At 64.2% G+C, this 57,671-nt stretch carries 52 protein-coding genes, 1 tRNA gene and 1 pseudogene (1 of these 54 running past the window's edge); 37 read left to right on the top strand and 17 right to left on the bottom strand.

Annotated features, from left to right (window positions below; genetic code table 11):
- Positions 1 to 732: the 5' portion of a LacI family DNA-binding transcriptional regulator gene (locus GFD25_RS01895; protein WP_163229419.1), read on the bottom strand. Its footprint begins 309 nt before the window's first position; 732 of the gene's 1,041 nt are visible here — the first part of the coding sequence; the start codon lies at positions 730 to 732; its stop codon lies beyond the left edge, outside the window.
- 256 nt (positions 733 to 988) lie between these two features.
- Here GFD25_RS01895 and GFD25_RS01890 point away from each other — a divergent pair, with 256 nt between their 5' ends.
- From GFD25_RS01890 to GFD25_RS01875, 4 genes are all read left to right on the top strand, one after another.
- A complete protein-coding gene (locus GFD25_RS01890; RefSeq protein ID WP_163229417.1) occupies positions 989 to 2,236 on the top strand; it encodes an ABC transporter substrate-binding protein in 1,248 nt (415 codons plus the stop codon).
- Between the two features lie 162 nt (positions 2,237 to 2,398).
- Positions 2,399 to 3,358: a carbohydrate ABC transporter permease gene (locus tag GFD25_RS01885; protein WP_163229415.1), complete on the top strand. Its 960-nt coding sequence runs from the start codon at positions 2,399 to 2,401 to the stop codon at positions 3,356 to 3,358.
- Positions 3,359 to 3,361: 3 nt separating this feature from the next.
- On the top strand, positions 3,362 to 4,240 hold the full coding sequence (locus tag GFD25_RS01880) for a carbohydrate ABC transporter permease (protein WP_163229413.1): 879 nt from the start codon (positions 3,362 to 3,364) through the stop codon (positions 4,238 to 4,240).
- A gap of 101 nt (positions 4,241 to 4,341) precedes the next feature.
- The gene (locus GFD25_RS01875) at positions 4,342 to 5,304 is read left to right on the top strand and encodes a family 43 glycosylhydrolase (RefSeq protein WP_163229411.1); all 963 of its coding nucleotides are present in this window, start codon (positions 4,342 to 4,344) and stop codon (positions 5,302 to 5,304) included.
- 121 nt (positions 5,305 to 5,425) lie between these two features.
- On the opposite strand, the gene GFD25_RS01870 is transcribed toward GFD25_RS01875, so the two are convergent.
- The 3 genes from GFD25_RS01870 to GFD25_RS01860 all read right to left on the bottom strand — a co-directional run bounded on the left by GFD25_RS01870 (position 5,426) and on the right by GFD25_RS01860 (position 9,986).
- The gene (locus GFD25_RS01870; protein ID WP_163229409.1) at positions 5,426 to 6,310 is read right to left on the bottom strand and encodes a class II glutamine amidotransferase; all 885 of its coding nucleotides are present in this window, start codon (positions 6,308 to 6,310) and stop codon (positions 5,426 to 5,428) included.
- A gap of 68 nt (positions 6,311 to 6,378) precedes the next feature.
- Positions 6,379 to 8,865: a KUP/HAK/KT family potassium transporter gene (locus tag GFD25_RS01865; RefSeq protein ID WP_239512347.1), complete on the bottom strand. Its 2,487-nt coding sequence runs from the start codon at positions 8,863 to 8,865 to the stop codon at positions 6,379 to 6,381.
- Between the two features lie 161 nt (positions 8,866 to 9,026).
- Positions 9,027 to 9,986, bottom strand: coding sequence for a TatD family hydrolase (locus GFD25_RS01860; RefSeq protein ID WP_163229407.1), 960 nt, complete (start codon positions 9,984 to 9,986; stop codon positions 9,027 to 9,029).
- 175 nt (positions 9,987 to 10,161) lie between these two features.
- Between GFD25_RS01860 and GFD25_RS01855 the strand changes: the two genes are divergently transcribed.
- Entirely contained in the window at positions 10,162 to 10,929 is a 768-nt protein-coding gene (locus GFD25_RS01855) for an HD domain-containing protein (protein WP_163229405.1), read from the top strand.
- Positions 10,930 to 11,140: 211 nt separating this feature from the next.
- Here GFD25_RS01855 and GFD25_RS01850 read toward each other — a convergent pair whose 3' ends face one another.
- Both GFD25_RS01850 and GFD25_RS01845 read right to left on the bottom strand, forming a co-directional pair.
- Positions 11,141 to 12,304 carry an ATP-binding cassette domain-containing protein gene (locus GFD25_RS01850; protein WP_163229403.1) on the bottom strand — a complete coding sequence of 388 codons (1,164 nt, stop codon included), beginning with the start codon at positions 12,302 to 12,304 and terminating at the stop codon, positions 11,141 to 11,143.
- Positions 12,301 to 13,737, bottom strand: coding sequence for an ABC transporter permease (locus tag GFD25_RS01845; protein WP_163229398.1), 1,437 nt, complete (start codon positions 13,735 to 13,737; stop codon positions 12,301 to 12,303). The genes GFD25_RS01850 and GFD25_RS01845 overlap by 4 nt, the downstream gene beginning before the upstream one ends.
- Positions 13,738 to 14,140: 403 nt before the next feature.
- Here GFD25_RS01845 and GFD25_RS01840 point away from each other — a divergent pair, with 403 nt between their 5' ends.
- Complete coding sequence (locus GFD25_RS01840; protein WP_163229396.1) at positions 14,141 to 15,598, top strand: LCP family protein; 1,458 nt, start codon at positions 14,141 to 14,143, stop codon at positions 15,596 to 15,598.
- A gap of 771 nt (positions 15,599 to 16,369) precedes the next feature.
- Here GFD25_RS01840 and GFD25_RS01835 read toward each other — a convergent pair.
- Positions 16,370 to 16,442 (bottom strand) — tRNA-Asn (locus GFD25_RS01835).
- Positions 16,443 to 16,895: 453 nt separating this feature from the next.
- Between GFD25_RS01835 and GFD25_RS12455 the strand changes: the two genes are divergently transcribed.
- Both GFD25_RS12455 and GFD25_RS01825 read left to right on the top strand, forming a co-directional pair.
- The gene (locus GFD25_RS12455; protein WP_163229394.1) at positions 16,896 to 17,459 is read left to right on the top strand and encodes an excalibur calcium-binding domain-containing protein; all 564 of its coding nucleotides are present in this window, start codon (positions 16,896 to 16,898) and stop codon (positions 17,457 to 17,459) included.
- Positions 17,460 to 17,839: 380 nt separating this feature from the next.
- Positions 17,840 to 19,162 (top strand): hypothetical protein, encoded by a 1,323-nt coding sequence (locus GFD25_RS01825; RefSeq protein ID WP_163229392.1) that lies wholly within the window; start codon positions 17,840 to 17,842, stop codon positions 19,160 to 19,162.
- Positions 19,163 to 19,271: 109 nt separating this feature from the next.
- Here the strand turns inward: GFD25_RS01825 and GFD25_RS01820 are convergent, their stop codons facing one another.
- The 7 genes from GFD25_RS01820 to trxA form a co-directional block, all read right to left on the bottom strand.
- On the bottom strand, positions 19,272 to 19,706 hold the full coding sequence (locus GFD25_RS01820; protein ID WP_163229390.1) for a hypothetical protein: 435 nt from the start codon (positions 19,704 to 19,706) through the stop codon (positions 19,272 to 19,274).
- Positions 19,707 to 19,901: 195 nt separating this feature from the next.
- Positions 19,902 to 20,441, bottom strand: a complete 540-nt coding sequence (locus GFD25_RS01815; protein WP_163229388.1) for an arsenate reductase/protein-tyrosine-phosphatase family protein — start codon at positions 20,439 to 20,441, stop codon at positions 19,902 to 19,904.
- 105 nt (positions 20,442 to 20,546) lie between these two features.
- Positions 20,547 to 21,044, bottom strand: coding sequence for a hypothetical protein (locus GFD25_RS01810; protein WP_163229386.1), 498 nt, complete (start codon positions 21,042 to 21,044; stop codon positions 20,547 to 20,549).
- 338 nt (positions 21,045 to 21,382) lie between these two features.
- Positions 21,383 to 21,583, bottom strand: a complete 201-nt coding sequence (locus GFD25_RS01805; RefSeq protein WP_163229384.1) for a helix-turn-helix transcriptional regulator — start codon at positions 21,581 to 21,583, stop codon at positions 21,383 to 21,385.
- Positions 21,573 to 21,998: a hypothetical protein gene (locus GFD25_RS01800; RefSeq protein ID WP_239512346.1), complete on the bottom strand. Its 426-nt coding sequence runs from the start codon at positions 21,996 to 21,998 to the stop codon at positions 21,573 to 21,575. Before GFD25_RS01800 ends, GFD25_RS01805 begins: the two co-directional genes overlap by 11 nt.
- A gap of 162 nt (positions 21,999 to 22,160) precedes the next feature.
- Positions 22,161 to 23,189 carry an aggregation-promoting factor C-terminal-like domain-containing protein gene (locus tag GFD25_RS01795; protein WP_163229383.1) on the bottom strand — a complete coding sequence of 343 codons (1,029 nt, stop codon included), beginning with the start codon at positions 23,187 to 23,189 and terminating at the stop codon, positions 22,161 to 22,163.
- 138 nt (positions 23,190 to 23,327) lie between these two features.
- Complete coding sequence (trxA, locus tag GFD25_RS01790) at positions 23,328 to 23,681, bottom strand: thioredoxin (protein ID WP_163229381.1); 354 nt, start codon at positions 23,679 to 23,681, stop codon at positions 23,328 to 23,330.
- A gap of 187 nt (positions 23,682 to 23,868) precedes the next feature.
- Here trxA and GFD25_RS01785 point away from each other — a divergent pair, with 187 nt between their 5' ends.
- The 10 genes from GFD25_RS01785 (at position 23,869) to GFD25_RS01740 (ending at position 34,743) form a co-directional block, all read left to right on the top strand.
- Positions 23,869 to 24,495, top strand: a complete 627-nt coding sequence (locus tag GFD25_RS01785) for an NUDIX hydrolase family protein (RefSeq protein ID WP_163229379.1) — start codon at positions 23,869 to 23,871, stop codon at positions 24,493 to 24,495.
- A gap of 56 nt (positions 24,496 to 24,551) precedes the next feature.
- Complete coding sequence (locus GFD25_RS01780) at positions 24,552 to 25,442, top strand: alpha/beta fold hydrolase (RefSeq protein ID WP_163229377.1); 891 nt, start codon at positions 24,552 to 24,554, stop codon at positions 25,440 to 25,442.
- A gap of 26 nt (positions 25,443 to 25,468) precedes the next feature.
- On the top strand, positions 25,469 to 26,569 hold the full coding sequence (gene nudC / locus GFD25_RS01775; RefSeq protein ID WP_163229375.1) for an NAD(+) diphosphatase: 1,101 nt from the start codon (positions 25,469 to 25,471) through the stop codon (positions 26,567 to 26,569).
- A 42-nt stretch (positions 26,570 to 26,611) separates the two neighbouring features.
- Positions 26,612 to 27,016, top strand: a complete 405-nt coding sequence (gene gcvH / locus GFD25_RS01770) for a glycine cleavage system protein GcvH (RefSeq protein WP_338024604.1) — start codon at positions 26,612 to 26,614, stop codon at positions 27,014 to 27,016.
- Positions 27,017 to 27,106: 90 nt separating this feature from the next.
- Entirely contained in the window at positions 27,107 to 28,336 is a 1,230-nt protein-coding gene (locus GFD25_RS01765) for an App1 family protein (RefSeq protein ID WP_239512345.1), read from the top strand.
- Positions 28,337 to 28,399: 63 nt separating this feature from the next.
- On the top strand, positions 28,400 to 31,009 hold the full coding sequence (locus GFD25_RS01760) for a S9 family peptidase (RefSeq protein ID WP_163229371.1): 2,610 nt from the start codon (positions 28,400 to 28,402) through the stop codon (positions 31,007 to 31,009).
- A gap of 119 nt (positions 31,010 to 31,128) precedes the next feature.
- Positions 31,129 to 32,931, top strand: a complete 1,803-nt coding sequence (locus GFD25_RS01755; RefSeq protein WP_163229369.1) for a proline--tRNA ligase — start codon at positions 31,129 to 31,131, stop codon at positions 32,929 to 32,931.
- Between the two features lie 367 nt (positions 32,932 to 33,298).
- Entirely contained in the window at positions 33,299 to 34,087 is a 789-nt protein-coding gene (locus GFD25_RS01750) for a single-stranded DNA-binding protein (protein ID WP_163229367.1), read from the top strand.
- A gap of 76 nt (positions 34,088 to 34,163) precedes the next feature.
- Positions 34,164 to 34,457, top strand: coding sequence for a type II toxin-antitoxin system RelE/ParE family toxin (locus GFD25_RS01745; RefSeq protein WP_204314732.1), 294 nt, complete (start codon positions 34,164 to 34,166; stop codon positions 34,455 to 34,457).
- Positions 34,429 to 34,743, top strand: coding sequence for a HigA family addiction module antitoxin (locus GFD25_RS01740; protein WP_163229365.1), 315 nt, complete (start codon positions 34,429 to 34,431; stop codon positions 34,741 to 34,743). The genes GFD25_RS01745 and GFD25_RS01740 overlap by 29 nt, the downstream gene beginning before the upstream one ends.
- A 102-nt stretch (positions 34,744 to 34,845) precedes the next feature.
- On the opposite strand, the gene GFD25_RS01735 is transcribed toward GFD25_RS01740, so the two are convergent.
- Positions 34,846 to 36,927 (bottom strand): M13 family metallopeptidase, encoded by a 2,082-nt coding sequence (locus tag GFD25_RS01735; RefSeq protein WP_163229363.1) that lies wholly within the window; start codon positions 36,925 to 36,927, stop codon positions 34,846 to 34,848.
- A 282-nt stretch (positions 36,928 to 37,209) separates the two neighbouring features.
- On the opposite strand from GFD25_RS01735, the gene GFD25_RS01730 reads away from it, so the two are divergent.
- The 3 genes from GFD25_RS01730 to GFD25_RS01720 all read left to right on the top strand — a co-directional run bounded on the left by GFD25_RS01730 (position 37,210) and on the right by GFD25_RS01720 (position 40,298).
- Positions 37,210 to 38,043, top strand: coding sequence for an HdeD family acid-resistance protein (locus GFD25_RS01730; RefSeq protein ID WP_163229361.1), 834 nt, complete (start codon positions 37,210 to 37,212; stop codon positions 38,041 to 38,043).
- Positions 38,044 to 38,067: 24 nt separating this feature from the next.
- Positions 38,068 to 38,850 carry a type I methionyl aminopeptidase gene (gene map, locus GFD25_RS01725; RefSeq protein ID WP_163229359.1) on the top strand — a complete coding sequence of 261 codons (783 nt, stop codon included), beginning with the start codon at positions 38,068 to 38,070 and terminating at the stop codon, positions 38,848 to 38,850.
- 155 nt (positions 38,851 to 39,005) lie between these two features.
- Positions 39,006 to 40,298 carry a citrate synthase gene (locus tag GFD25_RS01720; RefSeq protein ID WP_163229357.1) on the top strand — a complete coding sequence of 431 codons (1,293 nt, stop codon included), beginning with the start codon at positions 39,006 to 39,008 and terminating at the stop codon, positions 40,296 to 40,298.
- A gap of 173 nt (positions 40,299 to 40,471) precedes the next feature.
- Here the strand turns inward: GFD25_RS01720 and dapD are convergent, their stop codons facing one another.
- A complete protein-coding gene (gene dapD / locus GFD25_RS01715) occupies positions 40,472 to 41,491 on the bottom strand; it encodes a 2,3,4,5-tetrahydropyridine-2,6-dicarboxylate N-succinyltransferase (RefSeq protein WP_163229355.1) in 1,020 nt (339 codons plus the stop codon).
- Positions 41,492 to 41,578: 87 nt separating this feature from the next.
- Here dapD and GFD25_RS12365 point away from each other — a divergent pair, with 87 nt between their 5' ends.
- The 9 genes from GFD25_RS12365 (at position 41,579) to GFD25_RS01675 (ending at position 50,561) form a co-directional block, all read left to right on the top strand.
- Positions 41,579 to 41,710: a hypothetical protein gene (locus GFD25_RS12365; RefSeq protein ID WP_338024602.1), complete on the top strand. Its 132-nt coding sequence runs from the start codon at positions 41,579 to 41,581 to the stop codon at positions 41,708 to 41,710.
- A gap of 111 nt (positions 41,711 to 41,821) precedes the next feature.
- Positions 41,822 to 42,952 carry a peptide chain release factor 2 gene (gene prfB, locus GFD25_RS01710; protein WP_163229353.1) on the top strand — a complete coding sequence of 377 codons (1,131 nt, stop codon included), beginning with the start codon at positions 41,822 to 41,824 and terminating at the stop codon, positions 42,950 to 42,952.
- Positions 42,953 to 43,081: 129 nt separating this feature from the next.
- Entirely contained in the window at positions 43,082 to 44,551 is a 1,470-nt protein-coding gene (ftsE, locus tag GFD25_RS01705; RefSeq protein WP_163229351.1) for a cell division ATP-binding protein FtsE, read from the top strand.
- Positions 44,548 to 45,471 carry a permease-like cell division protein FtsX gene (ftsX, locus tag GFD25_RS01700; protein ID WP_163229349.1) on the top strand — a complete coding sequence of 308 codons (924 nt, stop codon included), beginning with the start codon at positions 44,548 to 44,550 and terminating at the stop codon, positions 45,469 to 45,471. The genes ftsE and ftsX overlap by 4 nt, the downstream gene beginning before the upstream one ends.
- Positions 45,472 to 45,601: 130 nt before the next feature.
- The gene (locus tag GFD25_RS01695; RefSeq protein ID WP_163229347.1) at positions 45,602 to 47,029 is read left to right on the top strand and encodes a CHAP domain-containing protein; all 1,428 of its coding nucleotides are present in this window, start codon (positions 45,602 to 45,604) and stop codon (positions 47,027 to 47,029) included.
- A gap of 158 nt (positions 47,030 to 47,187) precedes the next feature.
- Positions 47,188 to 47,667 (top strand): SsrA-binding protein SmpB, encoded by a 480-nt coding sequence (gene smpB, locus GFD25_RS01690; RefSeq protein ID WP_163229345.1) that lies wholly within the window; start codon positions 47,188 to 47,190, stop codon positions 47,665 to 47,667.
- Positions 47,668 to 47,810: 143 nt separating this feature from the next.
- Entirely contained in the window at positions 47,811 to 48,716 is a 906-nt protein-coding gene (locus GFD25_RS01685; RefSeq protein ID WP_163229343.1) for an ABC transporter substrate-binding protein, read from the top strand.
- A 30-nt stretch (positions 48,717 to 48,746) separates the two neighbouring features.
- Positions 48,747 to 49,730 carry an amino acid ABC transporter permease gene (locus GFD25_RS01680; RefSeq protein WP_163229341.1) on the top strand — a complete coding sequence of 328 codons (984 nt, stop codon included), beginning with the start codon at positions 48,747 to 48,749 and terminating at the stop codon, positions 49,728 to 49,730.
- Between the two features lie 36 nt (positions 49,731 to 49,766).
- Positions 49,767 to 50,561: an amino acid ABC transporter ATP-binding protein gene (locus GFD25_RS01675; RefSeq protein ID WP_163229339.1), complete on the top strand. Its 795-nt coding sequence runs from the start codon at positions 49,767 to 49,769 to the stop codon at positions 50,559 to 50,561.
- A 173-nt stretch (positions 50,562 to 50,734) separates the two neighbouring features.
- Here the strand turns inward: GFD25_RS01675 and GFD25_RS01670 are convergent, their stop codons facing one another.
- Complete coding sequence (locus GFD25_RS01670) at positions 50,735 to 51,679, bottom strand: ATP-binding cassette domain-containing protein (protein ID WP_338024601.1); 945 nt, start codon at positions 51,677 to 51,679, stop codon at positions 50,735 to 50,737.
- Between the two features lie 221 nt (positions 51,680 to 51,900).
- Here GFD25_RS01670 and GFD25_RS01665 point away from each other — a divergent pair, with 221 nt between their 5' ends.
- The 7 genes and pseudogenes from GFD25_RS01665 to GFD25_RS01635 form a co-directional block, all read left to right on the top strand.
- A complete protein-coding gene (locus GFD25_RS01665) occupies positions 51,901 to 52,188 on the top strand; it encodes a nucleotidyltransferase family protein (RefSeq protein ID WP_163229337.1) in 288 nt (95 codons plus the stop codon).
- Positions 52,175 to 52,576 (top strand): HI0074 family nucleotidyltransferase substrate-binding subunit, encoded by a 402-nt coding sequence (locus GFD25_RS01660; RefSeq protein ID WP_163229335.1) that lies wholly within the window; start codon positions 52,175 to 52,177, stop codon positions 52,574 to 52,576. The genes GFD25_RS01665 and GFD25_RS01660 overlap by 14 nt, the downstream gene beginning before the upstream one ends.
- 249 nt (positions 52,577 to 52,825) lie before the next feature.
- Entirely contained in the window at positions 52,826 to 53,341 is a 516-nt protein-coding gene (locus GFD25_RS01655) for a hypothetical protein (protein ID WP_163229333.1), read from the top strand.
- Between the two features lie 89 nt (positions 53,342 to 53,430).
- On the top strand, positions 53,431 to 54,033 hold the full coding sequence (locus GFD25_RS01650; protein ID WP_163229331.1) for a hypothetical protein: 603 nt from the start codon (positions 53,431 to 53,433) through the stop codon (positions 54,031 to 54,033).
- Positions 54,034 to 54,112: 79 nt separating this feature from the next.
- Positions 54,113 to 54,635: pseudogene (locus tag GFD25_RS12090) on the top strand (transposase); the annotation flags it as partial.
- Positions 54,636 to 54,900: 265 nt separating this feature from the next.
- Positions 54,901 to 56,793: a glutamine--fructose-6-phosphate transaminase (isomerizing) gene (glmS, locus tag GFD25_RS01640; protein WP_163229327.1), complete on the top strand. Its 1,893-nt coding sequence runs from the start codon at positions 54,901 to 54,903 to the stop codon at positions 56,791 to 56,793.
- A gap of 322 nt (positions 56,794 to 57,115) precedes the next feature.
- Positions 57,116 to 57,671: pseudouridine synthase (locus GFD25_RS01635; protein WP_239512344.1), on the top strand; the 556-nt coding region annotated here is incomplete at its 3' end.

Here is a 57,671-nt window from a genome sequence, read left to right as displayed (position 1 = left end):
CATGCGGCCGGAGTCGACCAGCCGGTGCATGGTGGCACGCGCATGCTCCATGTCCCACAGGGTGTGCACGAAGTTGCGTTCATCCACGTTGATGTTCAGATCGTCGAACGCCTTGAGCGCGCCGGCGAGACGTCTGCCGGACACCGAAGTGGCCTGCGAGTCGTCGAGCAGGATCCGGTAGTCGACGCCGAGTACGCCGATGTTGCGGCAGCCGACCTCGTACAGATGTCGGATCGCGGCCTCGGCGCCCGCCTCACATGGCGTGAACACACAATCGAAGAGCGGATCGTCGGAGATGTCGTCAAGCAGGATCATCGGCTTGCCGCCGTACAGTGCGGTGATCTCCTCGGGCGAAACGTTGCCGGGGGAGAAGATCGTGCCGTCGCACAGCTGGCTGGTGACCTTGCGCAGGATCGAGATCTCGCGCTCCTTGGAGTTCGAGGTCTGCTGGACGATGGTCTCGAGCCCGTGCCTGGCGGCCTCGCGCGAGATCGCGGCGCTCATCTCGGACGGGTATGGCTTGTCGAGTTCGAAGATCGCCACGCCGATCACGCCGGAACGTCCGGAGCGTAGCGAACGGGCGGACAGGTTGGTGGTGTAGTTGAGGCTGGCGGCCGCCCTGCGTACCTTGTTGGCCGTGGCGGGGGAGATGCGCGGATCGCCGCGCAGCGCGTAGGACGCCGTCGCGCGCGACACGCCGGCTGCCTTCGCGACGTCAGTCATCGTAGCCATACTGCTCGCTCCTTGATGATCGGTAGGAAATCAACGGTTTCCATGGGTTGGTGAGTCATCGCTGATCCCTTGACGAGTTCAGTGTAACGCACGATTTGACACGATTCAAATTGTGGGTGTATAACTGAAGCATCCGATTTGAATCGTGTCAAGTAATCGATTCAACGATGATGGCAGACACGATGAGATCCGGTCAACAGTGGTGAAGTAGCCATAACTGAGTTCCGGGCGCAGCGGCCCGGTGCAAGGAGGAGACATGAAGTTCAACAAGAGCGTCAAGGTCGCGATCGCGGCCGCGGCCGCCGCCGCGATGCTGGTCCCGCTGGCCGCCTGCGGATCGAGCAACGGCGCCGATTCCGGCAAGATCACGCTGAGCTACCTGAGCTGGTCGAACGAGAACGACGCGAAGCCGTACATCGAAGAGTTCGAGAAGGAGAACCCGGACATCAAGATCGACTTCAGCTACGCCCCGCCGACCGCCGAATACATCCAGACCCTGCAGACCCGCCTCGTCGGCAACCAGGCCCCGGACGTGTTCGTCATCACTTCCGAGAACAAGGCCGACCTCATCAAGAACGGCTACGTCATGGATCTGACCGGCAAGTCCTACACCGAAAAGCTCTCCGACGCGAACAAGGAGTTCCTGACCAAGGACGGCAAGCTCTACGGCCAGTCGATCTCCTCGTGGGCGGCCGGCATCGCCTACAACAAGGACATGCTCAAGCAGGTCGGCTACACCGAGTTCCCGAAGACGTGGGACGAGTTCCTCAAGCTGTGCAAGAAGCTCAAGGACGCCGGCATCTCGCCGTACATCGAATCCATCGCCGACGGCAACGACCGCATCCCGGATTCCTTCACCGGTTCGATCCTCGCCAAGAAGGGCACCGATCTGACCACGCTGGCCGACGGCAACACCCCGGGCGCCAACGAACTGGAAGGCATCAAGGCGTGGATGAAGGTCTATGACGAGGGCTATGCGGACCGCAACGCGGTCGGCGTGAGCGGCGACGACGCCAAGACCCAGTTCGTCAACGGCCAGGTCGCCATGTACACCACCGGCGCGTGGGACTTCGACACCTTCAAGCAGGCCGGCTTCGACTGGGGCTTCGCTCCGATCCCGGCGATCGACTCCGAGCATGAGGCGTACGCGCAGGGCTCCCCGTCCCCGGGCCTGGCGATCTACTCCAAGCTGACCGGCGACAAGCTCAAGGCCGCCGAGAAGTTCCTCGAGTTCCAGGTCTCCGAATGGTCGCTCAAGAAGCACAGCGAGTCCGGCGACGCGATCACCGTCGAGGGCTTCAGCTCCGATGTGGACGAGCACTACAAGGACGTCTACGAGAACAACGTCAAGACCGGCAAGTACTTCCTGATCACCAACTTCTACAACAACCCGGACGTGCTGGGCTCCACCAACACCTCCGAGATCCAGCAGCTGGTGCAGGGCGCGATCACCCCGGAGCAGTGGGCGAAGAACATCGACGAGAAGATGGCCTCCGCGCAGTGACCTGGCAGCGGATCGCACATTAATCGCACATAGATAACCAACAATCTCCGGCTCGTATGAGCCGTGCGCATGGGAGGGCGGCCTGTCGGCTGCGGCTGGCCGCCTTTCGCATGCCCGCATATCGATTTTCGGTCATAAGCCAATGTCAAAGGAGGATGGCATATGAGCGCAACAATGCAAGGCTCGGCGGTCGGCGACCTGCCGCCGTTGGACGAAAGCCTGTATCGTCGGCGTCGTCGTGCGCGTGGCCTGCGTGAGGACGTGACGTCGTTCTGGTTCCTGCTGCCGATCCTGGCGGTGTTCGTGGTCCTGTTCCTGGTGCCCCTGGTCCAGACGGCGTACTTCTCGTTCACGGACTTCAACGGCTACAGCATGGACATGAACTGGGTCGGCCTGGACAACTACAGGAAGGTGTTCACGGACCCGTCCACCCTGCAGGGGCTTGGCTTCACGATCCTGTACGCGATCGTGGTGATGGTCGGCGTGACCGTGCTCGCGATCCCGCTCGCGGTCATCCTCAACCGCAAGTTCGTCGGCCGTGATTTCGTGCGTTCGGTGTTCTTCTTCTTCTCGGTGCCGTCGCTGGCGATCATGGGCATGGTGTGGAAGTACATCTTCTCCCCGATGAAGACCGGCGTGGTCAACAGCGTGCTCGCCGCGTTCGGCCTGGGCCCGGTGCCGTGGCTGTCGAACAACTCGCTGGCGAAGTTCTGCGTGATCTTCATCGCGATCTGGGCGCAGATCGGCTGGCACGCGACCCTGTACCTGGCGTTCCTGCAGGCGATCCCCGCGGACTTGTACGAGCAGGCGACCGTGGACGGCGCGAACCGCTGGCAGCAGTTCGCGCACATCACCCTGCCCCAGTTGATGCCGGGCATCGTGACCTCGACGTTCCTGCTCATGTCGGGCGGCCTGAAGGTGTACGACCTGCCGTTCACGATGACCAAGGGAGGTCCGGGCTATTCGACGTACACGGTCACGCAGTCGATCATCCAGCAGGGCATCGGCCAGTCGCAGTACGGCATCGGCTCCGCGCTGGCGGTCCTGTTCTTCATCGCCACGGGGATCGTGGTGTTCCTTCAGATGGGCATCTCCAACCTGATCTCGAGGAGGTTCGAGTAAATCATGGGTACCAAGGCTTCTTCCGTCACGGCCGCCGCGCCGAAGGGCATGAACTTCACGACGCGCAAGAGGATCGGTTCGGCGGTCACGAGCGTGGTGATGATCCTGGTCGCGCTCGTGTGCGCGGTCCCGCTGTGGTACATCCTGATCAACACGTTCAAGACCATCCCAGACATGAGCGCCAACCCGCTCGGCCTGCCCAGGGAATGGACGGTCAAGAACTACGTCGGCGCGTTCGAGACGGTGCCGGTGTTCCGCTCCCTGTTGAACACGCTGATCGTCACGTTCTTCGCGGTCGTGATCCAGGTGCTCGTGGGCGCGCTGGCCGCGTACGGCATGATCCTGCGCAAGTCGACGTTCACGGCCGCGGTGGGCGCGATCCTGATGGTCGCGTTCGTGGTCCCCTCGCAGACCACGCTGATCCCCCTGTACCGCATGGAGGCGAACGCGCACCTGGTCAACACGCTGGCCGGCCTGGTGATCATCTACCTGGGCGGCGCGGTGTTCTGCTACTTCCTGATCGTGGGGTACATGCGTTCCCTGCCGTTCGAGCTGATCGAGGCGGCGCGCATCGACGGCGCGGGCCCGCTGCGGATCTTCTGGTCGATCGTGATGCCGCTGATCCGCCCGATCCTGACGACCGTGGTCGTGTTCCAGACGATGGGCACGTGGAACGACTTCATGAACGCGAACGTGTTCCTGTCCAGTTCGGAACTGCGCACGATCGTGCTGCAGGTGTACAACGCGGTGGGCCAGTTCTCGACCGATTGGCCGAGCTTCATGACCATCACCGTGCTCGCCCTGCTGCCCGTGTTCGTGTTCTTCATCTTCTGCCAGAAGTGGATCGTCTCCGGCCTCGTCGCCGGAAGCGTCAAAGGCTGACGTCCCCATCCCACTCCGGCAACACGCGTTCCGTGCGGCGGACGCGAGGCTCCTCCTGTCCTCCTTCCCGCCGCTCGGACCCCTCATGAAAGGTATCTGCCATGACCACTGTTCTCGAACCGCCCCGCGTCGTATCGCGCGACCTGTTGCCGCACCGCGTCAACAACGCCGTACTCGCCACCAATCCGCTACACCGGTACTGCGCCGACCCGAACCTCGCGATCTTCGACGGCCGCTATTTCCTGTACTGCACCGACGACGGCGTGGACGACTGGGGCACGACCTGCTTCAGCGTGTACGTGTCCGACGACCTCGCTTCGTGGACGCGATACCCGGCGCTCGACCTGCGCGACGTGCCGTGGTGGGACGGTTCGGACGGTGCATGGGCGCCGACCATCGTGCGTCGCGCCGACGGCGACTACATGTTCTACTTCGTCGCCGGTTCGGCCATCGGCGCGGCCGTGGCCCCTTCCCCGTACGGCCCGTTCGTTCCCGAACCGGAGCCGATCGTGCGTCGCGGCACCTTTGACTGCCACACCATCGACCCTGGCGTGTTCACTGACGACGACGGCACCCGTTACCTCCTGTTCGGCAACGGCCGCGCATGGATCGTGCCGCTCAGTGACGACTGCCTGTCGTTCGACGAGTCGAAGGCGTTCTCCTGGGTGCCCGGCGACTTCCGCGAGGCCATCTGGATCCACAAGCGCGACGGCATCTACTATGCGAGCTGGTCGGAGAACGACGCCCGCGACCCGGAGTACTGCGTCCACTACGCGATGTCCGATTCGCTGCACGGCCCGTGGAGCGAGCCGCGCGTGCTCATCGAACAGGATCCGGCGCACAAGCTGTACGCCACCGCGCACCACAACATCGTGAACATCCCCGGCACCGACGAATGGATCGTGGCCTACCACCGGTTCGCCTACAATCCGGCCGGCCGCTGGGCCGGCGGCAACGGATGCCACCGCGAGGTCGTCTTCGCCCCGCTCATCCACAACGCCGACGGCACCCTCCAGCAGGTCCGCCCGCAGGTTGGCTCCTACATCCGGCCGCTTGCGTTCTGACTTTCAGCGCACGGGCCAAACGCGAACCAACGCCTTTTTGGTACCTGGTCGTGTTTGGCCCGTTTTTCATTTGGTTTTCGTTCGTCTCGCGTATGGCGACCGATGTGAATTCGTAAGTCCGTCAGATGGAGCGCACGCGGAACTTGCCGGTGCGGTTCGAGGCGACGATCATCTGATCGTTGTGCAACCGGGTCCAGCCGTCGTCCTCGGACTGGCCGAATCCGGAGCTGGCCACGACCACGCCGCCCTTGCCGGCGCCGCGAGAATCGACTGCGGAACCGTCGAGCGCGCGGTAGCGCAGCACACGGTAATCATGCGCCTGCTCGCCGCGGCCATAGCGGTCGTAGATCTCGACGATGCGCGGGCTGGTGACCTCGCGGCCCGCCGCGCACAGGGCGATGAACTGGTCCTGGCTCTGGATCATGCAGTTGTAGCTCGACTTCGGATAGGTCTGGCGCAGCTGGCGCACGGCCTGAGCCACGGCCTCGTCGAGCGCGAAACCGAAGCCGATGAACTCGAGGATCACGGAGAAGAAGATCGCCGAATCCGACTGGCCGCCGGTGGCGAGGAACGCGCCCTGATTGACCGGATAGCTGCGGTTGTTGACGATGTTCACGCCGTTGTCGTCGGAGATGTCGCCGTTGTGGATGAACGTGAGACCGTTCGCGTAGAACGGCTGCTGGTTCTCGATGATCAGCGGCAGGTTCGAGCTGGCAAGGCGCAGATGCCACAGCGCGCCGCGCGACGGGGCCGATGCGAATTCGTCGAACATCGAATCGTAACGCGCGGCGAGCGTGCTCTTATACAGTTGGACACCGGTTTCCGGCGCGGGCGCGCCGCCGTCCCGGGTGTAGGGCGGTTCGACGGGCTTCGAGAGCAGACCCACGCCCCAACCGTCGTTGTGGATCTCGCTGAGTTCACGGAACTCGTCTACGGCAGATTCACCGAGCACGGCCTTGAGGCTCGTGTTGGCCCCGGCCGCCGCATATCCCAGTAATCTGCACATGGTTATGTACTGTACCGGACGTTCGGCGTCGGCATGACCGTGTCGCTATAGGAGTTGCTTATAGCGGTCTATTCATCGGATCGCGACGGGCCGGAAGCGTCGCCATCCGCGTGCTCGGCAGGAACGTCGTTACCGTTCGCCGACGCTTTGATCGGTGCCACCGGGCCGGTGATCCGCTGCATCACCACCGTCGTCTCGCCGTCGGCGACCGTCCGCAACGGCTTGTGCTCGGCCGCATCCCGCATGGCGGCGTTCGCCGCGCGCGCCCACGACTTGTTGGACGGCGCGGGCTGCCTGACCACGCCGAATCCGGCGTCGGCGGCGTCCGCGGACAGCCCCGCCCCGTTCTCGCTCATGCGTCCCTCGTTCGCCGGCCTGTGCAGGCTGACGCGCTTGAGCCGCGGCGGGCGTCGCGTCGAGATGAACAGCGGCTGCACCTCCACGATCGGGTTGAACGGCGCGAGCCCGAACCATTTGAACGGCGAACCGGCGACATGGCGGATCGCGTACTTGGTGCGCAGCGCGACCGCGCCCAGCGCCGTGACCTTCGACTCGGGCATGAGGTCCTTGTGGATGAGCACGTAGCGGATGGTGCCGATGCCCGGGTCCGCGTCGACCTTCGGATAGATCGACTTCTGCTCGGGCAGCTCGCCGGTGCGGCTCAGATCGTGCATGATCTGGTGCAGGTACGGCGGGATCGACTGCGACACCTTGAATCCCAGTCGGATGCGTACTCGGAACAGGTACTCGGTGCCGAAATCCTCCACCGAATACTCGCGAGTGAACGGCTCGTCGGTGGTCTGCACCGACACGACCCACCATGCGCGCGCCCGCTTGGGATGCTCGGCGAAGATCGAGAAGAACACGTCGGTGTCGAGCCGCTTCATTTCCGGATCCGCGGTCAGGTAGACGATGTTGTCGGCGAAATACGGGATGCGGAAATCGCCGTGCAGCCGGCCGAGCACCGGCAGGAAGTCGGCCGGGCGCATGTGCCGGCGCTGCGAGCGTTCGATTTTCGTGCCGCGGTCCCACGTGTACATGATGAACAGGATCGCCAGCGTGAGCAGCATGGTGAACCAGCCGCCGTGCAGGAACTTCGCCATCGACGCGATGAAGAACATGATCTGGATGGCGAGGAAGACCAGCAGGAACACGATCGCGCCGATGCGGCGTCCCGCGTACCAGATGTAGACGGCGAGCAGGATCGTGGTCGTGATCATCGTGACCGTGAGCGCGAGGCCGTACGCGGCGGAGATGTGCTCGGAGTCGCGGAACAGCGCGAGGACCGACAGCGTCGCGACCAGCAGCACGCCGTTGACGACCGGGATGTACAGCTGGCCGCGCGTGCGCGCCGGGTAACGGACCTGCAGATGCGGCATCCAGTTGAGTCGGGTCGCTTCCGAAACCATCGTGAACGCGCCGGTGATCAGGGCCTGCGAGGCGATCACGCCGGCCGTGACCGACAGGATGACCGCCACGTAGCGCACGCTCGGCGTCATCATCTGGAAGAACGGGTTGAGGCTGCGCACGTGCGCCAGCGCGGGGTTGTGCTGGTTCCTGAGCATCCACGCGCCCTGTCCGAAGTAGCACAGCACGAGCGCGACCTTGATGAACGGCCACGTGAAGTAGATGTTGCCGCGGCCCACATGGCCCATGTCCGAATAAAGCGCCTCCGCGCCGGTGGTGGCGAGGAACACGGTGCCCATGAGCGCGATGCCGGCCGCGTTGTGCGGGCTGAACAGGAACCGGATGCCGTAGACCGGGTTGAGCGCGGCGAAGACGGTCCAGTCGGCGGACAGGTTCGCCGCGCCGACGACCGCGAGGAACGAGAACCAGACGAGCACGATCGAGCCGAACACGCGGCCGATCGACTCGGTGCCGCGCGACTGCACGGCGAACAGGACCACGATGATGACCGTGGTGATCATGAGCGTGAGGTCCGGGTTCGCGTCGAATACGCCTTCGAGCGGCTTGAGCGTGGTCAGACCTTCGACGGCGGAGCTGATCGAGACCGCCGGCGTGAGCACCGAGTCGGCGAGGAACGCCGCGCCGCCGACCATCGCGGGGATGGCGAGCCATGCGCCGTGCCTGCGGATAAGCGAATACAACGCGAAGATGCCGCCTTCGCCGTTGTTGTCGATGCGCATCGCGATGAGCACGTATTTGACGGTGGTGATCAGCGTGATCGACCAGAAGACGAGCGAAAGCATGCCGAGCACGGCCTCACGGTCGGCGTTGGCGAGGCCGCCCTGTCCGGACAGGAACGTCTGCGCGGTGTACAGCGGCGATGTTCCGATGTCGCCGTAGACGACGCCGAGCGCGACGACGGCCATCGACAGGGTGATCTTGTCCGGTCCGGACTGGAGTCTGGCCCACCATCTGCCGATCGGCCCCTTGGACGCGGTCTCGTAGAGTTTTTCCGCTTCCTTCTGCTCGGCCGCGCGTTGCCTGCTGAGCTCCTCTTTTTCCTCTTCGGTCAGTGTTCGCTTGGAAACCTTGGGCGCGTTGGTGAACGTGTCGGCTTTCAGCAGGGTTTCGTCAGGTTGTTGGCCCATAACGTGTTCCTCCACAATGGCAGAGGACCTTCCCCCGCCTTGCACCACCTCGCATAGCAAAAGCCCGTCGGATTCGGACTTCCGACGGGCTTCATCGCTGCTAACGCGTCAGTCTAGGCGCGTTTGGGATTTTTGCCAACTTTTCACAGATCGACGGGAACTCAGATCCCGTACACCGTCCGCGTCGTCTCGCGCGTGCCGCGCGCCACGTCGGCGATCGGCAGATCGAATACGTCCGACAGCGCCGCCAGCGTGTACGGGATCATGTACGGCGCGTTCGTCCGCCCGCGGTACGGCATCGGCGTCAGATACGGCGCGTCGGTCTCGACCATCACATGATCCAGTCCGACGATCCTGGCCGACTCGCGGATCCCGTCGTTGCCCTTGTAGCTGCACGTTCCCGACATGCTCAGATACCAGCCGTGCTCGCGCGCGACCGCGGCCATCGCCGCGTCGCCCGAGTAGCTGTGGAATACGGTGCGTTCGGGCGCGCCGTCGGCGAGCAGCGTCTCGATGACCTCCTTGTGCGAGTCGCGGTCGTGGATCTGCATCGGCAGGTTCAGTTCCTTGGCGAGCGCGATGTGCGCGCGGAACGCCTCGCGTTGCAGGTGCGCGGCGGATTCGCCGGTGCGGAACAGGTCCATGCCGGTTTCGCCGATCGCGACGACCTGTTTGGGGTACGTGCGTGCGAGGCGGGCGACTTCGGCCATCGCGTCGTCGAAGCTGACGTCGTGGTACGGCTGGTATTTCACGGCGAGTCCGTCCGGTCCGGGCGCCGCGCGGTGGCCGTGGCGTACGGCTTCGTTGGGATGGATGGCGATCGCCGCGTGCACTTGGCCCGGATGTTCGCGGGCCATGTCGATCGCGACCTGCAGGTTCGGCAGTTCGCAGCCGCAGTCGATGATGCCGGTCACGCCGACCGCCGCGGCCTGCGCGAGCAGTTCGTCCACTCCGTATACGGGGACTTCCGGCTGGCCTTTTTCGACCGCTTCGTGACTCATGGCCCGGGCGAACGGTACGACGGAGGCGACGTGCGTGTGATTATCGATGACCTGCGCGTCCTCGGGCAGTGCGGGCGGCGCCGGCGCCCAGCTGCGGTCGCGATGATGATGCTTGCTCATAGGCTCCCAGTGTAGGCGGATGCCGGCCCGGTGGAATCGGACGTGCGGGCTTGCAGCCGGGATTCCCGACTACCGTGCGCAAACCAATGCAAATGGGTTGTTTTGCGTTGGTTTGCGCACAGTACGGGCATGCGAGGTTGACCGGTCGTGGGCCGAGCCGCCCTACAATGGCGGTATGACCGGATACATTCCCACGCTCGACCAGATCGACGAGCTGCATCGTCGCATCGCCCCGTCCGAAGCCGCTTACGACCTCATTCACACGCATTGCGTGATCGTCGCGCAGATCGCGTGCCAGCTCGCGCGCCGCCAGAACGCCCTGTTCATGCGCCGCTGCACGCTGCCTTCCGACGCGCCCGAACTGTCTCCCGCCGCCGCGCCAGCCGCGCCGGCATCGGACGCGAACCGGATCGCGTGGACGGTACCGCCTACCGGGGGAGTGGAAGGCGGCAAGGTTCCTCCGCGCCTGCTCGACGAGCACCTCGTCATGATCGGCGGGCTTCTGCATGACATCGGCACCTACAAGGTGCTCAAGCACGACGGCACGGACGGCGAGCCGCTCAAGTTCAGCGGCAAACGCTACATCCTGCACGGCCTGCTCGGCTACGAGTGGCTGCTCGAACAGGGCGTCGACGAGTCGATCGCGCAGTTCGCCCGCAACCACACCGGCGTGGGACTGACCAGGGACGAGGTGATTCGTCAGGAACTGCCGCTGCCGCCGGCCGACTATGTGCCCGTCAACCTCGAACAGGAGACGGTGATGGTCGCCGACAAATTCCACAGCAAGTCCACGCCGCCGAAATTCCTGTCGGTCGACGCGTACACCGCCAAGGCCGCGCGGTTCGGCGAGGAGAACAGCCGCAAGTGGCTGGCATTGGTCGACCAGTACGGGCGTCCGGACATCGCCGCGATGGCCGAGAAGTACCACATGCGCATGGTCTGAGCCGGCGACGGGCGTATTGCATATGACGGGTATTGACACCCTCAGTCAGCTTCGCTGACAGCTCCCCCTATCAGGGGAGCAATATTGGACAAGACCGGATCAAGACGACACGCCTGCTTCCCCTATCGGGGGAGACGGTATTTGGAGATAGCGACCATATGAGAAAAGCTCCCCTTGGGGAGCTTTTCTCATTCATACGTCGGGGACGCGGTCATTCGCTCACGGCGATGACTCGCTCGGCGACCTCGGCCACCTCGTCGTCGCCGGTGATCACGATCACGCAGCGCTTCGGGTCACCGTGCGTCAGGCCGATCAGCGTCTTGAGCACGACGACGCTGTCGTCGGCGTCCAGTCCGCCGGTGGGTTCGTCGGCGATGATCACCTCGGCGTCGCACGAGATCGCACGGGCGATCGCCACCAGCCGCTGCTGCAACGCCGGCAGCTTGCCGACCGCGGCGTTCGGTGTCTCACTGTCGAAGCCCACCTTCTGCAGCAGTTCGCGGGCGGCCACCGGCTTCGGCTTGAGGAACGTGCGGCCGGAGGCGTCCATCGCGTACAGCACGTTCTGCTCGGCGTTCAGGTCGTCGCGCACCGCATACCGTTGCGGGACGATGCCGAGACGATGGCCGCGCAACTCGCCCGGCTCGATCTCCAGGACGTTGAGGCTCTTGTTCATCACCGCGCCGTCGGTCGGACGCAGCATGCCGGTCATCACGCTCAGCAATGCGACGCGCTCGTCGTCGGATTCGACCTTGAACGCGTAGATATGGCCCGCATAGCAGTCGGCGCTTACGCGGTCAAGCGTGTTGTGGCCCGTCTTCGCATCGGTCAGCGTCACCTTGTTCAACGCCAGCGACGGATACGAGCGCATCAGCACCTTGTCGGAGGCGTTGGCGCGCAGCTCCTTGTCGAGACGTTCGGACAGTCGAAGCGCCGCCGGTTCCTTGGCCGGCTGGGCGGCCTTCTCGTCCGCGGCGTTCGGCTGAGCCGTCTTGCCGGCCAACGACAGGGTCTGCGCGACCTTCGCGGCATTGTCCGCCGCCACGGTGTCCTGCACGGCGATCGGCTTGGTCTCCTCCGGTTCGTTCTCGGCGGGCTCCTCGGGAGCCGTCGTTTCTTCCGCGTCTTCCGCGGTCGCATCCCCGGCACCGTCCGAAACGGCATCCGCCGCGGTCACGGCGTCCGTCGCGACGTCCGCGTCGTCGTCATCGAACACGATGCTGAAATTGACCTCCTCGGCCGGAGTCGACTGATCGGTCGTGGCCTCGTTCTCGGCCGGGGTCTGGGCTTCCTTCGCTTCGGTATCGCTCATCGTCGTATCCTCTCCGGTGATTGCCTGATCAGTGGCGGTTTCGTCTGCGGAACGCTCGCTCATGCCGTCGCCTCCTCGCCGTTGCCGGCTGCGTGCTCCTCGGACGCGTCGGACGTTTCGGCAGCGTCGTCGGCCGCAGCATCCGACTCGACAAGCGTCGACGTCGTGCCGACGCTCGCCGTCCAGCCGTCGCGGGCCTTGAACAGCGTCGCGGGACGGAAGCACACCGCGCGAAGTCCGGCCACGATCATCAGCACCAGCAACGTGCCGAGCGACAGCCAGATGCCGCGCCACACGCCGCTCGCCGGCGTCGCATAGCCGCCAGCCAGCGCCGCGCCGAGCGCCTTCGAACCGAAGCCGGCGGCCAGCAGGCCGATGCCGAGACCGACGAACACCGGGAAGAACGTCTCCAGCATGAACTGCCAGGCCATGCGGCCGCGAGTCACGCCGGACACGAGCGCTGTGCCGATCTCGGCGGAACGACGGGACACGCCCAGCAGCGTCAGACCCAGCAGCAGCACGCCGCAGACGGCCGGCACCGCGACGGACGCGACGGACATGCGCGACGCCAGCGTGGTCAGCGGCTCGACCTTGCGCTCATAGGCGGCGATGGTCGGCGAGCTCAGCGCGTACTTCTTGTCGATCTTCGACGCGACCTTCTTGCCGTACTTCTCATAGTCGGACATGCTGGAGAACTCGAACACGTAGCTCAGATCGGGCTTGCTCCAGTCGGAGGCCTCCTCGTTCGACCAGCCGAGGTTGTACATGGTGGCGTACGCCATGTAGATCACGTTGTCGCGGTTGTCCTTGGCGAGCTTCGCGTCGGAGCCGTGGCCGGCCATGGCCGTATCGTCCGTGTACTGGTAGATGCCGCGCACGGTGAACTTCTTCGTTTTGGACGCGTCGGTGGGGGAGGCCACGGTGATCGTGTCGCCGACCTTGAGCCCGTCCGCGTCGGCCAGCGCCTGCGAGATCAGCACGCCGTCGGGGGCCTTGCCCGAATAGCTCAGGTGCTTGCCCTTGACGACGGTGTAGGCGCCGAGCTCGTTGTCGCGCGCGGTCTCGACCGACGTGAACGCCTTGAGCGTGAACTCGCCGCCGGTCTTGTCGGCGTCCTGGTCGGCGGTGCCGGCGATGGCCTGCGCCGAATCCTTGGTCTGGCGCGCCGGGATCGACATCGACGCGTTCACGTTCGCCAGCGTGATCGAATTCTCGGTGACGACGGAATAGTAGTTGTTGTAGTCCGACGTGGTCAGGTAGTTCTTGACCCACGAATCGTCGGAACCGTCGTACTTGGCGGACTGGGCGGAGGTCATGCGCACGATCGCCTTCGGGGCGAGCGCCTCGCGGTCGGTGGTGACGGCCGTCGTGTTCGCCTGCTGCACCGACCATCCGAACAGCGTGCCGAAAGCGGCGACCAATGCGATGAGCAGGGTCAGCAGCGTGCGCAGCTTGTGACGCATCAGCTCGGCCCAGGCGTTCTTGAGAACGAACATACGGCTTCTCCAGTCCTCTATATATGTCACGCGGCCGGCACCGCCGGCAACGGTTCCATGACGAACGGCCCGCGACCCGACCGGTCGCGGTTCGTCATCGAGCTGCATGCAAGCGGCGCGTCCGCAGGTTAACGTTGGCCGGGATGCCGCCAGCGAGGCCCGCCCCAAGAGGCGAGGCATCCCGTGGCAACACTATGGCCGGGTTATGTGGACGTTTTCTTGTCGGATTCTACTGTAGTCCTGCAATAACCCTGAAAGAAACCTGAACGCGTAAGAGTGATATATGGCGGAAAATGGCGGGATGGCGCCTGTCCGGGGCGGCTCGGAGAGGTCGCGGACCGGTTCGGCGGCTTCTGTTACACTGGCGGACGACACAGTTGCAGGAAGGTCAGGAAGGTGACGTATGGCCAGACGACCCGAGCATGTGGCGGATCTGCCCAATCTGGGCTGGCGTCGTTCCAACATGCCGCATCATACCCTCGGATACCGGGCGACCCACAAGGTATTCACCGGCATCAGCCTTGCCATCGTGGCGGTGCTGGCGTTCGTGGGCACGTTCGCCGCGGCGACGTATGCGGACATCAGCAAGACCATCGACGACGGCAAGGTCCCTGTCATCAAGCAGGGAACCAGCGGCAAGAGCGCGGAAGAGGCGAACAAGCTCATCGACCCGTATGCGAACCAGGCGATCGACATCCTGCTCATCGGACAGGACACGCGTGACGGCGGCGGCAATACGGCCATCGGCGGCGACGACGCCTACACCCAGAACCTGCACAACTCCGATACGGTGCTGATCATGCAGATCTCCGCCGACCGCAAGACGATCAACCTCGTCTCGCTGCCGCGCGACCTCATGGTCGACACGCCGAGCTGCCAGACCACGAACGGCGAGATCCCCGCGCAGTATTCCGTGCAGTTCAACTCGATCTTCGCGAACGCGTATTCGATCGGCGGCGACGTCGCGTCGGCGGCCAGCTGCACGCTCAATGCGGTCAACTACATGAGCGGCATGGACATCACGAACTTCATGGTCATCGACTTCGCCGGCCTGGTGAAGATGATCGACGCGATCGGCGGCGTGGACATCTGCCTGCCGACCGACATGGTCGACTCGTACACGAACCTCAACCTCAAGCGCGGCATGAACCACCTGGACGGCGCCACGGCGACGCAGTACGCGCGCACGCGTCACGCCACCGGAACCGACGGTTCCGACACGATGCGCACCACCAGGCAGCAGTATCTCATCAAGAAGATCATCAGCACAGCGCTGTCGAAGAACTACTTCACGCAGACCAGCGAGCTCTACCAGCTCGCCAAGGCCGGCCTTGAATCCGTGCAGATGAGCGCCAGCCTCGCCGACGCGATGACGCTCGCCGGTCTCGGCATGAGCCTCAAGGACTTCGACATGACGCACCTGTACTCGCAGACGATCCCGGTCGTGCCGTGGACCCAGGACGCGAACCGCAGCCAGCTCGCCGATGGTGCGGAGGCCGTGTGGGAGAAGCTGCGCAACCACCAGCCGCTGGTCGACCAGACGGATTCGTCGTCGAAGGATTCCGGTTCGGACAATTCGAATGGTTCGGATAACTCCGGCGATACGAATTCCGGGGATACGACCGACAATTCGGGCGATACGAACTCGTCCACGAACGGGTCCGCCGATGGTTCCACGTCGGACGGCTCCACGTACAACGCGCAGACGGGCGTGACGACCCTTGCGGACGGCACTCTGATCGACAAGGAGACCGGAGGCATCATCGATCCGGAAACCGGCGCGATCCGCGATTCGGCGACCGGCCAGTTCATCGGACTGGCAAACCGGTATATCGAAGTCACTTACTGCGGCGTGAAATGACGTTGCGGGTGTGATGGCTGGATAGCGTGACATGACGGGGCCGTCGGCTGATGCCGGCGGTCCCGTTTGCGTGTCGGCCGGTGTCCTTGACGAGGTGGGTTTTCGTGTACCTGTGTCTCTCGCGTCGTTTGTGTGTGCCACGGTGGTTGGTTTTCTTATGGAATTGCGTAGCGTGGCAAGAAAACGCGCCACGGTAGCGTGAATCGTCCGAAAAAACGTTACCGTGGCACGGTGCCTTGCCACGGTAGGCGGATCAATCGATTTAAGGGCGTACCGGGACAGATCGTGAATACGCAAATCCTTGAAAAACCGCCATTCCTGAAAACCGCACGATGTCGCCTCTCAAAGGGCCGTGCCACGGTTCCTTCAAACCCTCGAAAATCGCGTACCGTGGCACGGAAATTTGTCCCGGTACACCGAATCGGTCGTAATTCAGCCACCGTGGCAACGATTGAAGTGCAATTCGTGCATACAGAACCGCGCAAGCTCCCATGAAGGCTGCTGTCGCGATTGGGATCGGGCGGAGAGCGCAGGGCGGGCGGAGAGAGCCAGCCCGCGTGTGTGCGTCGGCCATGCAGGCACGATACAAGCGGGGTTATGGGTTATAGGAACTAAACGTGGTGTTATGGACCAGAGTTTGGTCTTGTGGGACGTGCTGAGGCGGTTGCAATACGGCGTCGTGTTAACGACCCGTGGCTTGGCCGCACGATATCCGTGCATACGACGGAAAACGAAAAAGCCTCGGAAATATTTCCGAGGCTTCCGATCAAGCTCCTGCGGCTGGGCTTGAACCAGCGACCGTCCGATTAACAGTCGGATGCTCTGCCAACTGAGCTACGCAGGAATAACTCATCACTCTCAAGGACTTACGCCCCTCAGCGCAACGAGAAATAAAGATACGCGAATTTCGCGTTTTATGCAAATCGGCGTGTCGCGGTAAACGACGGGAGAATTCGGGTGCATGCGCGGGAACGGCAAGCCGCGTACCATGAATGGTGCGAGCCTATGCGCATGAGAGACATAAGTGGATAGAAGGACAATGATGTTTGGATTCGGCAAGAAGCAGCAGCCTGAGACCCCTACGGTGCAAATCCCGCAGTGGCCGGTACCCAACCTGACGGCGCCCGTCGCTGGTGCGGGAACCACGCCGGCAACCCCGGCTGTCGGCGCTACAACCCCGACCATACCTCCCGCACCTCCGACCGCTGCCCCGGCCAACGGTGTGCCCGGGGCTGCCGGTCCGGCTCCTCGGGGCGCTTCCGACTCAGCTGTCAAACGTGACTGGAAACGTATCGTCATGCGTGTCTTCGCGTTTGTAATCGTGTTTCTTGTCGGATTCGGGCTTGGCCATTCGCCCGTCGATCCGACGACCACACAGGAATACAAGGACCTGCACGAGCAGCTGGTGTCGCAGCAAGAGCAGACACAGGACGTGCAGGATCAACTTGACGACCTGAACGGTCAAGTCGACGATCTGGACATGTTGCGACAGCAGCTCGACGAGCAGAAACAGCAGCTTGACAAGCAGAAGGAAACGCTCGACAAAGAGAAGCAGACGCTTGACAAGCAGAAGAGCGAACAGGACAAGCGCCAGAAAGAACAGGATCAGCGCCAATCCGATCTTGACACCCGCGAGCAGAACATCGCTCAGCGCGAAAAGGAAAAGCAGCAGCGCGAACAGGAGGCGATGGCCGCCGCGCAGGCCCAGCAGCAGGCGCAACAGCAGCCTCAGCCCTCGCAGAATGCCTATTACGCGAACTGCACCGAGGCTCGCGCGGCGGGAGTGGCCCCGATCTACCGTGGTCAGCCGGGATATTCGTCCAAGCTCGATCGCGACGGTGATGGCGTCGCCTGCGAGTAAGCAGAACGTGCATTGCGGCGGTAGCCGGTGCATACATCGCGACACGGCCTTGCGGTAGTCGGGCAGGATTTCGTCGCAATGTTCGATGGACGCATGTTGCGACGGTGACTGGCGATCCGATGCTGGCATCGTCGCATACGCCTGTCATGGAAAGCGCAGGAACATGCGGTGCTGTTTCCGTCGCCCGTCATCCACCCGTTATGGAGGGTGCGCTACCATCGTCGACGATGACTGATGTACGACATACCGCAGAATCTCCGAATCCCTCGATCGGCAACCTCCGGCCGCAACCGATGACTCCGTCGGCCCGGAGAACATACGCGCCCGCAGCGTCCGCCATACCCCCGTTTGCGGCCGCGATACGCACGCGGTTCGTCACGTTGTCGGATCGCAGCGATGCCCTGTTCTATCTGGCGTTGATTGTGCTGCCGGTGGACGGCACCGTTCTGGGCCTGTACGCTCCGTTCTGGACGCCGATATCGCCATGGCTGTTCCTGTTGTATACGGCGGCGAATTGGCGCGAGCTGCCGCGCGTGTACCGCAGATTCCGCGTCTGGTGCCTGACTCCGCTGGTCATGGTGGTCCTGTCGGCCTTGGGTTGGGCGACGGTCGCGTTCCACCCGGTCCCCGCGCTGACGAGCCTGATGGCGGTGGTATGCGCGGCCGCGTGTCTGACGTCGCTGGACATCGCACTACGTGGCAAGCGGCTGCCGTGGCAGGACATGGTGCGCACGTTGATCGCTGCGTACTGGTTCGCCTTTGCCGTGGGCGTGGTGCAGTGGCTGGCGATCAGACTGGATCTCGGTTCGGTGCGCACGTATTTCACGCATCTGATGGCGCGCCCGTACGGTGGTTTGCCGTCGTCTCCGTGGGGAAGCGGACGTCCGCAGTTCCTGTTCGCCGAGCCGAGCTATATCGGCATGCACCTGTTCGGCGTGCTGTTGCCGCTGATGTGGATGATGCGTGGACGGGATGGCATCTACCGCAGGCGTCTGCGTGATCTGATCGTCGTGTTCTCGGTTGGCGCGGTGGTGATGGGCGCGGGCGTGCGGATCATTCTCGACTCTTTGGTCGCATTGGTGATCGTGATCGTGGAACGTACCAGCTGGCATGCCGCCGATCAGCGCCGGCAGGGCATCGCCGAGCTGTGCGGGGTGATGGTGCTTGGGGCGGCCAGCATGGCGTTGAACGGACGTCTCAACAGCATCGCCGCGAACGGCATGGAGGGCGACGGGTCGTTCTATGCCCGCATATGGCAGTCGTTGGCGCCGCTGTGCGGCCTGCTGCGGCAGCCGATCTACCTGCTGACCGGATACGGTGCCGGCAACATCGCCGATGCCACGCATGACGGTGCGGCATGGTCCGTGCACGTACTGCGGACGCTACGTTTGGACGCGAATACGCCGGCCGCGTGGTATGCGCGGATGACGCCGGACACGGTGTGGACGATGAGCGCGTACACGAGTTTCCTGACCGAGTACGGCCTGATCGGCTTGGCGGTGGTGATCGTGCTGCTGATCCGCCATGTGTCGGGCTTGCGCATGTGGAACAAGACCGTGACGTGCTGGCTGGTGCTGGTCGCTTATCTGTATGTTCAGTTCGAGGGATACGCGTTCTATGCGATCCCGTTGTTCGTGTGGGCGGTGGCCGAGCCGGAGACGCTGGCGCGTGGACCGATGCGGCCGGCGCCTTCCGTTCGGTAGGATCGGCCACCGCGATCTCCGTGCGTTCCCGCATGATGACGGGCAACAAAAAAGGAACGGATGATCATTTCCGTTCCTTTTTTGCTGCGATGGGCTGCCTATCGAGACCTTACTCGCTCTTCTTGCGGCCGCGGCGCTTCATGGTGCCGGCGGTGGCGCCGTCGATGTCGAAGATCACGACCTTTTCGTCCTTGTGGACGGTGCCGTTGACCGCCTGATAGGAGACCTCGCCTTCCGGGGCGTCGGCGAGTTCGAAGTACTTGAGCACCGCGGTGACGGCCGCGGCGTCCTTGACGCTGATCGAAGCGGCCTGCTTGCCTTCCGGCTTGCTGAACTTCACCGCGTTGTCGGCCTTCGCGGTGGTCGGCGTGACGGCGATCTGGCGGGTCTTGTCGTTGATGAGGATCTTCACGTACGCCGGGTAGCCGAGTTCGATGGCGGTGGCCTTGTTGAACTTCACGGCCGTTGCGGTCACGGTCATCACGGTCTTGCCGGCCGGCTTGACCAGGCGGACCTCCTCAAATCCCTGCAGCAGCGATGCCATATTGCGCTCCTTATTGTGCGACATGATTCATGGATAACTGATTCAATAATTATTATGCCATTATCGAGCATGAAAATCGTCAAATATTCATAAAAAACTGTTCGCAATGACATAAAAACATGAAAAAGTCGGTATTGATCCGACGAAAAGCATGGATCAATACCGGCGAATATCGTCGCGAATTATCACGAACCGTCACGCGGTCGCCTTGGCGATGATGGTCAGGGCGCGGCAGATCTGGTCGTAGGCCTTCTGGAACACAGGGAAATCCTTGCGATGAGGATCCTCGATGGACATGGGCTCCGGCAGCATCGGCCGGATCATCGACGCGTTGTCGATCACCGATTCGAGCCGCTCCTGCCGCGTGGCGCCGGTGATGAAACCCTGCCCGGCGCAGTAGGCGCACATGTTCGCGAAATCGGGCAGCAGGAACGTGCGGCGGCTGGCGCGCGGGGCGATCGTCGAGATGTCCTGCCGCTGATGCGGTTCGAAGCACAGGATCAGGTCCGCGCCGTCCGCGAGTTGCGGCGTGATGCGCTTGGAACGAAACGTGCTCGGGTCGATGCCGGCCTGTTCCATCAGCTTGGCGCTGGACGGGTCGATGGCGTGGGCGTCGAGACCGCGCGTACCGGCGCTGTCGGCGACGATACCGGGATCGTTGAGATAGCGGGGGAGCAGCAGCTCGCCCATCGGGGAGCGGCAGATGTTGCCGGTGCAGACGAACAGGATCTTCATGGGAACCACCTTACGTGAACGGGCATGCGACGGGACGGCATGCAAAAAGACCCCGGGCGGACCCGGGGTCTTCGTGATATTCAGATCAGCCTAAGCCGAACGGATTCAGCGGGCGTTGGTCTTGCGCACGGCGAAGACGGCCACGCCGGCGGCGGCCAGCAGGGCCACGGCCACGGCGTACGGAGCGATGGCGGCGCCGGTGTTGCCCAGCTCGTTGTTGGAGGCCTCGCCCTCGCCAGTAGCCGGAACGGTGGCGGTCGCGGAAGCCACGACGGCGCCGTCCTTCTGCAGGTCGGCCTTGATGACGGTACCGGCCTTGACGCCAGCCTTCAGGGTGAACTTGACCTTCAGCACGCCGTTGTCGTCGGACTTGAAGGAACCGAAGCTCTTGTAAGTGACCTGGGCGACGCTCTCGACGTAAGTGTCATCGGCGTAGACGTCGTAGTAGGTGTTCGGGGTCAGCTTCTCGAAGGTGTAGGTCACCACGGAGCCGGACACCACGCCGGTGCCGCCGTACGGGTCAGCCATAGCGGCGTTCGAAGCGAAACCAAAACCAAACACGGCGGCGATGGCGGCCAGCACGGCCACGATCTTCTTCTTCATAATCAAACCTCCACAAATACAGTCTTGCAGTCCAGACACCGGAGCGGATTCCTGTCTGTTCCTGATGTCTGAAAAGGGACTATACACCCCCTATTGATCTTTTTCTCAGGACAATTCGGGGGTATGTGACAACGTGATCACATCATGTGACAATGCCCGCACATGGTGTGACAGCGTTGTCACCCGGCAAATTTCCGCCATTTTCGTGGAAACCGTTAGAAAATAGCGGTTCTCGGATGAACCCCCGATGAATTCCTCTCTTTTTTGCCCTGCGACACGCCCGAACCATTCGACGGCCATATCGTGGAATCCCGGAGAGCGCCTCCCCGAGACCCCTCCTACTCCTCGTCGTCGAAGCTGAACAGGTCCTCCACGGTGGTGTCGAAGATCTTCGCGATGTCCATCGCCAGACGCAGCGACGGGCAGTATTGCCCCTGTTCGAGCCGCCCGATCGTCTCGCGGCGCACGTTGACCAGATCGGCGAGATCGGCCTGCTTCATGCCGCGTTCCATGCGGCGCATCTTCAAATTAGTCCTCATCGTCATCACCGCCGGCGAAGCCGTCGTGCTCAAGCCACAGGTAGCGCGCGTCGGCCACGGACAGCGCCAGCATCGCCAGGCTCGGCAGCATCATCGGCCCGACCATGATCGGTGTCTTCGTGACCAGCGTGTACAGCATACCGGCGAAGCCGATGACCGTCAGCGCGATCACCAACGCCAGCAGCGCGAAGCGGTAGGCAGCATACTGGTGCTTGTCGCTCAACTCGTCGGTACGAGGGTTGTCCCGGTTGAACACCATCACCGTCCAGATCTCCCCGACGACCCACACGAGCGCGATGATGCCGGTGATGATGATGCCGTTGAGGTTGTCGTTGCGGAACACCTGCGTGATGCAGGCGATCGCGCCGATCAGTTCGGTGACCATCCTGAACGCGATGTATCGGTTGAACGTCATGGCTGCCTCCCGTTGTGTGGACGGTACAACTATGTAACCTAGCACGAAAACGGGGGAACGTGCGTCCCGGGAAAGGGGTCATGGCCCGCAACGACACAAGGCGGACGCTCCGAAGGGAACGTCCGCCTTGTGCGAAACCCGAAAATCAGAACCGGTACGGGATCAGTACCAGTGATTGGCCAGCCAGAACGCGTACGCGCCCTGAATGGAGCCGTACCTGCTTTCGCAATAGCCCCAGAACCACTTGAGCTGCGTCTGGTAGTTCGTGGCCCAGTCGGAGCCGGCCGAGGCCATCTTGCTGCCCGGCAGCGCCTGCGCAAGACCGTACGCGCCCGAGCTGGCGTTCGTGGCGTTCACGCGCCAGCCGGACTCGTGGTTGATGATGTACGCGGTCGCCGTGAAATCGGCCTCCGTGTAACCGTTGTCCAGCAGATAGTCATGTGCCCACTGCTGCATGTCGCCGACCGGCGTGGTCGTGCCGATGTCCGTGGACGTCGCCGTGTCGGACGACGAGGACGATGACGAGGAGGACGATTCGCCGGTGCCCACGAGGATCACCTTGTCGACCGGGGCCTTCTTCACGTACGACGTGAACACGTTCGAGGAAATGACCTGTCCGCCGGAACGCGTGACGAGGCTCGTCGTCTCCATCACGCCCTTCTCGCCCTCGGTCTCCACCTTCTCGGTGCCCTTCGGCAGGTCGGCGGTCTCCTTGCGCACCTCGTTGAACGCGATCGGCTCGTCCTTCGTCTCGACCTGCGTGCCGGCGCGTTCGATCGTGATCACCGTGGACTCGCTCACCGATGCGGTGAGCGCCGGCGTGACCTTGTCGTCCGGTTCCAACGTGATGTCGCCCGCGTCCAGCACCGACTTGACGTCGGTGAAATCGGAGTCGAGCACGGTGCGGGACTGGCCGTTGATCTTCACCGTGACATACGTGGTGTCCTTGTCGGCGCCGCGCAGGTCGGAACGGGTCTGGCCGCGGGAGACCTCAAGCGCGTCCGGATCGGTGGCGGAATACGCCGTCACCTGCGGCGCCGCGGCGTTGACATGCTCTGCCACATAGAAGTTGCGCGAGATGACGCCGGCTCCGGCCAGCATGCCCACGGCCGCCACGATCGCCCCGAATTTCGCCCATTGACGCTTGCTCAGGGATCTCAGTGTCGGCGTGTGCCTGCGATGATTGGCCAAAAGTGCTCCTTGACGCTCGGATAATGCATTGCCTCGCCTTTCGGCGTTGAACGGCAAACTGACGTCCAGTGTAGCCGGTGAAGTTGACGTCGGACGTTACGGCCCGAAAGCGCCGCCCGTCACCGGCAGTCCGTCCGCTCAGTCGTTGCCCTGCCCGTCGTCGGCCGACACGTCCAGGTTCTTCGCCTGCTCGATCAGATCGTCGAGATCGGAAGCGCGCAGCGCGCCGGCCTGCTTGAACACCACCTGGCCGTTCTTGGCGATCAGCAGCGTCGGCACCGCCTGGATGCCGGCGGCCATGGCCAGATCCTGGTTCGCGTCGATGTCGACCTTGGCGAACACGATGTCCGGATGCTCCTCGCTGGCCTTTTCGAAGATCGGGCCGAACGCGCGGCACGGGCCGCACCACGTCGCCCAGAAATCGACGAACACCAGTTCGTGGTCGTTCAGCGTCTGCTCGAAATCCTGCGTATTGATCGCAACGGTTGCCACGGCGGACTCCCTTCGTCTCGTCCTGTATACGAATGACTTGTATACGAATAATGTTCTTCGTTACGACAATAACCGTACCCCGGCACCGCGCCCACGGTTCGGGCGAACGCTTCCACCCAGAGCCGAATCGCGCGCCGGATCGGTGCGCCGCGCGCCGTGTCACCTATCCGGGGCGATAATGGGAAGCATGCCAGTCATGAATGATGAGGTGCCCGACGAGGGCGATTTCGACGCGGGACGCCGTCGCGGCGAATTCGACAACATCACGCCCGAGGATTTCATCCGCGGCACGGGCCACGGCAACCCGCCCGGATGGCTCGGCCGCGCCGACATCGACCGCGCGCGGCGGCAGATGCCGATCGCGTACGTGGAGATCGTGCCGGTGCGCACCGACGACCTGGGACGCGTCGCGCAGGTCGGCTCGCTGCTGCGCGTGGCGGACGACGGTTCGATCGAACGCACGCTGATCACCGGTCGTGTGCTGTTCCACGAGTCGCTGCGCGAGGCGATCGCCCGCAACGTGGCCAAGGATCTGGGCGACATCGCGCTGCCGGTGCTGCCGCAGAGCCTGCAGCCGTTCTGCGTGGCCGAGTTCTTCCCAACGCCGGGCATGAGCGAGTACTACGATCCGCGCCAGCATGCGATCGCGCTGTGCTATGTGGTGCCGATCGCGGGCGACTGCAAGCCGCAGGACGAGACGCTCGACGTGGAATGGGTCGATCCGCACGGTGACCTGATGGAGACGTTCATCGCGCAGATGACCAATGGCCACGGCGACATCGTGCGCCGCGCGCTGGCGTGGCTCGGCAACTGACCGGCGCGCCGATCGCGGGTCTTCGAACGGATCCGCGCAACCAAGGGGGATTTGTCATGACCATCGAACTCAAGAACACCGTGTATCGCGCGGGCGAGAGCGGCACCGTCCCGCTGGTGCTGGTCCACGCGTTCCCGGTCGACCACCGCATGTGGGACGACTGCGCGGCCGAGATCATCCGCCAGTCCGACGCGGCTGGCATGACGCCGTTCGCCGTCTGGGCACCCGACATGCCCGGCGCGGGCGACGGGCCGATCCCGGACGTGGCCGCTGCCGGCGGACAGGCTCCGGACGGCGCGTACGACCATGCGCTCGACCTGCTGGCCGACGCGTATGTCGACCTGCTGCACGAGGCCGGATACAAGCACGCCGTATGGGCCGGACTGTCGATGGGCGGCTACGTGATCCTCGACATCCAGCGGCGTCACCCGGACGCGGTCGCCGGATTCGCGATGTGCGACACGAAGGGCGACGCCGATACGCCGACGCAGCGGGCGAACCGCGTGCGCGTGGCCGAAACCTGCGAGCGGACGCGGTCGGTCGAGCCGGTGATGCATTTCGCCGACGCGACCGAATCCGATTCGAGCTTCAAACGGTCCGAGGCCGGCAAGGCGCTGTTCGCGCGGTGGATCCGCGAACAGCGGCCGGAGGGCATCGCCTGGCGTCAGCGCATGGCCGCGGGCCGGCCCGACCTGAACGACCAGCTGTCGCTGGTGCACGCGCCGGCCGCCGTGATCTGCGGCGACAAGGACCCGTTCGCCGACGAGACGCGGATGCGCACGATCGCCGACGCGATGACCGGCACCGAGGCCGCGTACACGCTGGTCGACGACTGCGGCCATTTCAGCGCGGTCGAACATCCCGCCACGGTCGCCGCGGCGCTGACGACACTCATGCGCAGGGCCTCGCAGACCCCGGACGCGCAGGCCAACCGAGCGGTCGCGTGACCGTCGAACGAAAGGAATCCGCTGCCATGTTCTCACCATTGGCGCTCACCCAGGCGCTTCCGTTCCTGCCGTTGGCGCAGGGCGACATCGACTACCAGACCGAACGCCGCGGCGAGGACGGCCTGATCGACACGCTCCTGTCCGAGCCGTCGACCAAGGTCATCCTCACGCGCGCCGGCCGCATCGCCGTGCCCAAGGGCCAGGGCGGCATCGTCGACTACGAGAACGTGCGCATGCGGCTGGCGACGCTGCCCGGCGCATACGTACGCGCCGAACTGGCGTCGCACCCGGCCGCGGTCGCCATGTTCCTCGGCGGATACGGCGGCGAGCGCAACGAGCATGTGATCGCCGTCGACGTCACGCGGCTTCCCGAGGTTCCCGCGTCCGCGACGTCCGCCGTCGTGCCGGATTCGGCCGGCACCGGTGCGGACGACGCCTTCGACGAGCATGATGCCGCGCAATCGCGCGCGACAGCCCGGCCGAGTCTGCTCGAACAGGCGGTCACGCGTTTTGATTGGGTCGATCTGCGCGGTTTCGCCCCGCACGCCACCCCGCGCGAGGCCGGGCAGGCCACGAGCGCGATCTCGCTGAGCATCTGGCATACGCGGCAGCGGTTCTGCCCGACCTGCGGCGCGCCGGTCGAAACCGCGATGGGCGGCTGGGCGCAACGTTGCACGAGCGATGCCGACGGGCGCCGCCTGCTGTTCCCGCGCGTCGAACCGGCCGTGATCACCGCGATCGTGGACGGCGACGACCGTCTGCTGCTTCAGCACAACGTCGCGTGGAAGGACGCCCGGCTGTATTCGGTGTCCGCCGGTTTCGTCGAGGCCGGCGAGAACCTCGAACATGCGGTGCGTCGCGAGGCCAAGGAGGAGGTCGGGCTCACGCTCGGCGCGGTCAAGTATCTCGGCTCGCAGCCGTGGCCGTTCCCGGCTTCGCTCATGATGGCGTTCAAGGCGCAGGCCGTCACCACCGACGTGCACGTCGACGGCGAGGAGACGAAGACCGCGCGTTGGGTCACGCGTGACGAGTACATGCACGAGCTGGTCTCCGGCCGCATGATCGCGCCGGGCAAGGCCACGATCGCGCGGTACATGATCGAGGAGTGGTACGGCCGCGAACTGTAGCCCCGACGGCGGCCCGCATTGCCCGTTCGGTGCGGTAGGCTGGTGACCATGAGCGAAAACGAAGCCCCAGAGAACCTCGACATCCCGGACCACCTGTCGTATTCGGAAGAGCACGCCTGGGTGGACGAATCCGTGTCCCCCGCGATCATCGGCATCACCGAGTATGCGGCCGAGCAGATGGGCGAACTCGTGTTCGTCGACCTGCCCGAGCCGGGCGACCGCGTCGAATCCGGCGACGAGATCGTCGAACTCGAATCGTCCAAGGCCGTGCAGCCGCTGATCAGCCCGGTGTCCGGCACAGTGCGCTACGTCAACCGCGAGGCGTCCGACGATCCGAGCGTCATCACCAACGATCCGTACGGCGAAGGCTGGCTGCTCAAGATCGAGCTGGACGACGACGAGCCGGAGCTGCTCGACGCCGCCGAGTACGCGAAGACGATCCGCTGACGGACGCCTTCGACCGAGCCGCCGTCCGCACGCTAGTGCGTTCGGCCGCGCGTAACCGGACGGTCAGTTGAGAACCGTATAGTAAGCGGTATGAGCAGGGTACAGCAGCAATCAGCAGACGACGAGGTCGCACGCGACGATGACGATATGGCGACCGTGCCGATTCCCGCGCGCACGGTCGTCACCACGTTCGACGCCGCGTCCAGGCACGAGCGCATCGAGAACAAGCCGCTGCCCGTGCGCGCGCTGCGCCGCGTGATCACGCGCGTGTTCGGCGCCTGGCTGAAACTGTCCACGCCGGCCGTGACCAGCTGGGGCTGGTATCCGAACGTCGAACCGTACGTCGGGTACGGCACCGAAGACTACTCGCGACTGATCTGCCGCACCGTCTACGCGCCGGCCCGCGCCCGTTCGGGGGCGCTCACGCGCGGCATCCGCGGCATGCTCGCCGTGCCCGCGCCGCATCGCCAGGTGCGTATTTCCATCGACGGCATGCCGTTGGAAACCGTGCAGGTCGGCCAGTCGGAAACCTACGACCGCATCGACCACGCGCGCGACCGCGGCAGCGAATACGCGATCTCCGACATGAGCGGATACCTCGATCTCGTGGCCGAGCACCGGCTGGAGCCGGGCGTGCACCGCGTCTCCTATCAGGTCGAACGCCGGCGCGCGGTCGAATCGAACCTGTTCACCATCCCGTCAGGCGCCAAGGTCGGCATCATCTCGGACGTGGACGACACGATCATGATCACGCAGGCGCCCACATTGTGGAAGGCAGCGTACAACCTGCTGTTCCTCAACCCGAAGAAGAAGGCGTCGGTGCCGGGCATGAGCGTGCTGTTCACCAAGCTCGCCGACCTGTACCCGGACGCGCCGTTCTTCTACCTGTCCACCTCGCCGTGGAACGTCGAAAGCTCGATCCGCCACTTCATCGCCGACCACGGATTCCCGGAAGGACCGCTGCTGCTGCGCGACCTCGACCCGCGTCCGAAGACGTTCGTGCCGACCGGCCCGCAGCACAAGCTCGAATTCGCCGAACAGCTCATGGCGGACTTCCCGGACATGAAGTTCATCCTCATCGGCGACGACGGCCAGAAGGATCCGACCACGTACGCGACGATCACGCGACGCTACCCGGGACGCATCATCGCCATCGGCATCCGCCAGCTGTCCCCGCGCGAATACTCGCCGATCTCGTCGATGGTGGGCACCACGTCCACCCAGCCGATGCCCGTCACCGACGTCCCGGTGTTCACGGGCACGACCGGCGCGAACCTCATGAAGACGATGCTGCCCTATCTGAAACAGCGCATGGCCTAGCGCATGGCCTGCCCGGCGTCTCCGGGCGTCGCTACGGCACGGCGGCCACTACAATGGTCGCTCATGACCGACGAAGAGCAATACGCCGACGGCCGGCCCGCGACGCCGCGGCCCCCCGTCGCCAAACAAGTGCCCCATGCGCGCACATTCCACGGCGACACGTTCATCGATCCGTACGAGTGGATGAGAGACAAGGACTCGCCTGACGTGCGCGAGTACGTCGCCGCGCAGAACGCCTACTGCGAGACGCGCATGGCGCCGCTCGCCGGGCTGCGCCGCACCCTGTTCGACGAACTGAAATCACACATCCAGCAGACCGACATGTCGGTGCCTACCCGCATGAACGACTATTGGTATTTCGCACGCACCCTCGAAGGCAGCCAGTACGGGCTGCAATGCCGCATGCCGGTGCGCGGCGAGGACGATTGGGACCCGCCCGTGGTGGACGCATCCTCGAAGCCGGGATCATTGCCCGGCGAGCAGGTGATCTTCGACGCGAACCGCGAGGCCGAAGGCCATGACTTCTTCCGGCTCGGCGGACTGGAACTCAGCCATGACGGCCGCTGGATGCTGTACGGCGTGGACACGAGCGGCGACGAACGCTACGATTTCCGCATCCGCGACCTCGACACCGGCGACGAACTGCCCGAAACGCTGGCCGGCATCGGCGGGGCGAGCCTGACGCCGGACGGCAAATGGGTGTTCTACGTGCTCGTCGACGATGCGTGGCGCCCGTATGCGGTGTGGAGGCATCGAGTCGGCACGCCGGTCGAGACGGACGTCGAGGTGTATCACGAGACGGACGAGCGCTTCTGGGTCGGCGTGGGCATGAGCTTCGACGAACGCAACATCGTGATCGGCACCGGTTCCAAAACCACGACCGAAGTGTGGATGCTGCCTGTGGACACGCCCGAAGGCGAGTTCTCGGTGTTCATCCCGCGCCAGGACGACATCGAATACGACGTGAGCTTCGCCTGTTTCGAAGGTGCGGGCGATGGCGGCGAAGACATTCCGCTGGCCATCGTGTACCACAACGCGTTCAACCCGAACTTCGAGATCGACGTGATCGACATGCGCGGCCACGAGCCGCCGTACCGGCTCGGCGAAGGGGCGCGCGTGGCCGTCGGCTCGCCGTACGGCTGCGAGCGGGGCGACGGGTTCGAGGCCGGCTCGTCCACGCGCCGGATCGGCGAGGCGTACTATAACCCGGTCAATCCGACGATCCTGCAGGGCGCGCATGGTCTGGCGATCGAGGGCATCGCCATGTACCGGCATTTCGTGTCGCTGGCATATCGCACCGACGGCCTGCCGCGTGTTGCGATCATGACCAAGGATCAGGCGGCGCGCGATTTTCTGGCCGGGCGTCCGTGGACGTTCCGCGAGCTGGTGCCGCCGGCGTTGAAGGACGATTGGGACGCCGACCTGGCGGCCGACGAGGCCGAGACGGGCGATGATGCGGCCGGTCCGCACCCGCATCACGGGGCACGCGGCGTTGACGGTGCCGGCATTGTTGAGGGCAATGGTGCTGCTGGGGCCGGCGTTGCCGGGTCTGACAGTGCGGACGGGCATCCGCACATGGTGACGACATGGGACGGCGCGGCCGACGACCTGCTGCCCGGCGAGACGCGGCGGCTGTACTCGATCGGTTCGGGCGGCAACCCCTCGTATCAGGCGCCGCGCATACGCTACTCGTTCTCCAGCTACACGCGGCCGGGAGAACTGCACGACATCGATCCCGCCACCGGCGAGGACCGGCTGCTCAAGCGCGCCACCGTGCTCGGCGATTTCGATCCGCGCGACTACATGGAACGCCGCGTGTGGATCACCGCGCGCGACGGAGAGCAGATTCCGGTGTCGCTGGCCTGGCGGCGCGACATCCCGGTGTCCGAATCGGCCATGTTCATCACCGGCTACGGCGCGTACGAGATCAGCTCCGATCCGGGCTTCTCCGTGGCCCGGCTGAGCATGCTCGACCGCGGCGTGCTGTACGCGGTCCCGCATATCCGCGGCGGCGGCGAGATGGGCCGCGCGTGGTACGAGCAGGGACGCCGGTTCAACAAGAAGCATTCGTTCGAGGATTTCGTGGACGCGACCGTCGCGCTGCAGGAGGCCGGTCTGGCCAGTCCGCATCGGACCGTGGCGAACGGCGGTTCGGCCGGCGGCCTGCTCATGGGCGCCGTGGCCAACATGGCGCCCGACCGGTTCGCCGGCATCGAGGCGGACGTGCCGTTCGTGGACGCGCTCACCTCGATCCTCGACCCGTCGCTGCCGCTGACCGTGACCGAATGGGACGAGTGGGGCGATCCGCTGCACGACGCCGACGTATACCGCTATATGAAGTCGTATACGCCATATGAAAACGCGCCGGAAGGCGACGGTGCCTCGGCCGGCGGGCCGGACGGTTCCTCCGGTCCTTCCGGTTCCGGCGGTTCCGTCGATTCCGCGAGGCCGACATTCCCGCGCATCTTCGTGACCACGTCGATGAACGATACGCGCGTGCTGGTCGTCGAACCGCTCAAATGGGTGGCGCGGCTGCAATCTGCGGGCGTGGACGCGATCGTCAAGATCGAGGTCGAGGCCGGCCACGGCGGCACCACCGGACGCTACAAGCAGTGGGAGGAGGTCTCCTACGAGAACGCATGGTGCCTGAGCGTGATGAACATCATGCACTGAACGCGACGGGCCGCGCCGGTTCGCGGGCGCGCCGGTTTTGCCGGACCGTGCCCCAGCCGGCCGCGCCGTCGTGCGGCCGGCGGGCCCGCTAGTCCCCTTGATTGAGTACCTTGGAACCCATGAGTTCCAAAGCACTTCGTATGTCTACCCTGTTCCTGCGCACGCTGCGCGAGGACCCCGCCGACGCGGACGTCGATTCCGCGAAACTGCTGCAGCGCGCCGGATACATCCGCAAGGCCGCGCCCGGCATCTGGACCTGGCTGCCGCTCGGCCTGCGCGTCCTGAACAAGATCGAGGAGATCATCCGCGAGGAGATGGCCGGCATCGGCGCGCAGGAAGTGCACTTCCCGGCGCTGCTGCCGCGCGAACCGTACGAGGCCACCCACCGCTGGGAGGAGTACGGCGACAACATCTTCCGTCTCAAGGACCGTCACCAGGCCGACTATCTGCTTGCGCCGACGCACGAGGAGATGTTCACGCTGCTGGTCAAGGACATGTACTCGTCGTACAAGGACCTGCCGGTCGTGCTGTACCAGATCCAGACCAAGTACCGCGACGAGTTCCGTCCGCGCGCCGGCCTGATCCGCGGCCGCGAGTTCGTGATGAAGGACGCCTACTCGTTCAACGTGGACGAGGAGGGCATGCGCAAGGCGTACATGGACGAGCGCGGCGCGTACGAGCGCGTGTTCCAGCGCATCGGCCTCAAGTACGTGCCGGTGTTCGCGATGTCCGGCCCGATGGGCGGCTCCGCGTCCGAGGAGTTCCTCGCCCCGATGCCGATCGGCGAGGACACGTTCGCTCTCGCCCCGTCCGGCAAGGCGTGGAACGTCGAGGCGCTGCACACGCCCGAACTGCCCGAGATCGACGCTTCCGCGACCCCGGCCGCCTCCAAGGAGGCCACGCCGGACGCGAAGACCATCGACAAGATGATCGAACGCGCCAACGCCGACCACCCGCGTGCGGACGGCCGTTCGTGGGAGGCGTCCGACATCCTCAAGAACGTGGTGATCGCCGTCAAGCATCCGGAGGACGCGGAGCATGACGAGCCGTGGCGCGAGATCATCGTCGTCGGCGTGCCGGGCGACCGCACGGTCGACATGAAGCGTCTCGAGGCGCAGTTCGCGCCGGCCGAGCTGGAGGAGGCCACCGAAGAGGATCTGAAGGCGCATCCGGAGCTCGTGCCGGGCTACATCGGGCCGATGGTGCTCGGCCCGCAGGCCGAAGCCGCCGGCGTCAAGGAGCCGCTGCGCTACCTCGTGGATGCTCACGTCGTCAAGGGTTCCGCATGGTTCACCGGCGCCGACGAGCATGAGGTCGACTACTACAACCTCGTCTACGGCCGCGATTTCAAGGCCGACGGCGTGGTGGAGGCCGTCGAGGTGCGCCACGGCGACATGAGCCCGGACGGATCCGGCCCGCTGAGCTTCGAACGCGGCGTGGAGATCGGCCAGGTGTTCCAGCTCGGTCTCAAGTACTCCAAGGCGCTTGACCTCAAGGTTCTCGACCAGAACGGCAAGGCCGTGCCGGTGTGGATGGGCTGCTACGGCATCGGCGTGAGCCGCGTGCTCGCGTGCGTCGCCGAAACGCATCACGACGAGAAGGGCCTTGCGTGGCCGTCCGTGATCGCGCCGGCCCAGGTGCACGTCGTGGCCACCGGCAAGGACGCGGCCGCGTTCGACGCCGCCGAGAAGCTCGTCGCCGATCTTGAGGCGCGCGGCGTCGAGGTCATCTACGACGACCGCAAGAAGGTGTCGCCGGGCGTCAAGTTCAAGGACGCCGAACTGATCGGCGTGCCGCTGATCGCCGTCGCCGGCCGCGACACGGTCAACAACGGCACGATCGAAGTGCGTGACCGCAACGGCGAGAACTCCGTCGCCGTGCCGGTCGCCGACGCGCTCGCCGCGATCGTCGACCGTCTGTGACGTCGTCGGCCGCCACGCCGGCCGTCGTCGGGTGACGGCGTAGTCCCGTTGGAAGGTCCCTTGCCTTGCGAGGCAGGGGACCTTTTCGTTGTCGGGAGGCCGTCGGGCGTGTGCGCGGTTGTGGACAGTGTTGTCCACAACCGGTTATCCACAACACGCCGAAGATCGTCGTCTGCGTCCACAGGGGTCGAAAACCGGGGGGTCGGAGCCACGCATACGGCATAGTGATGGATACCGCGCGGATCACGGTGCTGGTCGACGGAAGGGCCCGCCTCTCTCTCGCACACCTCCACTCCAAGGGCGCTTCGGCACAAGTCCCACGCACCGTGGTTTGCGCAGTCCACTTCAGCGACGAAAGGACCCGATCATGGCACTGCAACAAGGACTGATCACCATCACCGGCCGCGTAGGCAGCAATCCGCAAGGGCATGGCAACGGCAGCCCGCCCACCATCTGCACGTTCCGGCTCGGCAGCACGCGCGGCTACTACGACGTCAACCGGAAGTGGCGCTCGCTGCCGACCACGTGGATCACCGTGAAGGCCTACCGCGCGCTGGCGGCCAATGTGCATGCCTCGGTACGCACCGGCGATCCGATCATCGTCGTCGGAGTGCTCGCCACGGAGGAATGGACGGCCGAGAACGGGGAGAAGCGTTCGCGCATCGTCGTCGAAGCCAGCAACGTGGGCCATGACCTGAACTACGGCATGACGCGACCTGATGCGGGAAAGCGTGATGGCGGCGGCGCATCGTCCGGTGGTGGAGGGGGCCAAAGTGCTGTCGGAAACAGTGCCGCGGGCAACGGAGCCGCTGGTCCCGGCCGCGAACCGGTGCGCCTATTAACCAATGATCCCTATCAGGGATCACATGCACAGGCGAATATGCCGGCGGACAGTGGCGCTGCGACAGGTGCCGGGGTGTCGGCCGGTGCAGTGGCTGCCGGCGGTGCCGTTCCTGGCGGAGACGGAGGCGCCGTACAGGCGGGGACCGCGGTTTCGGCAAGCGACTCCGACGGCGGTGCCAGTCGAGAATCCTCGGCCAAGCGGTACGCCGACGGATTCGCGCAGTCCGTGCAAGGGGCGAGTGGGGTGTCCGGCGAGATTATTCCGCCGCCTGACGAACCTCCGGCCGGTGAATTCGAAGACGATGTGTTCTGACGATGTGTCGAGACGTGTGCGAGCCTATCGATGGTATTGGTAACGTTTGACGTTACTAACGTAAGGCGGTAGTATCATGTTTATTGCGACGAGAGACAAGGAGTTGGAAGAGTTTCTCTACGGCGGGCCATATCCGAGAGGATATCCGACCGGTTGCGAACGACGATTGGCTCGTCGTTTACAGATGTTGAAGGCCGCCCAGTCACTGCGTGATCTTGCGGTCCCTCCGGCCAACCGACTTGAACGATTGGCCGGGGACCTGTCCGGATATTGGAGCATCCGGGTCAATCGTCAGTATCGACTTGTTTTTCGCTGGAACGACAAGGACAAGGAGGTGTATGATGTCTATTTCGACGACTGCCACGATTGAGGATGACAATCGCGTGCTCAGCACCCCGGGGGAGATCCTCAAAGAGGAATTCCTTGCTCCGTTGGGTGTCAGCAACTATCGGCTGGCCAAAACCATAGGAGTGTCGGAGACTGCGGTCGGCGAAATCGTCCGCGGTGAGCGTCGGATCAGCGTGGCGATGGCATATCGGCTTGCGCGTGCGCTCGGTACGACTCCTGAATTTTGGATGAATCTGCAGCGCGACTGGGACGTGTATACCTTCGACGCCAGTTGTCTGGGCGATATACAGCCTCTCGTCAAGGCATGATAAAAGGGATGCGTCGAACGATGTTGAACCGCACGGCGTATCCCTTTACCGCTCAAACGCTGTCTATCGGCAAGCGGTGCCTTTGGTCGTCACCAGTGGTCGTCACCAGATGGAGACGCGGTGCTCGGGCGCGAGCCACATGCCGTCGCCCTCATGCACGTCGAACGCCGCGTAGAACAGGTCCACGTTGCGCACGATGCCGTTGGTGCGGCATTCGGCGGGGGAGTGCGGGTCGATCTGCAGGTACTGCTCGGCCAGCTCGTCGCGGTTCTTGGTGCGCCAGATCGAGGCGTAGCTCAGGAAGAAGCGCTGCAGGCCGGTGAAGCCGTCCATGACCGGCGCGGTGTCCAGCGCGGCCTTGATGCCTTCGGGCGAGCCGTTCTTCTCGCGGCCGGCGGCCTCGTCGAGCGCGAACGCATACGCCTTGAGCGCGATGTTCACGCCGCCCAGATCGCCGATGTTCTCGCCGATCGTCAGCGCGCCGTTGACGTGCGGGGCCTTGCTCGGGTCGTCGGCGTACTTCTCGGCCAGCTGCGTCGGCACGAACGCGTTGTACTGCTCGATGAGCGCCTTGGTGCGCTGTTCGAAGTTCGCGCGATCCTCCTCGGTCCACCAGTTGTTGAGCGCGCCGTCCCCGTCGTACTGCGAGCCCTGGTCGTCGAAACCGTGGCCGATCTCGTGGCCGATCACCGCGCCGATGCCGCCGTAGTTGGCCGCATCCTCGGCGTCCGGATTGAAGAACGGCGGCTGCAGGATCGCGGCCGGGAACACGATCACGTTCGTGCTCGGATCGTAATAGGCGTTGACGGTCTGCGGGTTCATGCCCCATTCGCCCTTGTCGACCGGCTTGCCGGCCTTGGCGAGCTGGTAGCCGTTCTCGTAGACGCTGGCCGCGGCCATGTTCTCGACGAGCGTCGAGTCCTCGTGCACGTCGAGTGCGCTGTAGTCGCGCCAGTGTTCGGTGTAGCCGATCATCGGCGTGAACTTGGAGAGCTTCTCCAGGGCCTTGTCCCGGGTCTCCTCGCCGAGCCACGTGCTGCCGCTGATCGACACGCGGTAGGCGTCGATCAGGTTCGCGACCAGCTGCTGCATGCGCTGCTTGGAGCTTTCCGGGAAGTGACGGCGCACGTACTCGCGGCCGACGTCCTCGCCGCACACGCCGTTGACCAGCGCGACGGCGCGCTTCCAGCGGTCGCGCTGCGCCTTCGCGCCCGACAGCACCTTGCCGTAGAAGGCGAAGTTCGTCTCGTCGAAGGTCTTGCTCAGGTAGGCGGCCGCGCCGATGATCGCGTGCACGCGCGCCCACAGCTTGAGGTCGTCCAGCTTTGCCTCGTCCCAGAACCGGTCGAAACCGGTCAGGAAGCTCGGCTCGTGCACGATCGTGTGCCGCGTCGCTGCGTTCATGTCCACGGGCTGGAACTTCGCCGCCGCGGTCTGGTCGTACGCCTGCTGCCAGGCATCGACCCACGCGGCGATGTCGAAGTGCGCGAGCTCCTTGCTCAGCGCGTCGAAATCGGTGGGGTTGTTGGTCTTCTGCGGGTCGCGCGTGGTCACGTTGTCCCAATGGTGCGCGGCGATGCGCGTCTCGACGTCGAGGAAGCGTTCGGCCTGCGTCTGCGCGCCGTCGCGGTCGCCGTACCCGGCGTTGGCGAGCTGCTTGGCGACCATCTCGACGTACGCCTCGCGCACCGGCTGGTAGCGGTCCTCGCGATAGTACGCCTCGTCCGGCAGTCCCAGACCGGACTGTTCGATGTGCACGGCGTTGATGTCCGGGTCGGCGGGGTCGCCGTAGATGCCGAAGGCGAACGGGCTGGTCGTCGCGCCGGACGGGTCGTACCGGCCGAGCACGCGGGTCAGCGAGACCTTGTCGGCGGCGGAGTCGATCGCCTCAAGCACCGGCTTGAGCGGCGCGATGCCGGCCTGCTCGATCGCGTCGGTGTCGAGGAAGGAGCGGTACAGAGCGCGGGACTTGACGGACGGGCAGTCGTCGTCCTCGAGAATGTCGTGGATCTGGTTTTCGGCGTCCTCGGCGAGCTTGTCGAACGAGCCGTAACGGGACTTGTCGTCGGGCAGCCGGTAGGTGTCGATCCATGGGCCGTTGACGTAGCGGAAGAAATCGTCGGACGGTTTGATGACGGATGAGAACGCGGCCGTATCGAGGCCGGAGGTCAATGCTGTAGTCATGGCGTCCAGCCTATTCACGTTAAGTGACAAGCAGTGATCCCCGCGACCCTGTGAGACTTTCCTGGGAGGCGCTCTCACATGGGTGCTCCGGCGACATATTCCCGGGAAGCGCACGGCGGGGTGGCGGTGCGATATGGATAAATGGACAGTTTGTCGCATTATGCCGATGGTGAGAATTAGACAGTCTGTCTAGACTGAAGGAGATGAACCGATCGCGTCGCCTTGCAGTCCGATGCGACGCGACGACGGTGACACGGCATGACACAGTCCCAAGGAGTCACGATGAGCGATCCGAACACGAATGGCACCAATCCGAACGACAATCCCAACGGCCAGCCGCAATACGGCGCCTACGCGCCGCAAGGCCAGCCGGCAGGACAGTACTATCCCTACGGCGGCGCGCCGAACGCGAACGGCCAGTACCAGTCCAACAGCCAGAACGGCAATCCGTACGCCGGCGGTCAGCCCCAAGGCCAGCCCTTCGCCTACCAGCCGTACGGCGGACAGCCGAACGCGCAGGGCCAGCCCGGCGGATGGCAGCCGGTCAACGCGTTCAAGCTGATCGAGGAGATGCTGCCGCAGCGCGCGAAGAACGCCGTGCGCGGCCTGTACGGCATCGTCGGCGCGGCCGCCGTCATCCTCGGCCTCGCGCTGCTCATCTGGCCCGGCAAGACCCTCACCGTGTTCGCCGTGGCGTTCGGCATCTACTTCGTCGTCTCCGGCGTGATCCGCATCGTCAGCGCACTCGTCACGATCGGACTGCCGGGCGGCTGGCGCGTACTCGACGTGCTCGTCGGCATCCTGCTCGCCTTCGGCGGCGTCGTCATGCTCAAGAACGCGGCGCTGTCGGGCGCGTCGCTCGCGATCTTCGTCACGTTGATCGTCGGTTTCGGCTGGATCATGGAAGGTGCGATGGCGCTCGCCGAATCCTGGCGCCTGCCGAGCTCCGGATGGGCCGTGCTGTACGCGATCGTCTCGATCATCGCCGGCATCGTCGTGATCATCTCCCCGGTCGATTCGATGGCGTTCCTCATCATCTTCGGCGGCTGCGCGCTGATCGTGATGGGCGTCTCCGCCATCGTGCGCGCGTTCACCTTCGGCAGGGCGCGCAAGTAGCGCGGTCTGAGTAGGCTGGGCGGCATGATCGAACTGAAAACCCCCAAGGAAATCGAAGAGATGAAGCCCGCCGGCCGTTTCGTCGGCGGCATCCTCAAGGAACTCAAGGAATTCACCAAGGTCGGCACCAACCTGCTCGAGATCGACGAATTCGTGCACAAGAAGATCGTCGACCGCAAGGGCGCCGAATCCTGCTACGTCGACTACGCTCCGGACTTCGGCACCGGCCCGTTCGCGCACTACATCTGCACGTCCGTCAACGACGCCGTGCTGCACGGCGTGCCGTACGACTACAGCCTCAAGGACGGCGACCTGCTCAGCCTCGACCTCGCGATCAGCGTCAACGGCTGGGTGGCCGACTCCGCGATCAGCTTCGTGGTCGGCAAGGACCAGGACCCCGACGACCTGCGCCTCATCAAGTGCACCGAGGAGGCGCTCGCCGCCGCGATCGACGTGGCCCGCCCGGGCAACCGTCTCGGCGACATCTCCAACACCATCGGCGACGTCGCCCGCGAATACGGCTATCCGATCAACCTCGAATTCGGCGGCCACGGCGTCGGCCACATCATGCACGGCGATCCGCACGTGCCCAACGACGGCCGCGCCCACCACGGCTACAAGCTGCGCGAGGGCCTGGTCATCGCGATCGAACCGTGGTTCCTCAAGACCACCGACGAGATCTACCAGGATCCGAAGGACGGCTGGACGCTACGTTCCGAAGACGGCTCGCGCGGCGCGCACAGCGAGCACACGATCGCCATCACCGACGACGGTCCGATCATCTTCACCGACCGCACCAACCTGTGACCGCGGGGCGGTGAACGGTTCGCGGGCTTCCCGACAAGGGAAGCCCGTTTTTCGTTTTTGAGACGCCGACTTGCGCCGAAACACGCGTGCCCTATAGTGATCCCTACTTTTCAGGCCGAACGACCGCGCGGCCGCATCCGAGGGGAGCACAGAGCATGGCAACAGCCCAATTGAACGTCGATGACAGCAAGTACACGCTGCCGGTCGTCAAAGCCAGCGCCGGCCCCGACGGCATCGTCGTCTCCAAACTGCGCAACGACGGATGGGTCACGCTTGACCCGGGATTCCTCACCACCGCGCAATGCGAGTCGAAAATCACGTTCATCGACGGCAACAACTCCGTGCTGCGCTACCGCGGCTATCCGATCGAGCAGCTGTGCGACCAGTCCGACTTCCTTGAGGTCGCCTGGCTGCTGCGTCACGGCGAACTGCCGAACCGCGAACAGTACGAGCGTTTCGTTTCCGACATCAACCACCGCACGATGGTCGGCGAGGACTTCCGCACGTTCATGGGATCGTTCCCGCGCACCGCGCACCCGATGAGCGTGCTCGCCTCCGCGATCAACGCGCTCGCCACGTTCTACCCGGACACCACCGACATCACCGATTCCGACCAGCTCGATGAGGCCGCGGTCATCATCATGGCGAAGGTCCGCACGATCGTGTCGTACATCTTCCGCCGCCGCCGTGACGAGCCGATGCTCTACCCGGACTATGCGCGCGGCTACGTCGACGATTTCCTGCGCATGTGCTTCGCCGTGCCGTACGAGCCGTTCGAATCTGACCCGCTGTACGTGCACGCGCTCGGCCGCCTGCTCATCATCCACGCCGACCACGAGCAGAACTGCTCGACCTCGGTGGTGCGCATCGCCGGCTCCGCGCACGCGAACCTGTATTCGGCCGTCGCCGCCGGCGTGAACGCGCTGTCCGGCCCATTGCACGGCGGCGCGAACGAAGCCGTGTTGCGCCAGCTCAAGGCGATCCGGGACTCCGGCAAGACGGTGCGCCAGTTCGTCGAGGACGCCAAGGAGGAAGGACACCGCATCTCCGGACTCGGCCACCGCGTATACAAGTCGTACGATCCGCGCGCGGCGATCGCCAAGACCTATCTCGAGAAGATCATGGAACGCGAGGACACATCGAAGCTGCCCGCCGACGAAAGCGCGCTCTTCGACGTCGCGAAGGAGCTGGAGGACATCGCGCTCACCGACGACTACTTCGTCTCGCGTCACCTGTACCCGAACGTCGACTTCTACACCGGCCTGATCTACCGTGCGATCGGCTTCGACCCGGCGATGTTCACCACGCTGTTCGCGCTCGGCCGCATCCCCGGCTGGATCGCCCAGTACCGCGAGATGCTCGCCGACCCGAACACGAAGATCGGCCGGCCCCGCCAGGTGTACACCGGCGAGACCGAACGGGATTATGTGCCCCTCGACGAGCGCTGACGCTGAATCGTGAATGACGGAGCGTTATCTGCGTTGCTCCTCGGTCGCGGTACTGAGTACCGCTTTCCTCGGTGCGCCTTGATACCGCACGCGTCATTCACGATTCAGTCTTATGCCGAGCCGTTAGGCGAGGGAGCAGCTGTGCTGCGACGGCTTCATAAGAACTGACTTCGTCAGTTCTTATGAAGCTTTTCGTTGAGTTCAATGCCGGTCTTGCGGTAGCGGGCTTCGATGCGTCCGGAGACGGAGTTGCGGATGAACAGGATGTTGTCCTTGCCGGACAGGTCCGCGCCCTTGACGACGTCGAGGGGTTCGCCGGCGGCGACCTTGGCCTTGTCGTAGACGGTGACCTTGGTGCCGGCGGTGATGTAGAGGCCCGCTTCGACGACGCAGTTGTCGCCGAGCGAGATGCCGATGCCGGCGTTGGCGCCGAGCAGGGAGTGCTCGCCGATCGAGTTGCGCAGCTTGCCGCCGCCGGACAGGGTGCCCATGATGGAGGCGCCGCCGCCGATGTCGGAGCCGTTGCCGACGACCACGCCCTGCGAGACGCGGCCTTCGACCATGGAGACGCCGAGGGTGCCGGCGTTGAAGTTCACGAAGCCGGCGTGCATGACGGTCGTGCCCTCGGCCAGGTGGGCGCCGAGGCGGATGCGGTCGGCGTCGCCGATGCGAACGCCGGTCGGGACGACGTAGTCGATCATGCGCGGGAACTTGTCGACGGACAGCACGTTGACGGTCGCGGCGGGGGAGGCGACGGGCAGTCCGACCTGCGCGGCGAACGCGTCGGCCGCAGTGATCGCCGCGGATTCGAGGTCGATCTTGCGCAGCGCGAAGTCCTCGACGGCGAACGGGCCGTAGTTCGTCCACACCACGTTGGCGAGCTTCGCGAAGATGCCGTCGAGGTTGAGCGTGTTCGGCTTGGCGAGACGCTGCGACAGCAGGTGCAGGCGCAGGTAGGCGTCGGCCGCGTCCTCGATCGGCGCGTCGAGGTCGGACACGGTGAACACGGGAATGCGGCGCACGCCGCGAGCGTCGGCCGTCTCGTGCACGAGCGCGCCGAACGCGTGGGCCGGACGGTCCGCGTCGGCGGGCGCGGCGCCCAGCGTGAGTGTCGGATACCAGACGTCCAGCGTGGTGCCGGCGGCGTCCACCGAGGCCAGGCCCCAGCCCCATGCGGTGCGTTCGTTTGCCATGACTGCTCCTTATCGATAGGGGTGACAATGCCTCCAGCATAATTCGGCCGCGGCATAAATCCGGGCGAGTCGTTACAATGGCGGACTGTGAACGAATACAGGGCCGAACGGGAGCAGCGCGAACGCCGCCGTCGCAACATCATGCGCGCGGTGTGCATCGTCGTCGCTGCCGCCATGCTGCTCAGCCTTGTCATTCCGGCGATCTACGCCGGTCTTTGACGCACCCTGCCCGCGCATGCCCAATGAGGGATATGCGTTCCTTGCATATATTGTGCGCACTGAGGATAACACGACCGGACACAACAATCACGACAAGTATGGTGGTTAACGATGGCAGAATTCGACTATAACCAGGCAATCGGCGACGCGCGCGCCAAATATGAGTCCATCGCCAAGGCGCTGGACATGGACCGGCTCAAGGCCGACATCAAGGAACTCGAAACGCAGGCGGCCGAGCCCGGCCTGTGGGACGATCCGGAGAACGCGCAGAAGATCACGAGCAAGCTGTCGGCCGCGCAGGCCCAGCTGCGCCGTCTGAACTCCGCGAGCCAGCGCATCGACGACGTGGAGACGCTCGTCGAGCTCGGCCGCGAGATGGAGGACGCGGACTCGCTGTCCGAGGCTCAGACCGAGATCGGCAAGATCCAGCAGGACCTCGACGACATGGAGATCCAGACGCTGCTCGACGGCGAATACGACGAGCGTTCCGCCGTCGTGACGATCCGCTCCGGCGCGGGCGGCGTGGATGCGGCCGACTTCGCGCAGATGCTGCTGCGCATGTACCTGCGCTGGGCCGAGCGCAACGGCTACAAGGCCAAGGTGATGGACACGTCGTACGCCGAAGAGGCCGGCATCAAGTCCGCTACCTTCCAGGTGGACGCGCCGTACGCGTTCGGCCGCCTGTCGGTCGAGGGCGGCACGCACCGCCTCGTGCGCATCTCCCCGTTCGACAACCAGGGCCGTCGCCAGACCAGCTTCGCCGCGGTCGAGGTCGTCCCGCTGGTCGAGGCGACCGATCACATCGACATCCCGGACACCGACATCCGCATCGACACCTACTGCTCCTCCGGCCCCGGCGGCCAGGGCGTGAACACCACGTACTCCGCGGTGCGCATCACCCACCTTCCGACCGGCATCGTCGTGACCATGCAGGACGAGCGCTCGCAGATCCAGAACCGCGCCGCCGCGATGGCCGTGCTGCAGTCCCGACTGCTCGTGCTGCGCCACGAGGAGGAGGCCAAGAAGAAGAAGGAGATCGCCGGCGACATCAAGGCCAGCTGGGGCGACCAGATGCGCTCGTACGTGCTGCACCCGTACCAGATGGTCAAGGACCTGCGTACCGGATACGAGACGAGCCAGACGCAGGCCGTGTTCGACGGCGACATCGACGCGTTCATCGAGGCCGGCATCCGCTGGCGTCACGAGCAGCGCCGCGCGGCCGCCGCGGAAGCGGAGGAGTAGTCCCGTTCCTGGCTTCCCCGCCAGGGGATCCGTCGGTGAAGCCGACCGGGGAAGCCAGGAAAAAGAACCTTGTCAGATATTGCTGACAGCTTCCCGGCAGGAGGGAAGCCAAGGAGGACGGAAAGCATCATGGCACTTATCTCGTTGGATCATGTGAGCAAGATCTATCCGCGCGGCACACGTCCCGCGCTGGACGACGTCAGCCTGCACATCGACCGGGGTGATTTCGTGTTCCTCGTCGGCGCGTCCGGCTCCGGCAAGACCACGCTGCTCAGCCTGCTGTTGCGCGAGGAGGAGGCCACCGACGGCGAGATCCATGTCGCCGGCAACGATTTGCGCCGCCTGACCAACCGTCAGGTGCCGCAGTACCGTCGTTCGATCGGCTTCATCTTCCAGGATTACAAGCTGCTCAACAACAAGACCGTCTGGCAGAACGTCGCGTTCGCGCTCGAGGTGATCGGCACGCGCCGTTCGACCATCAAGTCGCTGGTACCGAAGGTGCTGGAGACCGTAGGCCTGACGGGCAAGGAGAACAGCTATCCGCACGAGCTGTCCGGCGGCGAGCAGCAGCGCGTGACCATCGCCCGCGCGTACGTGAACCATCCGCAGATCCTGCTTGCCGACGAGCCGACCGGCAACCTCGATCCGACCACGTCGCTGGGCATCATGGAGGTGCTTGACGCGATCAACCGCACCGGCACCACGATCGTCATGGCCACGCACAACGAGGAGATCGTCAATTCGATGCGCAAGCGCGTCGTCGAGCTGCATGCCGGAAAGATCGTGCGCGACGAACGCCAGGGGTCCTACGATTCCGCGCTGTACTTCCCGGACGCCGAGGTCGAGTCCAAGTCCAAGCAGGCGCTGGGCGTGGCCGACGCGACGCCGCGCGAGACGGCGACCATCACCGCGTCCGCCGAGGTCACGATCGACGAACGGTCCGGCACGCGCGTCGAGCAGGCCGAACGCGTCGTCGAGCACGTGTCCGAGGTGATCAACGGCGAACGGACGGACGAGGGCATCGCTCGTCTGGCGAATTCGGTGCATTCCGGCCGTACCGGCCGTTACGGCGAGGTGTTCGCGCCGGTCGAGACGACGCTGACGTGGGGCCGCGGCCTCAAGCTCGACGAGTATGCCGCCGAGCAGGAGGCGGCCAAGCGGAAGTCCGAACAGGAGACCGGCCGTCGGGACGAGGACCAGCAGGCCGATCGGAAGGACCGTTCGAATGCGTCCGCCGCAGGTGACGAATCCGTGAAACAAGACGTGAAACAGTCGGTCGAGCGGGAGTCCGCACCGGCGGATGCGCAATCGGACGAACACCCGGAATCGCGGCCCGGCGAGAAACCGGCGGATACGTCCGCAGATGACGCCGCAAGCAAGCCGTCATCCGAAGTGCCCGAACAGCCGAATGATCGACCTGGCGAACAGCCGGCCCCGCAGTCGGACGAACGGCCTGCCGGACCCGCCGCCGCGCCGCTGCCTCCCATGCCGCCGGCGCCGCCCGCCCCGCCGCAGCAGCGGCATCGCGCGCACGCCGCCGATTCCAATCCGTCCGATGACGCCGCGACGGGCGCCGATACGAAGGAGACAACCCGATGAGAGTGCGGTTCATCCTGTCCGAAACCTGGACGAGTCTCAAGCGCAACGTGCCGATGCTGCTGTCCGTGATGCTCGTCACGTTCATCTCGTTCCTGTTCATCGGCGCGTCCGTGCTCACGCAGGCGCAGATCACCAAGGCGAAGGGCGGCTGGTACGACCAGGTCGAGGTCGTCGTATGGCTGTGCCCGGACGGCACCAGCCAGTCCGCGAACTGCGCGAGCGGCAAATCGCCGAGCGCGTCCGAGATCACCGCGCTCCAGCAGAAGATCCGCGACGAACTGCCCGATGTCGTCTCGAAGATCACGTACATGTCCAAGGACGAGTTCTACAAGAATACGTTCCTCAAGCAGTACCCGAACGGCGAATACCAGGGACGCACGCTCACCGCGGACGACATGCAGGACTCGCTGTGGCTCAAGCTCAAGAACCCCGAGAAATACCAGGTCGTCGCCGAGGTCCTGTCCGGCCAGGACGGCGTCGAGGAGGTCTCCGACCAGCGGCAGATCTTCGAACCGGTGTTCGCCGTGCTCAACCGCGCGACCGTCGTCACCGCGGTGCTCGCGGCGGTGATGGTGCTCGTCGCGATCCTCCTGACCGCGACCACGATCCGCATGTCCGCCGCCTCGCGCAGCAAGGAAACCGAGATCATGCGACTGGTCGGCGCATCGAACTGGACGATCCGGCTGCCGTTCATCCTCGAAGGAACGGTCGCGTCGCTGGTGGGTTCCGTGCTGTCGTGCGTGATGCTGTCGGTGATCGTGCGCGTGTTCATCACCGGATGGCTCGCGCAGTCGGTCACCTGGATTCCGTACGTCGACCAGACGACGGTGCTGCTCATGTCGCCGTTCCTCGTGCTCGGCGCGATCCTGCTGTCGGTGATCGCCTCGATGGTCTCGCTGCGCCGCTATCTCAAGGCGTGACGCGAGCCGTGCACGGAGTATGCGGCGTACGTGACGCGCGTCACGTTGCCGGCGGTACGTCCGCGGGCGGCGAAACGCGTTCAGACTCGTATGTTAGTGTGGGCACTGTTTGTGCAAGGAAAGGATGCTGATGATGCGGACACGAGTTGGCAAACCCGCGATCGCGATGATGTCGGCGGCGGCATTGTGCCTGACCATGGGGGTTTCGGTCGCAGGCATGTCGTTCGCGCCGGTCGCGCAGGCCGATACGTACAGCGATCTGATCAACGCGCAGGCGCAGCAGCAGTCGAGCGCCGCGCGCGAGGCCGAACTCAAGGCGAAACTGGCAGGCGTCAACAGCCAGCTGGCCGACAAAATCATCGAACTCGACACGCTGACCAACACGACGATTCCCGCGGCGCAGGCCACCGTGACCGCGGCGAACGACGCCGCGGCGCAGGCGCAGGACGAGGCCGACGCGATGGCCAAGCGCCTCGCCGCCGCGCAGAAGGACAAGGAGACGCTTGAGGCCGAGATCGCCAAGACCGGCGAGGACTACGACGACGCGCATGCGGCCGTGGCCCAGATGGCCCGCGACTCGATGCACGGCTCGAACGCCTCCGACGTGATGAGCGTGGTCACCGGATCGACCAGCACCAAGGAATTCGTCAATTCGATGCAGACGCGCGACGCCCTGTCGCGCACCGAATCGAACGCGGCGTCCGACGCGGCGGTGACGCTGAACACGTCGATGAACCGCAGCGAACGCCTGAGCGCGATCGAACAGCAGATCACCCAGCTCAAGACCAAGGCCGACGATGCGGCCGCCTCGGCGCAGAGCGCCGCCGCCGACGCGCAGGCCAAGCGCGACGCGCTCGAGAAGCTGCGTGAGGAAGGCAACGCCAAGCGCGCCGAACTGGAAAGCATGCAGGGCGAGCTGGAAAGCGCCGCCGCCAAGCAGGCCGCGCAGACCGTGCTCATCCAGTCGCAGGTCGACTCGCTCAACAGCAAGTACGCGGCCGAGCAGGCCGCCGCCGCGCAGAAGCCGAACAACGGCCAGCAGGGCACCACGCAGCCGCCGTCCGGAGGCAACACCGGCGGCAATACGGGTGGCAATTCCGGCGGTAACTCCGGTGGCAACTCGGGCGGCAATTCCGGTGGATCATCTTCCGGCGGGTCGTCGTCGGGCGGATCCACCTCCGGCGGCACGTCGGGCGGCCAGGGCACCAGCAACGGCGACTACGGCAACGCCTATCTTGCCGGCCAGTGCACTTGGTACGCATACAACCGCCGCAAGCAAATGGGCATCGGCACCCCGTCCTATCTGGGCAATGGCGGCGACTGGTATCGCACCGCCCCCGGATACGGCCTGCGCGTGGACCACAACCCGCAGGTCGGCGCGGCGCTGTCGTTCATCCCCGGCCAGGACGGTGCGGACGGCACGTACGGTCATGTCGCCGTGGTCGAGGCCGTCTACTCGGACGGCACGTTCCTCATCTCCGAGATGAACGTGAACGGCCCCTACAGCATGGGCTCTCGCGTGCTGACCAACCGCGGCCAGTACTGGTTCGTGCACTGATCTTCCACTGACGCACACCGCCCCGGCGCGGAACGTCGCTCGTGGCCAGGCCTCTTCGCTTCCGGCGAAGGGGCCTTTCCCATATGCGGATCGGTATGTCCGTGGTATTCTGAACTGTTGCGTCGCCATCGGAAAACGCTCGGCGAAAGGAGGAGGCAATGCCCAAGGAGACCGGCACGAAGCTCATCGTGCAGAACAAGAAGGCGCGTCACGACTACCTGATCGAGGACCACTACGAGGCGGGAATCGCACTCACCGGCACGGAAGTCAAGTCGCTGCGCGAAGGACGCGCGTCGCTGGCGGAGGCGTTCGTCTCCATCGACCGTCGCGGCGAGATCTGGCTCGAAGGCGCCAACATCCCCGAATACCTCAACGGCACGTGGAACAACCATGCGCCCAAGCGCAAGCGCAAGCTCCTGCTGCACGAGCGCGAGATCGTCAAGCTGTCCCGCCAGTCCGAGGCCAAGGGCTACACGATCATCCCGATCAGCCTGTACTTCAAGGACGGCCGCGTCAAGGCCGAAATCGCGCTGGCACGAGGCAAGAAGGAATACGACAAGCGTCAGGCGCTGCGCGAGGAGCAGGACAAGCGCGAGGCGCTGCGCGTCATGCGCTACAAGAACATGCGCGCACGCTGAAATACCGTCCATCCGGTAAGCCGTCCACCCAGTAAACCGTACGACATACGGTGATTACCGGTCTTTTGTATACTCGTGACACATGTCCGCGGGCCGGTCCCGCGGCGATTGTCACATCACGAGAGATACGAGAAGGCTTGATTATGCAGTGGACAGGTCTGAAAACCGCCGTGGCCGCGGCGGCAAGCATCGCGATGCTGCTGACGACGGCCGCCTGCGGCACGAAGGACACCGACGACGGCATCACCAGCTACGACGTGAGCGCCGTGACCAAGGATGAGGACATCGCCGCGCTGCTGCCCGATTCCGTCACCAAGGACGGCAAGCTGACGATCGGCACCAACCCGTCGTACGCGCCGGCCGAATTCCTCGCCGCCGACGGCAAGACGCAGATCGGCTACGACATGGACCTCGCCCGCGCGCTCGGCAACGTCTTCGGCCTCGAGACCGAAATCGTCTCGTCGAACTTCGACACGATCATCCCGGCCATCGGCACGAAATACGATCTGGGCATCGCCGCGTTCACCGTGACCAAGGAACGCCTCGAATCCGTCGATTTCGTCTCCTACTTCACCGCTGGCATGGCGTACGCGGTGCGCGCCGGCAACCCCGACAACGTGAGCGTCGACAGCCTGTGCGGCCTCAAGGTGGCCGTCGAGACCGGCACCGTCGAGGAGGAGTCGATCTACGATGCCGCCGACCAGTGCAAGGCGAGCGGCGACAGGCGCATCGAGGTCCAGTCGTTCAAGCAGCAGTCCGACGGCACCACCGCGGTCATGACCGGCAAGGCCGACGTGTTCTTCGCGGACTCGCCCGTGGTCGGCTACGCGATCGCGCAGACCGAAGGCCGGCTCGAACAGCTCGGCAAGGACTTCGACGACGTGCCCAACGCGATCGCGATCCGCAAGGGCGACGACGGCACCGCCGAGGCCGTGCGCCGCGCCATGCAGAAACTCATGGACGACGGCACGTACACGAAGATCCTCAGGCATTGGGGCGTCGAATCCGGCGCTCTGGACACGGCCGTCATCAACCCGGACGCCGACTGAACGGCATAGCAGCGTAAAGGAGCAACCGACATGGCAAAGCAACAAGCTGACGGTGAAGGGCTGGACATCCCGAACCGCATCGACGCACTGCCCGTGCGCCGCCCCGGCCCAATCGTGGCCGCCGTGATCGTGGCGCTGCTGGCCGCGATGCTCGTGCAGGGCGTGATCACCAACGACCGCTTCGAATGGCCGGTCGTATGGAAATACCTGTTCAACGAGAACGTGATGGAAGGCATCCGCTACACGCTCGAACTGACCGTGATCGCCATGGTCGTGGCCATCGTGCTCGCCGTCGGCCTCGCGATCATGCGCAAGTCCATCAATCCGGTGCTGCGTGGAGTCAGCTGGTTCTTCATCTGGTTCTTCCGCGGCACCCCGGTCTACACGCAGCTCATCTTCTGGGGACTGTTCCCTGTGCTCGTGCCGCGTCTGGGACTCGGCATCCCGTTCACGTCCGTCGAATTCTGGAGCATCGACTCCAGCGACGTGATCACCGCGTTCAACGCCGCATGGATCGGCTTGGCCCTGAACGAGGCCGCCTACCTGTCCGAAATCGTGCGCGCCGGCCTTGAGGCGGTCGACCCGGGTCAGGCCGAGGCCGCGCAGGCGCTCGGCATGAAGCGCTCGCTCATCATGCGCCGCATCATCCTGCCGCAGGCCATGCGCATCATCATCCCGCCCACCGGCAACGAGACGATCGGCATGCTCAAGACCACGTCGCTCGTCACCGCCGTGCCGTTCACGCTCGAACTGCAGTTCGCCACCAACGCGATCGCCAACCGTATCTACAAGCCGGTGCCGCTGCTGCTCGTGGCCTGCTTCTGGTACCTGCTCATCACGTCGATCCTCATGGTGATCCAATCGCGCATCGAAAAGCACTTCGGCAAGGGCTTCGACGCGCGCCCCACCGGCACGCGCGGCAAGCAGCCGCCGCTGCCCGGCAAGACGGACGGCGAGCCGAAGGACGACGTGAACAAGCTCAACGAGGCCGCGTTCAACGGGCTGACCGCCTGACGGTACGAACGAAGCTACGAGAGAAAGCGAATGGCAATGACTGATATGACAGCTGTCCCGGCCGTCAAGGCCGTCGGCGTGCACAAGGCGTACGGTTCGCTGCACGTGCTCAAGGGCGTCGACATGACGATCATGCCCGGTTCGGTGACCGTGATTCTCGGACCCTCCGGTTCGGGCAAGTCCACGTTCCTGCGGCTCATCAACCAGTTGGAGACGCTCACCGGCGGTTCGATCGAGGTCGACGGCGAACTCATCGGATACAAGCGCACCGGACGCACGGACGCCGACGGGCGCGAGATCCTGCAGACGCTCGACGACAAGGCCATCGCCGCGCAGCGTTCCAAGCTCGGCATGGTGTTCCAGCGGTTCAACCTGTTCCCGCACATGACCGCGCTCGAAAACGTGATGGAAGCGCCCGTGCACGTCAAACACATGAACAAGGCCGACGCGCGCCGGCTCGCCATCGCCGAGCTGGAACGCGTCGGATTGGGCGAACGCGTCGACCACTATCCGTCCGAACTGTCCGGCGGCCAGCAGCAGCGCGTCGCCATCGCACGAGCCCTCGCCATGAAGCCCGACATCATGCTGTTCGACGAGCCAACCTCCGCGCTCGACCCCGAACTGGTCGGCGAAGTGCTCAACGTGATGCTCTCGCTCGCCAAGGAAGGCATGACGATGGTCGTCGTCACCCACGAGATCGGCTTCGCCCGCGAGGTCGCCGACCAGGTCGTGTTCATGGACGGCGGCGTGGTCGTCGAATCCGGCGGCCCCGAAATCATCGACCACCCGAGCGAGCCGCGGTTCAAGGACTTCCTGCAGCACGTGCTGTAAGAAGGCTGTCAATTTACTATGGCACTGTCGTGCCCATTGCCTGTGTACCAGAACATTCCCTCCCCTCTAGGGGAGGGTGCCCGGCGCAGGCCGGGCGGGTTGGGGTACTGCGGCGCGCTGGCGCCGCCAACAACACAGCATCGTGCCACAGCGCGATACCAATCAAAAACCGCCTACTCCAAACTATCGTGCGCCAGTCGGCTGAACATGCCCTGCCTGGCGATGAGCTGGTCGTACGTGCCGGTTTCAGCGACACGGCCGTGGTCAAGCACGACGATCCGGTCCATGTGGGCGAGCACGTGCGGTCGGTGGCTGATGACGATCACGGTGGTGCCTTCGGGCCGGTTTTCGGTCAGGTCGTGGTAGATCGCGGCTTCGGCGGTCGCGTCCACGGCTGCGGTCGGTTCGTCCAGTATCCATAGCGGTTGGCCGGACAGGAACGTGCGGGCCAGCGCGAGGCGTTGCCATTGGCCGCCGGACAGGCCGATGCCGCCCCATTGTGCGCCGAGCTGGGTGTCCAGACCGTTCGGCTGGCCGGTGATATAGGTGTCGGCATGGGCGCGGGTGAGTCCGTCCCAGAGCTGCCGGTCCGTTTTCCGTCCGGTCGGGTCGATGAACTCGCGTACGGTGACCTCGAGCCGGGTGAAGTCCTGGAATGTCATGCTGGTCGCGCCGAGCCGCCCCAGCGCAGTTGTGACGGTCGTGTCGCCGGGGCGGGGCAGGGTGACCGTGCCGGAGTCGGGTTCGAGGATGCCGACGATGATCTTCGCCAGTGTTGTCTTGCCTGAGCCGTTCTCGCCGACGAGCGCGATGATCGATCCCGGTGCGATGTCGAGCGAGACGTCGTCTAACGCGGGGCGCATGGACGAGCCTGTCGTGTCGGACGATGCCGTGTCGATGCCGTCGTTGACATCGGTGTCATTCATGTCATCTGCGGTCGGGTATTGGTATGTGACATGCGCCATCTGCACGCCGACCGGCCCGTGCGTTTCGGGGATCGTCGGGTTAGTCCGCAACGTGTCCATGAGCTGTTGGTAGGCGAGTACCATCGGTGTGGAACTCATGAGCTCGCCGAACGCGTCGCCGGTGCTACGCGTGACCGACAATGCGGTGATCACGCCGACCACGGCGGCCGCGACCGTGGTGAGCGCGGCGTGGTCGTGGATGATGATCGTCGCGAACGCACCGCCCGCGCGGCATCGCGCAGCTGCGCGCCCACATTCCCCAACAGATTCCTCATACTCACAGCGCTCACGCGCCTCATGGTACGCCGCGGGGCGAGGAACATTGTTTCCGATGTTTTACAATGGGAGCCGACGGCAACGGCAAGGAGATGACCATGGTTCCGATCGAGGACGTGTACCGGCAGATCGTCGAGTTCGCGGTCGATGCGGGAGCCACGAAGGTCATACTGTTCGGCTCGCGGGCCAAGGGCACCGCGCGTCCGAAAAGCGACATCGACATCGCGGTCGCCGGATGTCCCGATTTCGACCGACTGTACCGGCGGCTGCAGGACGACCTGTGGTCGCTGCTTAAGATCGACGTGATCAACCTGGACGAACCGATCACCGACGAACTGCGCGAGGAGATCGCGACGACCGGAAGGACGCTGTATGAAAAAGTATGAGAACTACGCCTCCGCCCTGCGTTCGCTGCGCCAGGCCCCCGACCAGGATCTGGGTAACGAGTTCGTGCAAAGCGGTGTGATCGATAAGTTTGAATTGCAGTTCGAGCTCGGATGGAAACTGTTCAAGGCATTACTCGCATACGAAGGCGATCCGGTGTCGGTTTCCGGCTCGCCTCGCGACGTGCTGAAAACCGCATTCCAGTACTACGATTTCGTGGACGAGTCGACGTGGCTGCGCATGCTGCGCGACCGTAACGATTCGGCACATATCTACGACGCGGACAAGGCGTTGCGTTTGGTCGACGCGATCATCGCCGACTACATTCCCGAATTCGAGCGGGTGAACCAGGGACTGATCGACCGTTATGGCTCGATGCTGACCGAGTGATGTGCTCGTGACATGCCAAATAATGATGTTGGTATGCTGTCCCGCCTATGAAGCCACTGATCGGAGGGTACATAGGTGAGCATTGATGAGACCGGTGGTTTTACGACACGATTCCCGATCATCTTATTGGATCCGGTATGCCATTGATCGATGCCAGGGAGCATCAGCATCAGGTATCATATAAATATATGCTTGGAGCGGCTTGACCGCAAGTCGCACAATGGCACATCTGATTCAAAGGAGAATCTGATGAAAAAGAAGATATTGTCAGCGCTGATAACGATTTCGATGCTATTCACGCCTTACGCTGCGGCACTGGCGGATGAACCTACGTCAGCTGAATCTACGTCTTCCTCGGAAATGGCTGCTCCGAGGTACGGAGAGAGCGTTAAGACAGTGCTGTTGGCCACGAATTACAGGAGCGTCATTACCGAGCCGCAGCAACCTGCGAATGGCTTCAAACTCCCGACAGGCGGATGCATTTATGTCAACGCCGCGGCCGGACCTAAATACACTTTTAATGTCAGCGTGAATTGGGGAGTCGTGTCCACAGGTCTGAGCATTGGTACTGCAAATAGTTCCAGTGCATCCGGAATTTGTCTGACTGTACCTACCACCAAGCATTATTACAAGGCAAAGGTTCAAAAAGATTTAAAGATTAGCCATACTCGATTGGACTATTACGAATACGCAGTACTGAAATATTCATCGTATCGTGATGTAGTTGAAGTCATTGGTCTTGTGCCATATCTGGTTCGCACGTGAATGTCATAGCGGGTATATCGGGGTACCCCGATATACCCGCTGCATTTGATTGCCGGCGAATGAGTAATGATGGGGGGAGGAATCAACCGATGATTGGCGCAACGGCAAAAACTTATCATCGCACACCGTACGGTGAGCTAGTGGCGGCAGCGGTGGTTCTGGTGTTTCTGGTAATCGGCGCGTGGCTGTGGCAGAGGCCGCAGACGGTGTCAGTAAATAGCCTGACGCAGGAACTGAAACAGTGGAACACCGACGTGAGTGCGACTGAACTGCTCGCCGCTGGCTACATAGATGTGACAAATGTGCATGACTATCCGGATGCGACCATCGAACATTTCCTAGAGGAAGCGAATGCTGGTCGCCAATCGGTGCTGCACGTTTTTTCCCAGACTGATGGTGATATTCAGATTCGCGTGCTGTGGTTCGACCCGTACGTGACAGGAGATTGGATTAGTCGCATCGAAGGAACGCACACGGATGTCGAACAAGCGCATGGCCTGATACGTGAGCTACGGTGGCGTGCCGGTGACGTCGATGGCAGCAGCGAGTATTATGCGCGCGAACCCGAACGGATTACTGAAGGTTCCGAAACGCAGGTGCTACTGGCTCGGCGTTTCGATGCCACCAGCACCACGTGGATGGAAGGCGAAATGTGGCCGGAACCTACACCGTTGTACTCGTATCGTCTCTAGTCCAGTTCTAAAACCGCACTCTCTGATGTGGCCTGGTTTTTGTTCCGTGTTTCACCTTAATTGATGGGAGACTAGGAATATGACCGGAAAGACCCGTTATACGAAGGAGTTTCAGACGAGGGCGCTCAGGCTTCTTGAGGAGTCTCGCGCGAATCATTCGTCGGAGACGAAGGCCGTGGCCTCGGTCGCGCAGGGCCTGAGCATCGCGCCCGAGACGTTGCGCAGGTGGAGGAACAAGGCCGACCGGGCCGTCATGGCGCAGTCCGCGCGCGGCGCGGAGGAGACAGCCGCCGAGCTGAAGCGTCTCAGGGCTGAGGCTGCGGAATTGAGGAAAGTGAACGAGATCCTGACGACGGCGTCGGCTTTTTCGCGGTCAGGCTCGACCCGACACGGCGTTGAAGGCCGCGTACGTTGACGCCCTCAGGGGCCGTTTCGGGGTCGGGCCGATCTGCCGGGTGCTGTCCGCCGCGTTGGATTGCGGGTTCCTGACCGTCCGCGGCTACCGGGCGTTCAAGTCGAGGCCCGTCAGCCGCATGGAGGCACGCCACGAGGCGTTGGCCCGCGACATCATCGAGTTCCACGATGATGAGTTCATGCGCGTGTGTGTTTTGTCAAGTTGGGGTGGGTCGTTTTGGCGTTTCTTTTGGAACAAAAACCAGGCCACATCAAACGTTGGAAATGCTCGAACGCTTCCTGACTGCCTCTCTCCGTCCAGGATATGGTGAACCGATCACTTGCTGATGATGTGATGCCCCATATATGTGTGATGCTGCACTGTGGGGGCATACTGCTGATTACTGTGTCTCGAGATGAAAACCGGGAAGAGCTGGTTCCGCTCGCAACATGGTTCCGGTAGGGTAGTGAGCCATGTGTGGAATCGTAGGATATGCAGGAAACGTAGCAACCGCGTGCGGCAAGCCGCTTGAAGTGTGCCTTCAGGGCCTGGGCCGTCTCGAATACCGCGGATACGACTCGGCCGGCGTGGCCCTGAGCGCCCCCGGCATGGAAAAGGTCGCAGTGCGCAAGAAGGCCGGCCGTCTCGCCAACCTCGTCGAAGACATCAAGCGCAAGCCCATGCCGCTCGCCACGGTCGGCATCGGTCACACGCGTTGGGCCACCAACGGCGAACCGAGCGACGTGAACGCCCACCCGCACACGTCGCGCGACGGCAAGGTCGCCATCATCCACAACGGCATCATCGAAAACGCGTCCCAGCTGCGTCTCGACCTGCAGGCCGAAGGCTACCGGTTCTCGTCGAGCACCGACACCGAGGTCGCCGCGAAACTGCTCGGCAAGATCGTCGACGCGATCATCGCCGAAGACGGCAAGCCGGACCTGTTCAAGGCCGTGCGCCGTCTCGCCCGCATGCTCGAAGGCGCGTTCACGATCCTCGCCACCGACTGCCGACAGCCGGACATCGTCGTCGGCGCGCGCCATGATTCACCGCTCGTCGTCGGCCTCGGCGACGGCGAGAACTTCCTCGGCTCCGACGTGGCCGCGTTCGTCGCCTACACCAAGCGCGCGCTCGAAGTCGACCAGGACCAGGCCGTCTGCGTGTCCGCCGACAAGGTGACCGTCACCGACTTCTTCGGCAACGTCGTCGACGATCCGAAGACGTACACCGTCGACTGGGACGCGTCCGCCGCCGAAAAGGGCGGCTGGGACTCGTTCATGGACAAGGAGATCCACGAGGATCCCGCCGCTGTCCAGCGCACGCTGCTCGGCCGTCTCGACAAGAACGGCGACCTCAACCTCGACGAGGTGCGCATCGAGGAACACGAGCTCAAGGCGATCGACAAGATCATCGTCGTCGCGTGCGGCACCGCCGCCTACGCCGGCCAGGTCGCCAAATACGCGATCGAACATTGGGTGCGCATCCCGGTCGAGATCGAACTCGCGCACGAATTCCGCTACCGCGACCCGATCCTCACCCCGCGCACGCTCGTCGTCGCGATCTCGCAGTCCGGTGAGACGATGGACACGCTCATGGCCCTGCGTCACGCGCGCGAACAGGGCTCCAAGGTGCTCGCGATCTGCAACACGCAGGGCGCGTCCATCCCGCGCGAATCCGACGCCGTGCTGTACACGCACGCCGGCCCCGAGGTCGCCGTCGCGTCCACCAAGGCGTTCGTCGCGCAGATCACCGCCGCCTACGTGCTCGGCCTGTATCTCGCGCAGGTCAAGGGCGCGATGTTCCGCGACGAGATCCAGGCGACGCTCGACGCGCTCAAGGCCATGCCGCGCAAGATCCAGTGGATCCTCGACACGCAGGCCGCGACCGTGCGCAAGGCCGCCGAACAGCTGACCGACGCGAAGTCGTTCCTGTTCCTCGGCCGCCACGTCGGCTACCCGGTCGCGATGGAAGGCGCGCTCAAGCTCAAGGAGATCGCGTACACGTTCACCGAGGGCTTCGCCGCCGGCGAACTGAAGCATGGTCCGATCGCGCTCGTGGACGAAGGCGAGCCGGTCGTGTTCATCGTGCCGCCCGCGCGCGGCCGCAACGTGCTGCATGCGAAGGTGATCTCCGGCATCGAAGAGGTGAAGGCGCGCGGCGCGGCCATCATCGCCGTCGCCGAGGAGGGCGACCCGGATGTGGAACGCTACGCCGACATCGTGTTCTGGCGGCCGAAGTGCCCGACGCTGATGAGCCCGCTCGTCGACGTGGTGCCGCTGCAGCTGTTCGCGATGGACATGGCCAAGCTCAAGGGCTACGACGTCGACAAGCCGCGCAACCTCGCCAAGTCCGTCACGGTGGAGTAGCGGTTACGTTGTCGTGATTCCGGCGCGGGTGACCGGTGGAGTCCGGCACATGCAACGCTGGACACACTCAAGGCCGTTCGGCCAAGCCTACGGTCGAGCAACATGCATGCCGGCCACCACCTCGTTGCGTACGAACATCACGTTTGGTTCGTCTGTACGGAAGTCTGGCAAAACGTAACGTTACGTATCGCTGAGGGAGTGGTCGGGGCATGCGTTGACCGACCGTATGACTTGGCCGAGCGGCCCGGAGCGTGTCGGACAATGCATGCCCCGACCACTCCCGGTCACCGCTGGAACTGTGGAAAGCGCGGGTGGGTAGGTAATGACGCAACATCATCGCTGGGTGACGGATGAGCCTCGGATTCCGTTTGACTTCGAGGTGCTGTACGAGGACGCGGGGATCATCGTGATCGATAAGCCGCATTTTCTGGCGACCACGCCGCGCGGCATGTGGTATCGCGAGACGGCGCTGATCCGGCTGCGCGAGCGGTACGGCGAGCCGGACATCGTGCCGGCGCACCGGCTGGACCGGCTCACGGCCGGCGTGGTCGTGTTCGTGCGCGATCCCGCATTGCGTGGGGCATACCAGATGCTGTTTCAGGAGCGGCGCACGACCAAAGTATATGAGTGCCTGGCTCCGGCCGCGCCGATCAGACGGCCCCGGTACGGAACGATCGCGTCTCTTGAGCCGCCACGCGTGTTTCCTCTGTTGCGGCGTTCGCGCATCGTCAAGCAACGTGGGATATTGCAGGCGTACGAGGAACCAGACGAGGTGAACGCCGAGACGGTGATCGAACTTGGGGCGGAGGCTTGCGTGTGTGACCCCCTCAGTCGGCTGCGCCGACAGCTCCCCCTATCAGGGCTGTCTCTTATACACA

The sequence above is a fragment of the Bifidobacterium aerophilum genome, assembly GCF_010667685.1.
GTDB lineage: Bacteria > Actinomycetota > Actinomycetes > Actinomycetales > Bifidobacteriaceae > Bifidobacterium > Bifidobacterium aerophilum.
This window is presented reverse-complemented; position numbering and strand designations above follow the sequence as displayed.

Coding starts and splice junctions, on each gene's coding strand:
- GFD25_RS01840 (WP_163229396.1), top strand. CDS start 14,141: ATGGCCAGACGACCCGAGCATGTGGCGGATCTGCCCAATCTGGGCTGG.
- prfB (WP_163229353.1), top strand. CDS start 41,822: ATGGCAGAATTCGACTATAACCAGGCAATCGGCGACGCGCGCGCCAAA.
- map (WP_163229359.1), top strand. CDS start 38,068: ATGATCGAACTGAAAACCCCCAAGGAAATCGAAGAGATGAAGCCCGCC.
- nudC (WP_163229375.1), top strand. CDS start 25,469: ATGTTCTCACCATTGGCGCTCACCCAGGCGCTTCCGTTCCTGCCGTTG.
- GFD25_RS01785 (WP_163229379.1), top strand. CDS start 23,869: ATGCCAGTCATGAATGATGAGGTGCCCGACGAGGGCGATTTCGACGCG.
- GFD25_RS01695 (WP_163229347.1), top strand. CDS start 45,602: ATGATGCGGACACGAGTTGGCAAACCCGCGATCGCGATGATGTCGGCG.
- GFD25_RS01890 (WP_163229417.1), top strand. CDS start 989: ATGAAGTTCAACAAGAGCGTCAAGGTCGCGATCGCGGCCGCGGCCGCC.
- GFD25_RS01685 (WP_163229343.1), top strand. CDS start 47,811: ATGCAGTGGACAGGTCTGAAAACCGCCGTGGCCGCGGCGGCAAGCATC.
- ftsX (WP_163229349.1), top strand. CDS start 44,548: ATGAGAGTGCGGTTCATCCTGTCCGAAACCTGGACGAGTCTCAAGCGC.
- GFD25_RS01855 (WP_163229405.1), top strand. CDS start 10,162: ATGACCGGATACATTCCCACGCTCGACCAGATCGACGAGCTGCATCGT.
- GFD25_RS01730 (WP_163229361.1), top strand. CDS start 37,210: ATGAGCGATCCGAACACGAATGGCACCAATCCGAACGACAATCCCAAC.
- GFD25_RS01820 (WP_163229390.1), bottom strand. CDS start 19,706: ATGGCATCGCTGCTGCAGGGATTTGAGGAGGTCCGCCTGGTCAAGCCG.
- GFD25_RS01865 (WP_239512347.1), bottom strand. CDS start 8,865: ATGGGCCAACAACCTGACGAAACCCTGCTGAAAGCCGACACGTTCACC.
- dapD (WP_163229355.1), bottom strand. CDS start 41,491: ATGGCAAACGAACGCACCGCATGGGGCTGGGGCCTGGCCTCGGTGGAC.
- GFD25_RS01735 (WP_163229363.1), bottom strand. CDS start 36,927: ATGACTACAGCATTGACCTCCGGCCTCGATACGGCCGCGTTCTCATCC.
- GFD25_RS01845 (WP_163229398.1), bottom strand. CDS start 13,737: ATGTTCGTTCTCAAGAACGCCTGGGCCGAGCTGATGCGTCACAAGCTG.
- GFD25_RS01850 (WP_163229403.1), bottom strand. CDS start 12,304: ATGAGCGAGCGTTCCGCAGACGAAACCGCCACTGATCAGGCAATCACC.
- GFD25_RS01720 (WP_163229357.1), top strand. CDS start 39,006: ATGGCAACAGCCCAATTGAACGTCGATGACAGCAAGTACACGCTGCCG.
- ftsE (WP_163229351.1), top strand. CDS start 43,082: ATGGCACTTATCTCGTTGGATCATGTGAGCAAGATCTATCCGCGCGGC.
- GFD25_RS01805 (WP_163229384.1), bottom strand. CDS start 21,583: ATGAGGACTAATTTGAAGATGCGCCGCATGGAACGCGGCATGAAGCAG.
- GFD25_RS01655 (WP_163229333.1), top strand. CDS start 52,826: ATGAAAAAGAAGATATTGTCAGCGCTGATAACGATTTCGATGCTATTC.
- GFD25_RS01675 (WP_163229339.1), top strand. CDS start 49,767: ATGACTGATATGACAGCTGTCCCGGCCGTCAAGGCCGTCGGCGTGCAC.
- GFD25_RS01860 (WP_163229407.1), bottom strand. CDS start 9,986: ATGAGCAAGCATCATCATCGCGACCGCAGCTGGGCGCCGGCGCCGCCC.
- GFD25_RS01665 (WP_163229337.1), top strand. CDS start 51,901: ATGGTTCCGATCGAGGACGTGTACCGGCAGATCGTCGAGTTCGCGGTC.
- GFD25_RS01755 (WP_163229369.1), top strand. CDS start 31,129: ATGAGTTCCAAAGCACTTCGTATGTCTACCCTGTTCCTGCGCACGCTG.
- GFD25_RS01745 (WP_204314732.1), top strand. CDS start 34,164: ATGTTTATTGCGACGAGAGACAAGGAGTTGGAAGAGTTTCTCTACGGC.
- GFD25_RS01740 (WP_163229365.1), top strand. CDS start 34,429: ATGTCTATTTCGACGACTGCCACGATTGAGGATGACAATCGCGTGCTC.
- GFD25_RS01815 (WP_163229388.1), bottom strand. CDS start 20,441: ATGAAGATCCTGTTCGTCTGCACCGGCAACATCTGCCGCTCCCCGATG.
- GFD25_RS01800 (WP_239512346.1), bottom strand. CDS start 21,998: ATGACGTTCAACCGATACATCGCGTTCAGGATGGTCACCGAACTGATC.
- GFD25_RS12455 (WP_163229394.1), top strand. CDS start 16,896: ATGCGTGTCTTCGCGTTTGTAATCGTGTTTCTTGTCGGATTCGGGCTT.
- smpB (WP_163229345.1), top strand. CDS start 47,188: ATGCCCAAGGAGACCGGCACGAAGCTCATCGTGCAGAACAAGAAGGCG.
- GFD25_RS01660 (WP_163229335.1), top strand. CDS start 52,175: ATGAAAAAGTATGAGAACTACGCCTCCGCCCTGCGTTCGCTGCGCCAG.
- GFD25_RS01875 (WP_163229411.1), top strand. CDS start 4,342: ATGACCACTGTTCTCGAACCGCCCCGCGTCGTATCGCGCGACCTGTTG.
- GFD25_RS01870 (WP_163229409.1), bottom strand. CDS start 6,310: ATGTGCAGATTACTGGGATATGCGGCGGCCGGGGCCAACACGAGCCTC.
- GFD25_RS01780 (WP_163229377.1), top strand. CDS start 24,552: ATGACCATCGAACTCAAGAACACCGTGTATCGCGCGGGCGAGAGCGGC.
- GFD25_RS01650 (WP_163229331.1), top strand. CDS start 53,431: ATGATTGGCGCAACGGCAAAAACTTATCATCGCACACCGTACGGTGAG.
- GFD25_RS01885 (WP_163229415.1), top strand. CDS start 2,399: ATGAGCGCAACAATGCAAGGCTCGGCGGTCGGCGACCTGCCGCCGTTG.
- GFD25_RS01765 (WP_239512345.1), top strand. CDS start 27,107: ATGAGCAGGGTACAGCAGCAATCAGCAGACGACGAGGTCGCACGCGAC.
- GFD25_RS01750 (WP_163229367.1), top strand. CDS start 33,299: ATGGCACTGCAACAAGGACTGATCACCATCACCGGCCGCGTAGGCAGC.
- glmS (WP_163229327.1), top strand. CDS start 54,901: ATGTGTGGAATCGTAGGATATGCAGGAAACGTAGCAACCGCGTGCGGC.
- GFD25_RS01810 (WP_163229386.1), bottom strand. CDS start 21,044: ATGAAGAAGAAGATCGTGGCCGTGCTGGCCGCCATCGCCGCCGTGTTT.
- GFD25_RS01760 (WP_163229371.1), top strand. CDS start 28,400: ATGACCGACGAAGAGCAATACGCCGACGGCCGGCCCGCGACGCCGCGG.
- GFD25_RS01680 (WP_163229341.1), top strand. CDS start 48,747: ATGGCAAAGCAACAAGCTGACGGTGAAGGGCTGGACATCCCGAACCGC.
- GFD25_RS01880 (WP_163229413.1), top strand. CDS start 3,362: ATGGGTACCAAGGCTTCTTCCGTCACGGCCGCCGCGCCGAAGGGCATG.